Source organism: Stagnihabitans sp. (assembly GCF_964946895.1).
The window spans coordinates 1-43,747 of the sequence record NZ_CBBQHX010000036.1 but is presented as its reverse complement, the minus strand read 5'-3'; the positions used below and the strand labels follow the sequence as shown (position 1 = coordinate 43,747).

At 62.5% G+C, this 43,747-nt stretch carries 42 protein-coding genes and 1 pseudogene; 9 read left to right on the top strand and 34 right to left on the bottom strand.

The window, feature by feature from the left end; translation table 11 throughout:
* Positions 1-545 precede the first annotated feature (545 nt).
* Positions 546-1,142, top strand: a complete 597-nt coding sequence (locus tag AC1Y2B_RS18840; RefSeq protein WP_482254661.1) for a helix-turn-helix domain-containing protein — start codon at positions 546-548, stop codon at positions 1,140-1,142.
* On the top strand, positions 1,139-2,458 hold the full coding sequence (locus AC1Y2B_RS18835) for a type II toxin-antitoxin system HipA family toxin (protein WP_482254660.1): 1,320 nt from the start codon (positions 1,139-1,141) through the stop codon (positions 2,456-2,458). Before AC1Y2B_RS18840 ends, AC1Y2B_RS18835 begins: the two co-directional genes overlap by 4 nt.
* Positions 2,459-3,004: 546 nt before the next feature.
* Here AC1Y2B_RS18835 and AC1Y2B_RS18830 read toward each other — a convergent pair.
* The 10 genes from AC1Y2B_RS18830 to AC1Y2B_RS18785 all read right to left on the bottom strand — a co-directional run bounded on the left by AC1Y2B_RS18830 (position 3,005) and on the right by AC1Y2B_RS18785 (position 15,086).
* Positions 3,005-3,994: an ABC transporter permease gene (locus AC1Y2B_RS18830; RefSeq protein ID WP_482254659.1), complete on the bottom strand. Its 990-nt coding sequence runs from the start codon at positions 3,992-3,994 to the stop codon at positions 3,005-3,007.
* Positions 3,984-5,561, bottom strand: coding sequence for a sugar ABC transporter ATP-binding protein (locus tag AC1Y2B_RS18825; protein WP_482254658.1), 1,578 nt, complete (start codon positions 5,559-5,561; stop codon positions 3,984-3,986). The genes AC1Y2B_RS18830 and AC1Y2B_RS18825 overlap by 11 nt, the downstream gene beginning before the upstream one ends.
* Positions 5,561-6,697 (bottom strand): sugar ABC transporter substrate-binding protein, encoded by a 1,137-nt coding sequence (locus AC1Y2B_RS18820; RefSeq protein ID WP_482254657.1) that lies wholly within the window; start codon positions 6,695-6,697, stop codon positions 5,561-5,563. Before AC1Y2B_RS18820 ends, AC1Y2B_RS18825 begins: the two co-directional genes overlap by 1 nt.
* A 26-nt stretch (positions 6,698-6,723) precedes the next feature.
* The gene (locus AC1Y2B_RS18815) at positions 6,724-7,809 is read right to left on the bottom strand and encodes an ABC transporter substrate-binding protein (protein WP_482254656.1); all 1,086 of its coding nucleotides are present in this window, start codon (positions 7,807-7,809) and stop codon (positions 6,724-6,726) included.
* On the bottom strand, positions 7,806-9,101 hold the full coding sequence (locus AC1Y2B_RS18810; protein WP_482254655.1) for an acyl-CoA dehydrogenase family protein: 1,296 nt from the start codon (positions 9,099-9,101) through the stop codon (positions 7,806-7,808). The genes AC1Y2B_RS18815 and AC1Y2B_RS18810 overlap by 4 nt, the downstream gene beginning before the upstream one ends.
* Positions 9,102-9,146: 45 nt before the next feature.
* Positions 9,147-10,436: an acyl-CoA dehydrogenase family protein gene (locus tag AC1Y2B_RS18805; RefSeq protein WP_482254654.1), complete on the bottom strand. Its 1,290-nt coding sequence runs from the start codon at positions 10,434-10,436 to the stop codon at positions 9,147-9,149.
* Between the two features lie 13 nt (positions 10,437-10,449).
* Positions 10,450-11,694, bottom strand: coding sequence for an acyl-CoA dehydrogenase family protein (locus AC1Y2B_RS18800; RefSeq protein ID WP_482254653.1), 1,245 nt, complete (start codon positions 11,692-11,694; stop codon positions 10,450-10,452).
* Entirely contained in the window at positions 11,691-12,773 is a 1,083-nt protein-coding gene (locus tag AC1Y2B_RS18795; protein WP_482254652.1) for an ABC transporter substrate-binding protein, read from the bottom strand. Before AC1Y2B_RS18795 ends, AC1Y2B_RS18800 begins: the two co-directional genes overlap by 4 nt.
* 556 nt (positions 12,774-13,329) lie before the next feature.
* Positions 13,330-13,962, bottom strand: a complete 633-nt coding sequence (locus AC1Y2B_RS18790) for a tyrosine-type recombinase/integrase (protein WP_482254651.1) — start codon at positions 13,960-13,962, stop codon at positions 13,330-13,332.
* A 254-nt stretch (positions 13,963-14,216) separates the two neighbouring features.
* Positions 14,217-15,086 (bottom strand): LysR family transcriptional regulator, encoded by an 870-nt coding sequence (locus tag AC1Y2B_RS18785; protein ID WP_482254650.1) that lies wholly within the window; start codon positions 15,084-15,086, stop codon positions 14,217-14,219.
* A gap of 187 nt (positions 15,087-15,273) precedes the next feature.
* Between AC1Y2B_RS18785 and AC1Y2B_RS18780 the strand changes: the two genes are divergently transcribed.
* Both AC1Y2B_RS18780 and AC1Y2B_RS18775 read left to right on the top strand, forming a co-directional pair.
* Complete coding sequence (locus tag AC1Y2B_RS18780) at positions 15,274-16,023, top strand: SDR family NAD(P)-dependent oxidoreductase (RefSeq protein WP_482254649.1); 750 nt, start codon at positions 15,274-15,276, stop codon at positions 16,021-16,023.
* Between the two features lie 9 nt (positions 16,024-16,032).
* On the top strand, positions 16,033-16,629 hold the full coding sequence (locus tag AC1Y2B_RS18775; protein WP_482254648.1) for an NADPH-dependent F420 reductase: 597 nt from the start codon (positions 16,033-16,035) through the stop codon (positions 16,627-16,629).
* Between the two features lie 404 nt (positions 16,630-17,033).
* On the opposite strand, the gene AC1Y2B_RS18770 is transcribed toward AC1Y2B_RS18775, so the two are convergent.
* The 6 genes from AC1Y2B_RS18770 to AC1Y2B_RS18745 are packed head-to-tail and all read right to left on the bottom strand — an operon-like array spanning position 17,034 to position 22,288.
* Positions 17,034-17,912 (bottom strand): aldo/keto reductase, encoded by an 879-nt coding sequence (locus AC1Y2B_RS18770; protein ID WP_482254647.1) that lies wholly within the window; start codon positions 17,910-17,912, stop codon positions 17,034-17,036.
* Complete coding sequence (locus tag AC1Y2B_RS18765; RefSeq protein ID WP_482254646.1) at positions 17,909-18,919, bottom strand: aldo/keto reductase; 1,011 nt, start codon at positions 18,917-18,919, stop codon at positions 17,909-17,911. Before AC1Y2B_RS18765 ends, AC1Y2B_RS18770 begins: the two co-directional genes overlap by 4 nt.
* A gap of 2 nt (positions 18,920-18,921) precedes the next feature.
* Positions 18,922-19,524, bottom strand: a complete 603-nt coding sequence (locus AC1Y2B_RS18760; protein ID WP_482254645.1) for an NAD(P)H-binding protein — start codon at positions 19,522-19,524, stop codon at positions 18,922-18,924.
* Between the two features lies 1 nt (position 19,525).
* Entirely contained in the window at positions 19,526-20,521 is a 996-nt protein-coding gene (locus AC1Y2B_RS18755) for an aldo/keto reductase (RefSeq protein WP_482254644.1), read from the bottom strand.
* Positions 20,518-21,912 (bottom strand): MFS transporter, encoded by a 1,395-nt coding sequence (locus AC1Y2B_RS18750; protein WP_482254643.1) that lies wholly within the window; start codon positions 21,910-21,912, stop codon positions 20,518-20,520. Before AC1Y2B_RS18750 ends, AC1Y2B_RS18755 begins: the two co-directional genes overlap by 4 nt.
* On the bottom strand, positions 21,893-22,288 hold the full coding sequence (locus tag AC1Y2B_RS18745; protein WP_482254642.1) for a (R)-mandelonitrile lyase: 396 nt from the start codon (positions 22,286-22,288) through the stop codon (positions 21,893-21,895). Before AC1Y2B_RS18745 ends, AC1Y2B_RS18750 begins: the two co-directional genes overlap by 20 nt.
* 99 nt (positions 22,289-22,387) lie before the next feature.
* On the opposite strand from AC1Y2B_RS18745, the gene AC1Y2B_RS18740 reads away from it, so the two are divergent.
* Complete coding sequence (locus AC1Y2B_RS18740) at positions 22,388-23,281, top strand: LysR family transcriptional regulator (RefSeq protein WP_482254641.1); 894 nt, start codon at positions 22,388-22,390, stop codon at positions 23,279-23,281.
* A gap of 352 nt (positions 23,282-23,633) precedes the next feature.
* Here AC1Y2B_RS18740 and AC1Y2B_RS18735 read toward each other — a convergent pair whose 3' ends face one another.
* The 6 genes from AC1Y2B_RS18735 to AC1Y2B_RS18710 form a co-directional block, all read right to left on the bottom strand.
* Positions 23,634-24,863, bottom strand: a complete 1,230-nt coding sequence (locus AC1Y2B_RS18735) for a DUF2325 domain-containing protein (protein ID WP_482254640.1) — start codon at positions 24,861-24,863, stop codon at positions 23,634-23,636.
* 66 nt (positions 24,864-24,929) lie between these two features.
* The gene (locus tag AC1Y2B_RS18730) at positions 24,930-25,820 is read right to left on the bottom strand and encodes a bestrophin family protein (RefSeq protein WP_482254639.1); all 891 of its coding nucleotides are present in this window, start codon (positions 25,818-25,820) and stop codon (positions 24,930-24,932) included.
* A gap of 86 nt (positions 25,821-25,906) precedes the next feature.
* A complete protein-coding gene (gene modC, locus AC1Y2B_RS18725; protein WP_482254638.1) occupies positions 25,907-26,995 on the bottom strand; it encodes a molybdenum ABC transporter ATP-binding protein in 1,089 nt (362 codons plus the stop codon).
* Positions 26,992-27,687, bottom strand: coding sequence for a molybdate ABC transporter permease subunit (modB, locus tag AC1Y2B_RS18720; RefSeq protein WP_482254637.1), 696 nt, complete (start codon positions 27,685-27,687; stop codon positions 26,992-26,994). The genes modC and modB overlap by 4 nt, the downstream gene beginning before the upstream one ends.
* 8 nt (positions 27,688-27,695) lie before the next feature.
* Positions 27,696-28,472, bottom strand: coding sequence for a molybdate ABC transporter substrate-binding protein (gene modA / locus AC1Y2B_RS18715; RefSeq protein ID WP_482254662.1), 777 nt, complete (start codon positions 28,470-28,472; stop codon positions 27,696-27,698).
* A gap of 66 nt (positions 28,473-28,538) precedes the next feature.
* Positions 28,539-28,922, bottom strand: a complete 384-nt coding sequence (locus tag AC1Y2B_RS18710; RefSeq protein WP_482254636.1) for a winged helix-turn-helix domain-containing protein — start codon at positions 28,920-28,922, stop codon at positions 28,539-28,541.
* Positions 28,923-29,107: 185 nt separating this feature from the next.
* Here AC1Y2B_RS18710 and AC1Y2B_RS18705 point away from each other — a divergent pair, with 185 nt between their 5' ends.
* Positions 29,108-30,538, top strand: coding sequence for an aldehyde dehydrogenase family protein (locus tag AC1Y2B_RS18705; RefSeq protein WP_482254635.1), 1,431 nt, complete (start codon positions 29,108-29,110; stop codon positions 30,536-30,538).
* A 29-nt stretch (positions 30,539-30,567) separates the two neighbouring features.
* Here AC1Y2B_RS18705 and AC1Y2B_RS18700 read toward each other — a convergent pair whose 3' ends face one another.
* The 8 genes from AC1Y2B_RS18700 to AC1Y2B_RS18665 form a co-directional block, all read right to left on the bottom strand.
* On the bottom strand, positions 30,568-30,918 hold the full coding sequence (locus AC1Y2B_RS18700) for a DUF779 domain-containing protein (RefSeq protein ID WP_482254634.1): 351 nt from the start codon (positions 30,916-30,918) through the stop codon (positions 30,568-30,570).
* 74 nt (positions 30,919-30,992) lie between these two features.
* A complete protein-coding gene (gene adh, locus AC1Y2B_RS18695; protein WP_482254633.1) occupies positions 30,993-32,510 on the bottom strand; it encodes an aldehyde dehydrogenase in 1,518 nt (505 codons plus the stop codon).
* Positions 32,511-32,688: 178 nt separating this feature from the next.
* Positions 32,689-33,639, bottom strand: a complete 951-nt coding sequence (locus tag AC1Y2B_RS18690) for a helix-turn-helix domain-containing protein (RefSeq protein ID WP_482254632.1) — start codon at positions 33,637-33,639, stop codon at positions 32,689-32,691.
* Entirely contained in the window at positions 33,636-34,373 is a 738-nt protein-coding gene (locus tag AC1Y2B_RS18685) for an ABC transporter ATP-binding protein (RefSeq protein WP_482254631.1), read from the bottom strand. Before AC1Y2B_RS18685 ends, AC1Y2B_RS18690 begins: the two co-directional genes overlap by 4 nt.
* Positions 34,364-35,359 (bottom strand): FecCD family ABC transporter permease, encoded by a 996-nt coding sequence (locus AC1Y2B_RS18680; protein ID WP_482254630.1) that lies wholly within the window; start codon positions 35,357-35,359, stop codon positions 34,364-34,366. Before AC1Y2B_RS18680 ends, AC1Y2B_RS18685 begins: the two co-directional genes overlap by 10 nt.
* Entirely contained in the window at positions 35,349-36,389 is a 1,041-nt protein-coding gene (locus AC1Y2B_RS18675; RefSeq protein ID WP_482254629.1) for an ABC transporter substrate-binding protein, read from the bottom strand. The genes AC1Y2B_RS18680 and AC1Y2B_RS18675 overlap by 11 nt, the downstream gene beginning before the upstream one ends.
* On the bottom strand, positions 36,359-36,835 hold the full coding sequence (locus AC1Y2B_RS18670) for an SAM-dependent methyltransferase (protein ID WP_482254628.1): 477 nt from the start codon (positions 36,833-36,835) through the stop codon (positions 36,359-36,361). Before AC1Y2B_RS18670 ends, AC1Y2B_RS18675 begins: the two co-directional genes overlap by 31 nt.
* A gap of 3 nt (positions 36,836-36,838) precedes the next feature.
* Positions 36,839-37,045: a TOBE domain-containing protein gene (locus AC1Y2B_RS18665; RefSeq protein WP_482254627.1), complete on the bottom strand. Its 207-nt coding sequence runs from the start codon at positions 37,043-37,045 to the stop codon at positions 36,839-36,841.
* A gap of 192 nt (positions 37,046-37,237) precedes the next feature.
* On the opposite strand from AC1Y2B_RS18665, the pseudogene AC1Y2B_RS18660 reads away from it, so the two are divergent.
* Positions 37,238-37,582, top strand: a pseudogene (locus AC1Y2B_RS18660) (substrate-binding domain-containing protein); the annotation flags it as partial.
* Positions 37,539-37,994, top strand: a complete 456-nt coding sequence (locus AC1Y2B_RS18655; protein WP_482254626.1) for a substrate-binding domain-containing protein — start codon at positions 37,539-37,541, stop codon at positions 37,992-37,994. The pseudogene AC1Y2B_RS18660 and the gene AC1Y2B_RS18655, both read left to right, overlap by 44 nt.
* Here AC1Y2B_RS18655 and AC1Y2B_RS18650 read toward each other — a convergent pair.
* Both AC1Y2B_RS18650 and AC1Y2B_RS18645 read right to left on the bottom strand, forming a co-directional pair.
* On the bottom strand, positions 37,984-39,225 hold the full coding sequence (locus AC1Y2B_RS18650) for a molybdopterin molybdotransferase MoeA (RefSeq protein WP_482254625.1): 1,242 nt from the start codon (positions 39,223-39,225) through the stop codon (positions 37,984-37,986). The genes AC1Y2B_RS18655 and AC1Y2B_RS18650 overlap by 11 nt on opposite strands.
* 456 nt (positions 39,226-39,681) lie before the next feature.
* The gene (locus AC1Y2B_RS18645; protein ID WP_482254624.1) at positions 39,682-40,473 is read right to left on the bottom strand and encodes a class I SAM-dependent methyltransferase; all 792 of its coding nucleotides are present in this window, start codon (positions 40,471-40,473) and stop codon (positions 39,682-39,684) included.
* Between the two features lie 127 nt (positions 40,474-40,600).
* On the opposite strand from AC1Y2B_RS18645, the gene AC1Y2B_RS18640 reads away from it, so the two are divergent.
* Positions 40,601-41,491, top strand: a complete 891-nt coding sequence (locus AC1Y2B_RS18640; RefSeq protein ID WP_482254623.1) for a LysR family transcriptional regulator — start codon at positions 40,601-40,603, stop codon at positions 41,489-41,491.
* 27 nt (positions 41,492-41,518) lie between these two features.
* Here AC1Y2B_RS18640 and AC1Y2B_RS18635 read toward each other — a convergent pair whose 3' ends face one another.
* Together AC1Y2B_RS18635 and AC1Y2B_RS18630 are read right to left on the bottom strand one after the other, a co-directional pair.
* Positions 41,519-42,718, bottom strand: coding sequence for an MFS transporter (locus AC1Y2B_RS18635; protein WP_482254622.1), 1,200 nt, complete (start codon positions 42,716-42,718; stop codon positions 41,519-41,521).
* A 144-nt stretch (positions 42,719-42,862) separates the two neighbouring features.
* A partial coding sequence (locus AC1Y2B_RS18630) for a conjugal transfer protein TraH (RefSeq protein ID WP_482254621.1) occupies positions 42,863-43,747 on the bottom strand: 885 nt, incomplete at its 5' end.

Sequence of the window (43,747 nt, the reverse complement as noted above, 5' to 3'; positions counted from 1 at the left end):
TGTCAGCACTGGAACTGGGGTCACCAAACGCATGATTGGGTTCGAGATTTATACGCCAGAAAACATTTAGCCTGCGATCAAACCGATCGTCCGCTTTGGCGCCTTCCCCCAAGCGCTAGCATTCCTTCTCGAGTGTCCGCAAAGGGCCGAACGCGTCGATGCCGGCCCGGATCGACGCAAGGGCGGGAAGCGGACATACGTTCGCACAACATTGCAATCGTAGAAGGCTGTGGAAGCAGCCATCCGTACTCTACAAAATTCGGCTGTGGAGCGGCAACATGATGGGTATCCCACGGCCCAATCGCCGTGGTAACAGCTGTCCGGTAACCGGACTGCAGATCCTTGGTAAGGCTCTCCCTCAGATGTGCTTCAGTCAATGTAGTGATATCGAGACACTATAGTGGACTTCTTCTTCCCATATTATGTCTCCTTATCGATGCACTAACAGCGTAATCGGCCTCTATGTCTCGATTTCGATGCGGTATTAAGACTTCACTTCACGGCGATTATGTCCTATATTCGAGACAAGAGCGGAGGGGATCGGCATGAGGATCATCAAAGCGTTTACGCCTGCGCAGTCCCGGCAACGGCGGATGGCCAAGCTCGGTACGGCCTTCGAGGCATTGAGGCTGTCCCGCAACATCCGCCAAGAGGATCTGGCGGAGCAAGCCGGCATCGCCCGCTCCACCCTAGCCCGACTGGAGAAGGAAGGCGCGGCAACTCTCGATACGACGCTGCGCGTGCTGGAAGCGCTCGGGCTGGAGGATCGCCTGGATCTTCTGCTCCCCGAGATCAAGGAGAGCCCGCTCGACGTGAAATCGGGCGAGCGCCAGCGGGCGACCGGTGGGGAGGCATTTGTCCTCCAGCCTGACCGTCATGGGGTTCCTCAAGTAATCACCAGAAACTCGGGCGGCACCGCGACGTCAGGAAAGCAGGCGCAAAAGGCGGCCGAGATTCCTGCCGGGGTGATGCGGAAGAATCTTGATGGGTTCTACGATGAAGTGACGGGCACGCATCCTACTGGGGCTAAGGCAAAAAGGGCGGGCAAACTTTCTGCTGGGACAACGATGAATGCTGTGAGCAAGCGTCTTGCTTGGACCTCGGCAAATTTGAAGCGGCCGAAATGGGGTGACGAGCGGTGAGCACCCGGGCATCTGTCTCCCTGTGGGGGACGAAGATCGGCGCGGTCCTCTGGGGGGATCGCGGCTACGGCATCTTCGAATATACCCCGGAGTTTATCAAGTTTGGCATCGAGTTGGCGCCCTTCATGATGCCCGCCAGGCCCGGCCCAATCGATTTTCCTGGCCTGAGCAAAGATACCTTCAAGGGTCTACCGGGAATGCTGTCAGACAGTCTCCCGGATAAGTTCGGCAACCTGCTAATCGATCAATGGTTGGCGGCACAGGGGCGAGACGCGGCGAGTTTCAATCCGGTGGAACGCTTGTGCTACACCGGCAATCGCGGCATGGGTGCGCTGGAGTATACGCCGGATGGCGGGCCGAAGCGCAACCGGAGCCGGAAGATCGAGATCGAACCCTTGGTCGATCTGGCCAATCGCGTCCTGTCGCAGCGCGCGGAGGTGGGCGGCACCCTCGCGGGTAAGGATGATCACAAGGATCTCGAGGATATCCTCGTCATCGGGACATCGGCGGGCGGGGCCCGGGCCAAGGCTGTGATAGCCTGGAACGAGAAGACGGGCGAGTTCAGGTCAGGCCAAGTCAAGGCAGATCCGGGCTTCACCCAGTGGCTGTTGAAGTTCGACGGGATCGACGAAAACAGCGACAAGGAGCTGAAGGACCCCAAGGGCTTTGGCCGGATGGAATACGCCTTCAGTGAATTGGCCCGAGACGCCGACGTCACTATGTCCCGCTGTCGGCTCCACGAAGAGGGCGGGCGCGCGCATTTCATGACCCAGCGCTTCGACCGGACGGACGACGGCGGCAAGCTCCATATGCAGTCGCTCGGGGCGCTCCGCCATTTCGACTTCAATGTGCCCCAAGGCTACAGCTACGAGCAGGCGATCGAAACGATCCAGGCGCTCAGCCTACCCCAGGAGGATGTGGTCGAACAGGTCCGACGCGCCTTTCTGAACCTCGCAATCCGCAATCAGGACGACCATGTCAAGAACATCGCCTTCCTGATGGATCGGGACGGGCGGTGGGCGCTTTCTCCGGCCTTCGACGTCACCCATGCCTACAACCCTTCCGGCCTTTGGACAGCGAAGCACCAGATGATGCTGAACGGAAAGGCGGATGGCTTTACCACCGAGGACCTAGTGGATTTCGGGAGGTTTGCCGATATGAGGACACGAGATATACGCGACCTCATCGGACGGATCGGCGATGCGCTTACCCGCTGGGATCAGCATGCTGAGGCGGCCGGAGTGCCAGAAGACCTCGTCCGCAGGTCGCGGAATGGTTTCAGATGGGAACTCTTTGGGCAAAAGCGCCCCGGCTGATTGTGTCGCGCCTCACTCCACCGACAGGATGATCAGCAGTCGGCAACAGATTTCATTCAAGGGAACCACCATCTGACTGCTCTCAAGGTTCCTAGGCTAACTGAGCCGGATGGCGGAAATGGTGCGGTCAGCCAAACCAAACGCCTTAGCGCCAATCCTGGTGGAGGCGGCTCGTGGTCACAGAAGATCTTGGCGGAGACCATCGATATGGCTGTTCTGCACAACGTGCTCTCGATCAGCCCATTTGGGCCTGCGGAAAGTGCCTCCTTCCGATTTCGTGGACCCTGTCCGACCAGAGTTGATGTCGGGCACGAAGGGCCGCTAATGCGAAGCGGCCTCGAGATGTCCCACCAAGAGCAAGGGGCAGCAATGGGCCGTCCTCGTCGCTAACATTGCCCGCACTTCTCTTGCACCTGTCAAGCCGCGTTCGGCACTGTTTGCACAAGGACTTCTTGCACCGGCACACGTCGATGCGGCGACGATCAGCGCCGGATCGTTGCCAATCTCTTCGCCACATGACCTCCGGTCATTTGTCCGAAGACACGCTCAAGCCCGGCGCGCTGCACTGCGGCGGGCAAAGACTTGCGTTACCACGACCGCACCGACCAGCGAGGCACCGTAGAAGACATCGTTGATCCAGCCCGACAGGCCCAACAGTTGCAATCCGGTGACCCCGGTGACCAGAAAGTAGATCGCCACGAAGACCCCCGGCACGTTGAACCGCCCCGGCCTTATCGCGGTGGAGCCGAGGAAAGCCCCGGCAAAGGCCGGCAGCAGATAGCCACTGGCCACCGCAGGGACCGAGGCCCCTGTGATGCCGACCAGCAGGATGCCCGCCACCGTGCCCAGCAGTGTCGACCAGACCAGCGAGCCCGCCCGCAACCGCTGAACCCGGATGCCGGTCAGACGTGCCACCTCGGGGTTCTGGCCGGCAAAGACGAATTGGCGGCCCAGCGGGGTGTGTTCCAGCACGTAATACAGTAGGCCTCCGATGGCGAAAGTCAGGTAAATAGCCAAGGGCAGGCCCAGGATCGGCGTCGAGATCAGCGCGACAAAGCCTGGGTCCACCCCGCCGCGCGGCGCTGACCCGGCCCAACCGTTCGACAGGCCCATCAGAAGCGTGCCCGTCCCTAGCGTGATGATGATCGACGCAATGCCTAGCCCGATCGACAGCGCGGCGTTCAACAGGCCGAACAACAGCCCTCCGGCCAGCACCATCACAACCGCCAAGGCGATGGGCAAGCCGTATTCCGTGTTGAGGTAGACTGTCGAGACACCTGAAGCTGCCACCACGCTGCCCACGGACAGGTCGAACTCGCCGCCGAGAAGCCCGATCACAACGGCCAAAGTCACAAGGATTTGCGTGGCTTGCGACCCCAGAACGATCTGGAAGGTGCTCAGCCGGAAGAAATAGGGTACGAAAAGGCTGAAGACCACGATCAGCAAGATCAGGACATAGACCAGACCGAAGCGCTCGACATCCGGCCACAGGCGGCGCGGGGCGTTGGGGACTGGAAGGGAGGTGTCATCCGACATCTTGAAGGCTCCGGTTGGGGGCGGTGTCGCGGAAGGCGAGGTCGTGAATGGCCTCTTCGTTCAGGCCAGGGGCGGTGAATTCTCCCACCGCCTGACCGCGCCGAAAGACGATGATGCGGTGGCAGAGGCGCACCAGATCCTCGACCTCGGCCGAGGCGATGATGACGGTCACACCCTGGGATGCACTCTCCTCCAGCCTACGGAAGATGTCCTGCTTGGAGCCGACATCGACGCCTTGCGTGGGTTCATGCACCAACAGGACCGAAGGCCCGGTCTGCACCCATTTGCCGAGAAGGGCCTTCTGCTGGTTGCCGCCGGACAGGGTGCGCAGGGGACGCGCAGGCTCGGGCGGCTGGACGCCGAAGCGCCGCAGAAGGGAGGTGGCTGCTGCCGTCTCGACGCTGCGCTGGATCGGGGCGAGGGAGGACAGAAGGCCCTTGCGGAGGGTAGCGGGAAGAAAGCGGTCCAGCACGGGGAGGGTAACGTTTTCGCCTAGACTCGCCCCTTGCGCGCCGCTGTCGCGCTGGCGGTCGGCGGGCAGGAAGGCGATGCCGGCTTTGCGTGCGGAAAGCGGGTCAAGCTCGTCATGGGCAAGGCGGTGCTCGCCCAGCGTCAGGATTCCCCCGGTGGCAGGTTTGGCCCCGAAGGCGAGATAAGGCAGATCCTCATGCCCTGCACCGCCCAGGCCAGTAAGGCCCACGATCTCGCCCTTGCGGAAACTGGCGGTGAAGGGGCGCAGGCCGGGGCCGGTCAGGCCCTCGATCCGCAGGGAGATCCCAGTGCTGGGCGGGGCAGGGTCAGGATAGAAGCGGTCAAGGCCGACGCCGAGGATATGGCCGACCAAGGCCTCCTCCGACAGGCCTGCCGTTGTCCCTTCGTGAACCACGCGGCCATCGCGCAGGACGGTGACGGAATGGGCCAGCGTCAGAACCTCGTCCAGCCGGTGCGAGACATAGATCACCGCCGTGCCATGCTCGGCCATGCTGCGGATGGCGGCGAAAAGACGCGCAACATCGGCCTCGGGCAAGAATGCGGTGGGTTCATCCAGCACGATCAGACCGCCGCGTTCCTTGGTGTCCAGAAAGCCGCGCGTTATGGCGATCAGAGCCTTTTCCACGGCGGACAGGTTTTTAACTGGAGCCTGCAGATCAACATGCAGACCAAAGCGGTCCAAGGCCTCGGTCGCTCGGGCACGTTCAGCGCGCAAGTTGATCAGCGCCAGCGCGCGGGCTTGGAAGCGGCCGACCAGAAGGTTGTCCAGCACAGTCGCCTCGGGGATCAGGCCAAGGTCCTGGTGGACAAAGGCAAGTCCCGCCGCGCGCAGGGCGTCGGGGTCGGCGGGCAGGGACAATTCCTGCCCCGCCAGCCAAAGCCGGGTGGAAGGATCGGGCCGGTTGAAGCCCGACAGTATCTTGATGAGGGTCGTTTTGCCCGACCCGTTCTTGCCGACCAGAGCCCGGATCTCTCCGGGCTCTGCGCGCAAAGTGACGTTATGAAGCACCCGGATCCCCGCGAAGGCGATGGAGGCATCCTGCAACACCAAGGCAGGGGTCCGGGTTGCTGGCATCAGTTCAGGCCCCAGACCTTCTTGAACTCGGCCGAGTAGTCGACGCCATACCAGTCGCTATCGACTTCTTTGGTCGTGTCGATGGCTTGGGTGTTGTCGTGGGTGAAGACCTTGTAACCGATTTTGTAGTCCTGGATCACCTCTTGCCCGGTCAGCGACCGCAGCACATCGTCGATCACGGCGTAAGAGAACCACTGGTTCGGCCCGCCAAGGTCGATCTGCAACTGCGTGCCGCCGTTCTTGAGGTTGGTGACCTGTGTCAGCACCGCGTTGAAGCCAGCGGTTTTGACATCCTTGCCCGAGGCTCCTGACTGCGCCAGCCCCTGCTGGACGAAGAGGGCGAAGTCGTCAAACGGGGGGATGATGTAAGTGATCGAGGGATCGCGCAGGATCGTCGTGGAGGCGAGGTTGGCCAGATCGGTCTGAATGGATGGCCCCAACCCGGTGGCGGCCTCGTCGATCTTGACGTTGGATTTCAGGCGAGCGACCTCGGCCTTGAACCCCTCCAGTGTCCAGCCAGCCGAGGGCAGGCCGGAGATGTCCACTAGCAGCACATGGCCCGCATCATTGGAATCCGCCACGAACCAGTCGGCGAGGAGTTTGCCTGCGCCGGGGTAGTTATAGCTGACATCGGCCACATGGCCATCGACGCGCGGCGGGGCATCCGGGCCAAGCGGGTGGCTGTTTATCGTGAAGACCGGGATACCTGCTGCCTTGGCGGCGGCGATTTGCGGCGCGAAGGCCTCACCGGGGAAGCCGGTACCGATCACTACGGCGGCAGCGCCAGAGGAAACCGCTAGATCGATCCCGCGCACCTGTTCGGGCACTGAGGATCCCGCGTCGAACAGATGGAAGTCCAGACCCGCGACGCCGGCGGCCTCTTGTCCGCCCTCGGACCATTGCTTGAGGATATTGGTCTTCTGGTCGGTGATCCACCAGACCTGCTTGCCCTTCGCGAGGGCGATGTCGAAGGCGGGCGGCGCCCAGAAGGCCGGAGTGCCAAGCTGCGCCTCGAGCAGTGCCTTGGCCTCGGCGGCGGCGGGAGCGAGGTCTTGGGCGCGGGCGACGCCCGTGGTAAGGGCCGCAGCCGCGATGCCTGACAGAAGCAGGCGACGGGATATGTGGAAACGTGTCATGTCTTTCCTTCAGTCTTTAAAGAGGGTTAAGGGGCAAGGCCCTCGCGGCCGATGATCTCGCGGGCCAAGGAGAGGGGTTCGTGGGCGATCCAGTCTTCCAGCGAGAAGTCGTCGCGGATCAGGCCATGGGTGAAGAGGAACTGCTTTCTCAGCCGGATCAGGTCGATGTTTTCCGGTGACAGATCGGTGGCAAGTTGAAGCTCCAGCTTGGGATAGGTGATATCGGCAACCTCCTCGGAGACGCCGCCCTCCAGCGCGGTGACGCGGATCACCTCGGCTCGGTGGGTCTTGGCCCATTCACCAGCACGCAAGACCTGCACCAGCACGCGGGCGACCAGATCGGGGCGGTCCTTGACCAGCCCCGCGCTCACCGTGAAGACCTGCGGGATGGCATTGTTGTGTTGGACCCGTGGGTCAGGATGGTCGGCCACGTTGTAGACGACATGCGCGCCGAGGAAGTTGCGCAGGTGGGTCGAGAACAGGCTTTCGGAGAAGATCACATCGACCTCGCCGCGCACCAAGGCAGTCAGATCGGCGGAAAGGGCGGTCTTGCGCCGGACTTGGCTGAAGATCGAACTGGTGACCGAGGAGGCCGCGTTCGGGTCAATGAAAGTCGCCGAGATCGGTTGATCCACCAGCACCACATCGTCAAGGCTGAGGCCAACGGAGGCCAGCGCCACCTCATAGGTGCGGATCGCCCCGGCCCGCCAGAAGTCGATCTGGTCATTCACCCTGCGCGGCAGGGACAACCGGCGGCCCTTCAGGTCAGCGGCGGTGCGGATGCCGCTTTCAGGTAGGGACAGTATGACATGCGGCGCGTCGATCCGGGCGATGCCGATCAGTTTGGTATCCGATCCCTGCGACTTAGCCCAGATGGGCGGGATGTTCCCGCCATAGCGGAAGCTGTCGGCGAGGGTGTGGTTGAAGTGGCTCTCTTGCACCTTACGGTCGGTGGATTGCCGAAGGGAGGAGACCGCGATGCGGTCGGCGGCAAACTCCGCTTCGATCCAGCCGTTGTGCAGTGCCACCGGGAAGGCGGTGGGCACCGGGCAGCGTGTGTACCAGAGGGTGTCAACCTGACGGCCCGGTGTGTTGAGGAGGGGCAGGTTCACACCGGGTCCCTCCGGTAGGTCACCCGGGCGTTGTCGGCGGGGGTGACGCCGTTCAGGTGGTAGTCGCCGATGGCGTGGTGACGCCAGCGGATCGGGTCATGTACGGTATGGGCCCGTGCATTGCGCCAGAAACGGTCTAGGTTGAAGCTTTCGAGCGAGGTCCGCGCACCTCCTAAAGCGAAGATTTCCGACGAGACCTTCAGCGCAGCCTCATCCGCCGCCGCCCTTGCCGCAGCCACAGCTAGTACAGATTGCGCTTGCAATTCGGCGTTTTCCGGGTCGGCGCGAAGGCGGTCGAGGATATCCGCCGCGCGACCAACCAAGGCGTCTCCGGCCAGTTCAAGAACCTTCAACTCGCCGAAGGTGCGGATCGTGTGCGGCTCCTGCGCCGCCCGCGCCACCCCGGCCTCGGGCCAGGGCCGTGCCTTTTCGTTGAGGAACCAGATGGCCTCGCGCAGGGCGCCGCCTGCGATGCCGACGTCAACGGCGGCATGGAGCAGTTGAGCGAAGGTGTTGCCGCTGTGCGGGGTGGGGGTCGATCCGGCGGGGATCACTGCAAAGTCATCTACCACTGCGCCCTTGAAGGTAGCGCTGCCGCTTACCGTGCCTTGCTGTCCGATGCCGCGCCAGTCGTCGCGCACCTCAACCCCCGGCTGGTTGCGAGCTACGAAGACGTAAGCGATGCCCGTGTCCGTCTTGGCCAGCACGGGGAAGTAGTGCGCAACGTAAGAGCCAGTGGTGTAGAATTTCTCGCCGTTCAGCTCCCATTTACCGCCCGAACGCGGTGTCAGCGTCGTCAGGATATCCGCCGCCGACTTGGTGCCGCCCTCAGTCATCGCGTTGGCGATGCGCGCGCCTTGCAGGATCAGCGGCAGGTAGCGGTCCTTCTGCGCCTCATTGCCCTTCTGGGTGATCACATCGCCCAGCGTGTAGTTCGCAATCAGAATCTGCGCGACCGAGGGGTTCACCTCGGCGATGATGCGGATGACTTCGGCGAGCGTGCCATAGCTGACCTCTGGCCCGCCATGCGAGCGGGGCACGAAAAGGCTGATCATGCCAAGCTCCGAGGCGCGCTCCAGTTCGGTCACCGGGGCGATGCCCTCTAACTCGCGCAGGGCAGAGGCGGGGCGGATTTCTTCGGCGAACTGGGTGGCGACCCGGATCGCCTCGGCGGCATCAGCCACCACATGCGCTTTGCGGGTGGGGTCGAAGGCACCGGTATAGGTCTCGGCCAGCTTGCGCCGGTCTGGTGCAGAGAGGGAGGCTGTGCCGACCGTGGTCGAGATGTTCATTGCTGTTGTCCAGGAATGGGGAGGGGGGGCAAGGGCAGGGGCGGCTCAGGTGTAGAAGGTCGCCGGCGGATAAGCGCCGTTCAGCCCCCATTGGCCAAGCTCGCGGATCTTGTAGAAGACCGGGCTGTGCAGCGTGTAGGTCCGGCCATCGCGCCAGAAGCGGTCAAAGCCGTACTTGTTGGCGGTGGAGCGGGCGCCCATCAGTTCGAAAATCTTCGAGGTGATGTTCACCGAGGCATTGGTGGCCGCGACCTTTATGGCCGCCACGGTCACCCGCAATTCGCCCAACTGATCCTCGGTCAGGTCCTCCAAGGGGGTATTCTTGGCCGCCTGCACCTTTTCGGCGGCATGGTTGGCCACCGCGAGCGCCTGTTCCAGCTGCAACCACAGCTCGCCATAAAGGTTGACGATCAGCTGGTCATCGGCGGCCCGCTCGGCGGTCGATAGAATCCAAGGCCGCGTCTCGGTCTGGATATAGGCGCGAGCTGCACGCAGGGCTCCGATGGCGGTGCCAAGATAAACGTTGGAAAACGCGAGGTTGCCTGAGGGTACGCCTAAGGCGCCAAGATTCGGCTCGGGCCGCTCCCCTGCCGCCGTGGGCACCCCGAAGGAGCGCAGGTCGGCGGCCTGAACCACCACATCCTCCAGCGTGAAGCTGCCGCTGTCGCCTTGGGGCAGCCCGATGGCGTCCCAGTCGCCCAGATGCGTCAGCCCGGCTACCGGAGGCCGCACCGAGGCCAGCGCCAGTTGCTGGGTGTCGGCGCGGCGGACCTGCACGTTGATCACATCGGCAAAGGCCGCCCCGGTGCAAAAGCTTTTCCGGCCATTGAGCACAAAGCTGCCATCGGGTTGTGGGGTGGCGATGATCTCGGGGTCACGCGGGTTGGCGATGACGCCACGGAAGTATTTGGTCGCCACCGCGTCGCGATAAGCCTCGGTCCTTGCGGGTTCGGGCAGGCCACCCAGGCCTTCGATGCCGAAGTAGTGGTGCGTCAGAAGCACCCCCAAGGAGGCATTGCCCGCGGAAATCTCGCGGATCACCTCGACCACCAGCCGCCAATCGCCGCCACCTCCGCCGAGGCTTTCGGGGATCAGGAGGGTAGTGAGACCGGAGTCCTTCAGCCGCTGGATCTCTGCCGTCGGACGCCGGCGGGTGCGATAGCCTTCGACGACGGACTTGGTGAACTCGGCCGAAACCTCGCGCGCCACGGCCAACCACTTCTCCTCAAGCGCGGAATGCGGGCGGTCGAACAGCGACTTGGCGCGCAGCCAAGTCTGGTCGGGCGGCGGCACCAGAGGCTTGGCCGCGATCTTGATGGGTTTCTGTTCGGTCATTTGAAAAGCCTGTTCATGCGAAGGGCGGGAATTCATGGGCGGCACCGTTCAGCACGTAGTCGCCGATGGCGCGCAGCTTGTAGTGCTGGTTGTCGTGCAGCGTGTGGGTGCGGATATCGCGCCAGAAGCGGTCCAGCCCGAAACTGTTGGCGGTCGAGCGCGCCCCGGTCAGCTCATGGATCTTCGCCGTATGCTCCAGCCCGACGCGGGTGGCTTGGGCACGCACCGCATTGGCCTTGATGCCTAGAACGGCGCGCTCTTGCGGGGTGATGGTCTTGCGACGATCAAACCCGTCCTGAACTTCTTCGGCCACGGCGTAGTAATAGGCGGTGGCCGCCTCCAATTCCGTCCAGAACTGGCCGTATTCGCGCAGGATGTAGGGGTCTTGCGTGGCAGCCAGGCCCGAGCCGGGGGCTGGACGAGTATGGGCCAGCGTATAGGTGCGGGCGGCGTCCAACGCGCCCCAAGCCGAGCCGAGGTAGTAGCTGGCGAAATATAGCTCTCCGATGGCTGCGTAGAGCGGGGCGAAACTTTGCACCTTGCCGAAGCTGGATTTGAAGACCTCGGCGGCTTTCAGTTCGACATTGTCAAAGTCGATAGTCACGGTATCGGTCAGGCGCAGGCCCAGATGGTCCCAGTCTTGGCGATAGGTCAGGCCTTCACGCCGGGCTGGGATCCAGCCGTAGACCACTTCATCCGCGCCGTCTCGGTGGGCCAGAACCGTGGTGACATCGGCGAGCGACGGCCCGGTGTTCCAGTATTTCAACCCGTTCAGCCGCCAGTTCTCGCCGTCCTTGCTGGCTTGCAGGGTGCGGGCGAAAGGCTGGCTGATGTTGCCCCAGAACCAGCGGTTCTGTGCTGACAACCGCTCCAGAGCCTCGGCGTCGGTGTCCACGTCATAAAGCCGCGCAACGCCGGAGTTGGTGTAGTGATAGCCCAGAAGCGAGCCGACCGACCCGTCGCCCCGATTGATCTCGATCAGCACGGCCAACGCGGTTGGAATGCGCGCGCCGAGGCCGCCGAATTTTTCTGGGATCAGAAGGTTGACCAGACCGCTGGACTTCAGGATTTCGACCTCGTGCTTGGGTAGGGTGCCGGCGCGCTCCCGTTCGGTTGCGGTGCGGGCGAGCTCGGCCGCGAAGGCGCGCGCGAAGCGCAGGGGGGCGTCGGGGTCGACTGAGTAGGGTGGCAGGACGACCGTGGCATCGAAGGGCTCGATGGCGGGAGTCGGCGTGTGGGGAAGCTGGTGGAAGGTCATGCGGGAACCTCGGTTTTGCGGGAAAGGGGGGCGGTGCCCGAGGCGCGCCAAGTGGCTGCAATCTCTTGGGCGCGGGCGAGGGGGCGGGGGTCGATCCAGGCGTCCAGATCGAAGTCCTTGGTGATGAAGCCGTGACGGAGGAGGAAGTCCTTGCGCAAGGCAAGTGCCTTGAGGCGGAAGTCCGACAGGTCGATGTCAAGCTCCTGCGCCAGACGCGCCCCGTAGGTCACATCCACCGCCTCGACCGAGACCTTCTGTTCAGAAGCCACGATCCGCAGCGTCTCGGATGGGTTGACCTTGGCCCAATCGGCAGCGGCGATAGCATGGGCGAGGATCAGAGCCACCGCCTCGAAATCCTCCGCGATCAGGCGAGCCGAGACGGTGAAGGCCTCGGGCAGGGCGTTGTTGGCACGGTCAAGTTCGTTGGGCAGGTCCCAGGCATCAAAGACCACTTCGGCGCCGGTGAAGGCCTGAACCTCGGTCGCAAAGGCGGATTGCGAGTAGATTGCATCGACCTCTCCGCGCAGCAGAGCGAAGACCTCTTCGCGCTGCAGGCTGCCACCGGTGGCGAGGCTGGACTGGCCGGGCAGGCGACCGTCCTCAAGATAGGTCCGCGCCACCGGCAGTTCGACCAGCGTCACATCCGCCAGCGTCAGGCCGACGCTGGCCAGCGCCGCCTCATAGGTGCGCAGGGCCGAGGCGCGCCAGAAGTCGATCGGATCATTCAGCCGCCGCGTTAGCGCCAGCCGCTTGCCTTTCAGGTCCGCCACGCCCCGGATGCCGCTTTCAGGCAAGGTCAGGATCGGATGCGGCGTGCGGCTCCACGACAGGGCAACGATGCGGGTATCAGCGCCTTGGGAACGGGCATAGATCGCCGGGATATTACCGCCGTGCCGGATCGAGCGGTCAATGCTATGGGTGAAATGCGACTGCTGAGTGGCCTTCTCGCCGGTCGCCTGGATCGAGCGGAAGGCCACACCTTTCGCTTGCAGGGCCTTGGGCAGATCGCCCCGCCGAACAGCAAGTCCAAGGGCCGTCGGCACCGGGCAGCGCGTATACCAGACTTCGGATTTCGACATGTCCCGCTCTTTTCACGTTTAACTTCAAGGACAAAGATAAACACGACTAAAGCTATAGATAAACTGTAAAATTGTCGCAGGCGACGACGAGGGCCGAGACTTTGACCATATCCGTATCAGAAAGAACGGGAGTGCCGGCGGGACAGAATCTTATTGCTGTCCTTGCGCTACGAGATGGATGAGAGCCTGCGAGCGATGAGCCATTCGAAGCAGGAAGTGGCTGTTGCGGAAAAGGCACACGGAAAACGTCTTGTGTGTGTCGAGGGCGATGGCTTCGTTCAAGACTGTACGCCGTAATCTTGGAGCCGATTCGATCTACGGGTTTAAGGGGCTTAACGCAGGTCGGATCGCAGCTACCAGCCGCAACGAGAAGTCCCCTTTGCACGCCGATCACGGGTCAGCATTCCTAGGTGAGTGAGAACGCATGGATGCCTGTAAGGATGCCACCATTGCGTCGGCCAAGCGGCAGCTTTCGGAAAACCGCAGCGCAGCACTCCCGGCCGACGACCGGCAGCTTTGGGCCGACCGGCGCATCGCACGCCGATCGGCAGGGTTGTTACAGATCGATCCCTTCAGACAAGGACAGCGCGTCGTCTAAGTCGACTCCAAGATAGCGAACAGTGCTGTCCATCTTGGTATGCCCGAGCAAAAGTTGAACAGCGCGCAGGTTGCCTGTCTTCTTGTAAATCTGGGCAACCTTGGTGCGCCGCATCGAATGGGTGCCATACGCGCTCGGTTCAAGACCGATCGAGAGAACCCAGTCGCGCATGATCCGCGCATATTGGCGGGTGGATAGATGCGGGCTGGCATGGACTCGGCTGGGCCAAAGATATTCGCAACCGATCATTTCGGGATCCTTGATCCAACGCTCCACCGAAAGTCGCGTGGTTTCGGTGATCTCGAAGCGCACAGGCTTGCGAGTCTTGCTTTGCGTCACCGAGGCGCGTTCTTTGACGCGGCCTGCGGCGTAAACATCGTTCACCTTCAGGCAGACCAGATCGCAACCCCTGAGCTTGCAATCGATGGCCATGTTGAACAGCGCAAGGTCGCGCTTATTGTCGGCCATTTCGAGCCGGACACGGATGGACCAAACATGTTTGGGCAACAGCGGGCGCTTCTGGCCGACAATGCGGCCCTTGTTCCAAGGCGCGCGTGTGGGACGGATGACGGGAAGTGTTTCGATAGGCATGGCTTATCTCCTGCCCGCCAAACCCGCCACGTCCTCGGCTTTGCCGACATGGCATTGTAGCATCGACCGCAGTTTGAGTGCCGATAAATCGTAGCGGGCGGAAAGCGGTCGGCGAGTGATGGTTCCCGAATGCCAAGCCACACCCGACAGCAGCCGTTCATGGTTTTGGACATCTTCCGATGGACCGCGACCGGACAGGCGGGGCGCAATTCCGTTCCGGCGGCCAATGTTCCCGGAAACAGGCCGCACTGATCTCAGCCTGCCGCCGTGGCCTGCCCCGCGAGGCGCGGCCCATGGGTGGAAAGCCGTCCTGCGATGAACTCGGCCAGGAGGCGGACGCGACGGGTCTTGCGCATCTCGCCCTGGGTCAGGAGCCAGAGCCGGCCGTAGGGTTGCGGCTCCAGCACAGCGACCCGGACAAGCGCCGGATCGGCATCCCCCGCGAAACAGGGCAGGACCGTGGCCCCCATGCCCTGCCGCACCGCCGCAAGCTGGGCGTCGAAATCCGTGACATTCAGCGGCGGTCGCGTGCCCCCCGCCTCCAGCGCGCGCACCCAGTCGGGCACGCTGGAGCCGCCGACCACGATCCAGCGCCCCGCCTCATGGCCCGCCCGCGCGGCATAGGTCGCGCCCCAAAGCTCCGGCCCCTTCCGGCCATGCAGGTTCTGCGGCAGGCTATCCCTGTCATAGACCACGCGGATCGCAAGGTCGGCCTCGCGGTTGGTCAGGTTGGCCAGTGCGCCGGAGGAAACCAGGTCCAGCTCGATCTCGGGATGGCTTTGCGCGAAATCGGCGAAATCGGGCATCAAAAGATGGGCGGCCAGGGGCGGCGGCAGGGTCACCCGCACGCGGCCCCGCAGGCCCTGGTCGCGGCCCAGGACCCGGCTCTCCAGCGCAAGTGAGCTTTCCTGCATGCGGGCGGCGAGGTCGAGGATCTCCTCCCCCGCCGTGGTCAGGCGATAGCCCGAGGGGAGCTTCTCGAAGAGCTGCGCGCCAAGTCGGGCTTCCAGCTGGGCCACCCGGCGCAGGACAGTGGCATGGTTCACCCCAAGCGCCGCGGCCGCAGCCCGGACCGAGCCGCCCTGCGCCACGGCCAGGAAGTGGCGGATGTCGTCCCAGTCCATCTTGGCCTCCCTCCCGGTGCGCTCCGGCACCGACTTGAGAGAGGATAGGGCAATGCACGCCAACAAAGAAAGAGATATCCGGATCGTTTCCGCACCAGCCTTCTGCGGGCTTTCGCACTGAACACGGGAAGCCCCTGGGGTCATGTTGCCGGAAGGGGCGCAGATGGCCCCCGGGAAAGGAAAGATCATGAAGAGACTTGCAGGCAAGGTCGCCGTCGTCACGGGCGCCAACAGCGGCATCGGACTCGCCACTGCGCAGCGATTTGCGGCCGAGGGCGCCTCGGTCGTCATCACCGCCCGGCGGGAGAAGGAACTGGCCGAGGCGGCGGTGCTGATCGGCGGCGATGTCACAGCAGTGGCGGGGGATATCTCGCGGCTGGAGGACCTCGACCGGCTTTACGCCGTGGTCCGGGAGAAGCACGGCCGGATCGACGTTCTTTTCGCCAATGCCGGCTGGGGCGAGGTCGCCCCGATCGAGCAGGCCACCGAGGCGCATTTCGACGCGACCTTCGATCTGAACGCCAAGGGCACCTTCTTTACCGTGCAAAAGGCGTTGGCGCTGATGAGCGATGGCGGGTCGATCATCCTCAATGCCTCGGTCGCCCATCTGCGCGGCGACGGCGCCTTCAGCGCCTATGCGGCCAGCAAGGCGGCGGTGCGGGCCTATGGGCGCGGCTGGACCACGGACTTGGCCAAGCGCGGCATCAGGGTGAATGTGATCAGCCCCGGCCCGGTCGAGACCCCGGCGCTGGAGAAGGCGGGCCTCTCCCCCGCCCAGGTCGAAGCCGCCGCCGCCCATTTCGCCTCACAAGTGCCGATGGGCCGGCGTGGCAAGCCCGCCGAGATCGCCGCTGCGGTGGCCTTCCTCGCTTCGGGGGAAAGCTCCTTCATCACCGGTGTCGATCTGGCGGTCGATGGCGGCATGGCGCAGGTCTAGGGGGCCGACATGACACAATCCATCATCGGCTTTGGCCGGATCGGCCAAGCCCTGGCACGCGCCTTTGCGCACCAGGGCCTGGAGGTCACCGTCGCCAGCCACCGCCCGCCCGAGACGTTGGCCCCCCTGGCCCAGGCCATCGGCCCTGGCGTGCGCCCCGTCCCCCTGGCCGAGGCGCTGAAGGCCGAGACGATTATCCTGGCGCTGCCCTTCGACACCCATCCTTCGGTCGGCGCGCTCTTGCCGGATTGGGGCGGCAAGGTGATCGTCGACGCGATGAACACCCTGGCCCCCCGGGAGGCGCTGGCGGGCCTGCCCTCCACCGCCTTCGTCGCGCGGTCCTTTCCGGGGGCGCGGGTGGTGAAGGGCTTCAACCACCTGGTTGCCGCGACCCTGGCCGGCGATCCGATCCGGGAAGACCTGCACCGCGTGGTCTTCCTGGCCAGCAACATGCCCGAGGCGGTGCCGCAAGTGGCCGACTTGGCCCGCTCTTTGGGCTTTGCGCCGGTGAGCCTTGGCCCGCTGGACGCCGGGGGGCTGCTGGTACAGGGCGAGGCGGGCGCCTGGGGCAGCCTGGTCTTCAAGGACCTGTTCAAGGTGCCGTAAGCGGGCCTTGGCCGCAAGGCAAGGCCCCCGTCAGGCCGCACGCAATGCTTCAGACGCCCTTGAAGGATCGGGCGGCTGAAGCGATCGACTGTTTCGAACTTCGTGAAAGAGAGCCTGCATGACCTTGCCAACCCAAAGCCGCGCGTTGCAAGGGGTGGGGAGCTGCCTGACGGCAGTGCGGCATGGCTGTCGCAGCATCGCGCCGAAGCCGCCATTCGTTCGATGTGCAGCATTTTCAGGTCCTCATCGACGTGGAGGGCGGAAAGTGGGCATTCGTCCAAGTTCATTGTGGCTTTGTTCACCGGTCAATGCGGCCATTCGACCGCCAGAGAATTTGGCCGGAAACCTGTAGCTGCGGATATCGCGCGCATAGACAGACCGATTTTATCCTGGAGGCTGACGTCTCATTTCTGTTCATCCTCAGCCCTGTACAATGCAAATGTCAGCCGGGGCATGTCGGCGAAATCCTCAGGTGGAACAAAGGTCTCGGCCAAGGTGACATTGGTGTCGACCTCGTGCGGAAAGCGCAGCCCGACGATGGCGGAGGCAATTCGGCTGTCGGACAAGGCGAATTTTAGTGCAACGTCGTAGAGATCATGTGCCGGATGCAATTCGGGGGCCAGCAACTGCATCTGCCGTTGGAAGATCCCGGAGGTCATTGTCCGCATGGTCACGACGCCCACGTCAGCCTTGGCGGCCTCGATCAGGAAATGGCGGGCGGCGGCCTGGTAGATCAGGTTGTAGGCGATCTGATAGACCTCGATGTCGGGTTCGGCCAGAAAGGGCAGCAGGGAGTAGGGCTCCTCCGACGTGATGCCGATATGGCCGATCTTGCCCTGCGCCTTTAGCATCCGCAGCGCATCGAGCGGGCCGCCGGTCAGGACATGGGCCACATCCGTAGCCGCGAACATCCGACCATGCAGTTGCATCACGTCGATGTGGTCGGTTTGCAGGCGGCGCAGGCTGTCGTGGACAGAGGCCACCACCTCGTCATGGCTGATATCGGCCCAGACTTTCGAGGCGAGGGTGCAGTCGGTGCGGCGAGTCTTCATCACCTCGCCCACCAGCATTTCGGAATACCCGTTTCCGTAAGCGGCGGCGGTGTCGATGTAGGTGATCCCGCGGTCCAGCGCGCGATGCACCAAGGTGTGGACGGCCTTCTGACCCTCGGGCGTTGTCGGGTCCCAGCCAGCGGTTTTATGGACATAGGCGAAAGCTGCTCCGCCCAAGGCGATGGGCGGGACGGTCAGGCCGGTGCGGCCAAGGCGGCGAGGTTGCATCATAGCCCCGTGGTCTTCTCGATGGCATCGGGATAGCGCGCGCCTTCGATCCGGATGGCTTCAGCCGAGGCGGTGATGGCGGACAGATCATCGGCCGTCAGGACCAGGCTTGCCGCGCCAAGGTTTTCCTCGATCCGCGACAGTTTGGTGGAGCCCGGGATCGGCACGATCCAGGGCTTTTGCGCGAGCAGCCAGGCCAAGGCGATCTGCGCAGGGGAGGCGCCTTTGGTTGCACCGATCTTGGTCAGAAGATCGACGAGGGCCTGATTGGCACTGCGGGCCTCGGCAGTGAAGCGGGGCAGTTTGGCGCGGAAGTCGGTGGCGGCGATTTCGGTATCGGCGCTGATGGCGCCGGTCAGGAAGCCCTTTCCCAAGGGCGAATAGGCGACGAGGCCGATGCCCAGTTCTTCGATGACGCCCAGAATCTCGCGTTCGATATTGCGCGACCAGATCGAGTACTCGCTTTGCAAGGCAGTCAGCGGTGTCACGGCATGGGCGCGGCGAATGGTGCCGACGCCAGCTTCGCTGAGACCCCAATGCGAGACTTTGCCCTCGGCAATCATTTGCCCGACGGTGCCCGCCACATCCTCGATAGGCACGGCCGGGTCGACGCGGTGCTGATGGAGAAGGTCGATCTTCTCGACCCGCAGCCTGCGCAAGGACCCTTCGACAACGCGGCGGATCGTCTCGGGGTGGCTGTCGAGGCCACCACCCGCAGGGTTGTCACCGGCGGGTTGGCCTTCCGGTGTGAGGCGGAAGCCGAATTTGGTGGCGATGGTGACCTGACCCTTGAACGGCTGCAGCGCCTCGCCGATCAGGTATTCGTTGGTGTAGGGGCCGTAGACCTCGGCGGTGTCAAAGAAAGTCACCCCCCGGTCGAAGGCGGCGTGCAGGACCGGGATCATCTCGGCGGGCGCGGGGATGGTGCCATAAGAAAAGCTCATCCCCATGCAGCCGAGGCCGATTTCCGAGACGTTCAGGCCAGAGCGGCCGAGTGTGCGGGTTTTCATCGTCATCTCCTATGTAGTCCGTGGATGCCAAGGCTTTGGCGTGTCTCCAACGCCGGCGTGGCGACCAGGCGCAGGATCAGGCTGGCAATACTTTGGCGGGAAACGGTCAGGCCGCTGTTCTGAAACGGCTCTCCCTTGTGGGTGATGCCGTAGCGCGTCACGGGATCATCGTTCAGCCAGGCAGGGCGCAGGATGGTATAGTCGAGGTCTGACGCCTCGATCGTCAGCGCGGCATCGCGGTAAGGGTCAAGCACCGGCTTGTAGCGTTGGCCCGGCACCTCGTCGTAAATGCCCATGGAACTGACGAAGATCAGGCGATTGAGGTGGGCGGCCTTCATCGCCAGCAGGATGGCCTTGGCTTGCGCCCCCATGTCGCCCGACAGGTTGGCATAGACCACGTCTTGCCCTTTCATGGCGGCGGTCAGGGCGACCACGTCCTTGGCGTCGCCGTCGATGATTTGGGCACGATCCTCGGGCCAGCGGCCCTTCAGCCGGTTGGCACGGCGCAGGAACAGCGTCAGATGCGCGTCGGTCTCGGCAAGGAACATCTTTGTGGCGACCTGGGCAATCTGGCCGTTTGCGCCGATGATCAGGATGTTGGTCATGTCAAAGCCCCGTCATCTTCAGCGCCGCTGCGGGCAGGCGGGCGCCTTGTAGTGACAGGGCGGCGCTTTCAGCCGTGATGCGGGCGATATCTGCGGGAGGAAGAACCAGAGCGGCACCGCCAAGGTTCTCCTCCAGTCGCGAGATCCGGGTCGTACCCGGAATCGGCACGATCCACGGTTTTTGCGCCAGCAGCCAGGCCAGAGCCACTTGCGCCGGAGTGGCACCCAGCGGCGCGGCGATGGATTTGAGCAGGTCAACCAAAGCCACGTTGGCCGCCCGCGCCTCGGGCGAAAAACGCGGGACGTTGTTGCGGAAATCACCTGGCGGGAAGACGGTTGTCGCAGTGATCGCCCCGGTCAGGAAGCCGGCACCTAGTGGGCTGAACGGGACAAAGCCTATGCCAAGCTCCTCCAGAGTCGGCAGCAACTCCACCTCCGGTTCGCGCCAGAACAGCGAATATTCGCTTTGCACGGCCGTCAGGGGCTGCACGGCATGGGCGCGGCGGATTGTGGCAGGGCTGGCCTCGGACAGACCGAAATGGCCCACCTTGCCCTCTGCAATCAGGTCGCGGACGGTGCCTGCGACATCCTCGATAGGAACGGCGGGGTCGACGCGGTGCTGGTAGAATAGGTCGATGTGATCGGTGCCAAGCCGCATCAGGCTGGCTTCGGCCACAGCGCGGATATGCGCGGGGCGGCTGTTGGTGCCGCCTGTCCGGGCGCCGGTGGCAAGGTCGATGTCAAAGCCGAACTTGGTGGCGATCACCACCTTGTCACGGACCCCGGCAAGCGCCTTGCCCAGCAGGACCTCGTTGGCAAAGGGGCCATAGGCCTCGGCGGTGTCGAACAGTGTCACGCCGCGGTCATGGGCCGCATGGATCAGGCCGATCGCTTGTTCCTCGGCGATGCCCTCGCCGTAAACGCCGGTCAAGCCCATGCAGCCCAGCCCCAGGGCCGAGACGGTCAGGCCGCTTTGGCCCAGTTCACGCAGGTTCATGGTTTTGCTCCAACAGTATGAAAGGGACGGACGATGAACAGGATTGAAGTCACCATCCCAAGGGCCTGCAACCCGGCGGCGACATTCAAACCCACCGACAGGCCCCCAAATTCAGCCGCCACGGCGGCCAGGCTTGCGACTCCGAGAGAACCGCCCAGCTGATGTGCCACGTTCACAAGGCCAGAGGCTGCGCCCGCATCAGCCCGCGCCACGCCTTGCACCCCTGATACGGTCAGCGGACCCAAGGCCGTGCCATTGCCGAAGCCAAGCAGAAGCATCGGCAGGGCAACCGAGGTCAGATAGCCGTGCCCGGCCCCGGCGAACGACAGCCAGAACAGTCCGACCGCCGCGCAGGCAAAGGCCAGCACGAGGACGCCACCGTTCGTTATGGCACGGGTCAGACGCGGCAAGCAGAGCGATGCAACAAAGGTCATCACAGTCATCGGCAGGAAGCCAAGCCCGGCCTGCACGGCGCTGAAGCCGAGGTCGCCTTGCATCAGTTGCGTCGTCAGAAAGAAGAAGCCCATCATCGACCCGGTGAACATCATCCGCGCCGCATAGGCGCCGCTGCGGACCGGGCTTGCAAACAAGCGCAGCGGCAGCAGGGGCGTGGCGGACCAAGCCTGGCGCAGGATGAAACCAGCCAACACCGCAACGCCAAGGACAAGGGAGACCGCCGTGATCGGGTCGCGCCCCACCTCTGCACCGCGCACGATGCCGTAAACCAGCGCCGCCATGCCAAGGGTCGAGGTCATTGCGCTGAAGATATCCAGCCGCCCGCCCGATCCGGGCGTTTCGGTCAACAGATGCCGCGCGGCAAAATAGACCGCAAGGCCTACCGGAACGTTGATGAAGAACCCAACACGCCAGCTGAACCAGCCCGCGAAAATGCCACCCAGCACCAGTCCAAGGCTCGACCCGATGCCTGCCGTCGCGGCGTAAAGGCTGAGCGCCTTGGTCCGCTCTTCACCTTCCGCAAAGTGCACCTGCAGCAGCGCCAAGGTCGAGGGTGCCAGGATAGCCGCCCCCAAGCCCTGCACGGCACGGGCTGCCAGCAAGGCCGCGGCGTTGGGCGCAGCCCCGATCACAAAGGATGACAGGGTAAACAGCGTCAATCCGGCCAGAAACACGCGCCTGCGGCCAAATAGGTCACCCGCCCGCGCCCCGAGCATCAGGAAGCCGCCGAAAGCCAGCATGTACGACGTCTGCACCCAGCTGAGCATCACCGCCGAAAACCCCAGCTCGGTACGGATTTCGGGCAATCCTGTGATCACGATGGAGGTATCCAGAAGGATCATCATGTAGGTCGCCAGCACGACGATCAGGACGGCGCGTTGCTGGCGTTTGGCTTCGGTCGGCATCATGGCACCGTCAAGCGAGATACTGGTCATCGGTCACATGCTCCATCCAGGTGACCACCTGACCATCCAGCGCTTCGGCCAGTGCGATATGGGTCATGGCGACGGTGGGGCTGGCACCATGCCAGTGCCGCAGACCGGGGGCGAACCACACCACATCGCCGGGGCGGATTTCCTCAACCGGGCCGCCTTCTTTCTGCACCCGTCCAAGGCCAGCGGTGACGATCAGGGTCTGCCCCAGGGGATGGGTGTGCCACGCCGTTCGGGCGCCCGGTTCAAAGGTGACGGTGGCGCCGCCCAGCCGCGCCGGAGCCTCGGTCTTGAAGGCCGCATCAATACGGACCCTGCCGGTGAAATATTCCGCTGGGCCTGTGGCGGAAGGGACGGAGCCGTTTGGGGTGATGGTCATCAGATGCCTCATCAGGAATTTGCTGTCCTGAAACTACACCTTTGGCTTTCATTCGATTAGGCTCTAATATCGGAATGTACTCATACTTTGGATGCATGAATGAAGCGCGATGAACTTGGGGACCTCTCGGCCTTTCTGGCGGTCATCGAGGCGGGAAGCTTTACCAAGGCCGCCGCTCGCCAGGGCACCTCGCAATCCGCCCTCAGCCACACTGTGCAGCGACTTGAGGCACGGCTGGGTCTGCGCCTGCTCAATCGCACCACCCGCCACGTCGGCCCGACCGAGGCAGGCCAGCAATTGGCCGCCACCTTGCGCCCGTGTTTTGACGAGATCGAAACCAAGATCGACGCGCTGTCCTCGATGCGCGACACGCCTGCTGGGTTGGTCCGCATCACCTCCAGCGCCTTGGCGGCGGACATGATCCTATGGCCGATGATCGCGCGGCTCTTGCCGGACTATCCGGACGTGAAGGTCGAGGTGAACGTGGAAAGCCGCTTCACCGACATAGTGACCGAACGGTTCGACGCGGGGGTGCGCCTTGGCGAAAGTCTGGACAAGGACATGATCGCGGTCAGGATCGGGCCGGATATGACGATGGCTCTGGTCGGCTCCCACGACTATCTCGCGCGTTTCGGATACCCGGCCGAACCGCAGGATCTTGTCCGCCACGCTTGCATCAATTTGCGCCTGCCGACCTTGGGCAACCTTTATGCGTGGGAGTTCGTCAAGAACGGCCGTCCGCTGAACGTGCGCGTGGAAGGGCCGTTGACCTTCAACGTGCCGGGTCTGTGCCTGAACGCCGCGCGGACAGGGCTTGGTCTGGCCTTCGTGCCTGAACCCTATGTGACCGATGACCTCGCCCAAGGCGCCCTCGTTCGCGTTTTGGAGGACTGGTGCCCGATTTTTTCCGGGTTCCATCTGTATTACCCAAGTCGCCGACAGACCTCACCCGCCATGGCATTGGTGGTGAACAAATTGCGCTGGCGAGGCTGAGATCGCCATGGGATTTCCGCAGTGTGTCGATCAATTACAACCCGACTTTCTAGCAAGCCAGATCACGACGGATCGAATGTCGGCTTTACGCACCGAGTGTCAACCATATCAGTCTCATTTGACCGGCAGCTTAGGGCCGATCACGTTCGGGCGGGCCGGATCGACGCATTGGGCCAAAAAACGGCCGTTTGGGCGAACGCGCAGTTCACAGCACAGACCTAAACCCGGCAATTGGCGCACAACAGACGGATCGCTGTTTTGCTTTGGGGCGTTGCCACCAGATCAAACGCAAACGTCTGCACCCTTTTGATCAAAATCTTTGGCACCGAGTCTGATGGCAAGCATTGGCAGTTTATCCGCCAAACATGGTCGAGACCGCACTTAGGAAGCAGGCCATGCTTGCAGTCCGCAAGGGTATGAACGGCTTTGCCATGTCCTGACACAGACGTTTTGCCTGTCCCATGGCATAGTGGCTGACGCAATCCACCGGAAATACGACGACATCGGCTTGCGCAACCTGACCAGACAACAGGTGTCGCGCGTCTTCGATACCCCCATCATGGCTGAGCAAAGTTCCACCGGCTTGCCCCGCCAGAAGTCTCAGTTGCTCGACCAGTTTTGGTCTTCCGCCCAGATACAGTATCTTTTGACCTTTGAGATCAAGCGCTTGCGCCTTTGGTTCCACCAGTCTTGCATAGACCGTCTCAGCCGCCAGCAACTCCGCCTCCAGGTCGACCGCCAGCTTTTCCGACTTTTCGGCCCTGATTGTGATCTCTTCGACAGCAAGTTCCTTTGCGTCATGCCGTTCTGCAAGGGCTTCGGAGCGTGCGCGTTCGTCGGCCAGCTTGCGGCGCAAGAGCTCAACCTCTTCGGGACCTGAAGCTGCTATTACAGGGTCTGGCCGCAGTCTTGCCAGGCGGTCTGCGTGACGCAACGCTTCCGCTTCCGTAGAAATCGCATGCTTCTCGTCGGTCAGGGAACGGACGCGGTTCTCATATTCTGCAATCCGAGCCTTCTGAAGTTCAAGCTCGGCTTCCAGCGCACGCAACCGTTGCAGGTCGACGCGGCTGGCGCGCCCAACCAGATGGGACAGCATGTGGACTTCGCCAAAGACAGCATTGCACAAGGCCTTGTCGGCGGCCGGATGCGACAGTACGGCCCAATAGCCGCTGGCAATGTCTCCCGCAGCCGAGGCCTCATCCCAAAGGGTGCGAAGATCTTCGACCGACTTTGCCTTCCCAAATTTTCGGATCATTCGGTCGTGCTGCTGATCCAGTGCCTTGTTCAGCAGCTTGCTGCTGATGTCTTGTCGACTTGCCATGCTGACGGCTTTGACATGCAGCTTGTGCTCTGACGCCATGTCTGCTTCCGGGTCGCCCAGCTTCCTCAGAAGGTGCCGGACGTCGGCGTTTGTCAGGCAAGTCCCCACGATCGAACAATGGAAGGCTGGCGCCATTTCCCAGATGCGGGTGCGCTGATTCTGTGCGGCTCGTACTGGGGGAACGAAGCTTTTGCCGTCAAAACTGGCGGGAAGGGCGGGGGCCGTGCCCAGAAACGAGGTGAGTGCAGTTGCCGAGCGCAAGGGGCCGTCTCCCGTCGATATATTTCTAGGAATATATCGATTCCCTTTCGGCACACAAGCACGGCTTCACCCGAGATGGAAATCCTTTGGCAAAAGCGGCAGTGGCGCAGGCTGCCCCAAGTGGGGTGCAAGGCTGATTTCGGCCGCACGACAGATCGCATCCAACGGCAGTGCGTTCAGGGCAGTGCCGAACGGATGGCTCAATTCTTCGGTCACCTCGGCCAAACCCAGGAACACATAGGCCACGATGCCGATGAACAGCGGCGTCAACCAACCCGCGTGACCGATCAGAGCCAAAGGCAGAAGCAGGCAGTAAAGATAGGTCGTGCGATAGATCAGAAGGGAATAGACATAGGGCAGCGGTGTGGTCGCGATACGCTCGCACCCCGCCTGTTGCAACGCGATGCTTGATAAACGGGTTGTCAGACCACGCGCACCAAATCCGTCGATCTTTCCGTCAGCCAGTGCATTTGACAGGTCCGCATTGATGGCGTCCAGGGCGGCGCAGGGTGGATGCGGGTGATTCATCAGATCCAGCGCTCGGCGCGTGCTTTCGAGGTCAGCCGTGATCCGCCGCAAATTTGCGCGGTGCAGATGCAGAAAGGCCAGCGCCATGTTCAGCACCTGATGCCGCAGCACAGGATCGGCCACGAACATCTCGGTCTCCCGGGCAAAGGCGCGCAGGTCCGCCAAAAGGCCACCCCAAAGCTTGCGCGCCTCCCACCAACGGTCGTAGGCCGCGTTGTTGCGAAACCCCAAGAACAGTGACAGGGCGATGCCGAAAACGGTAAAGGCCGTGCCGTCGGCATGCTGCAACATTCCGAACCTTGAATCGAGCCAGACCAAGGCGGCCGCAATCGCCATCAGGATCAGTATGTTGGGCATGATTTGCGGCAGGACGGAGCCTCGAATGGCGAAGGCAAGGTCTCTGAAACGGGGTTTGTCGCGGATAATCAAAGGGGGCTCCTGCAATATGGGTTTGACAGTTGGCGTTTGAGATTAGATCGGACCCATTCCGGCAAGCCAAACTCGACCGTCGCGGCTCAGGGCGGCGTGGCAACATCGCTTGGAGCGACGGACACCGATTTCAGCACAGCATAAACCGGGCTCCCAATCTTGAGAGCGAGATTGGTGGCCGACCGGCGCGTGATGCGGGCAAGAAGCAGATCCTGGCCAACCTGCAACTGCACGATGGCCCCCGGCCCGTCGCCCATCCGCAGGGCGGTGACCGTGGCGGGCAGGATGTTCAGCGCCGACAGCCCCTCGGGATGGGTGTTAGACAGGATGATGTCCTGCGCCGCGATGCGCACCCGCACTCCGGCGCCCAGTGGGGCGTCGACTCTCGGCAGCCAGATTGGACCTGCAGAGGTTTCCAACCGGGTCAGGCCATCGTCGTCTTGGGCTGCGATCCGGGCAGGAATGACCGAACCCGCATCGCGCAACCCTACCGAGGTGACGACAGCGGGGTCCGAGAACACCTCGGCCACTGTTCCGGTGCGGATGATGCGGCCCGCTTCGATCAGCATCACCGATTTCGCAAGACGGGTGATCTCGGAAACCGAGTGGCTGACATAGAGGATCGGAATAGAGGTACTGTCCCGCAACTGCTCGATATAAGGCATGATCTCTGCTTTGCGGGCGTGATCCAAGGCGGCGAGGGGTTCGTCCATGGCCAGAATTTGTGGATCGGCAAGTAAAGCACGTCCGATGGCCACCCTTTGACGTTCGCCGCCCGACAGATTGCCCGGGCGGCGAGCCAAAAGCGGGACAATGTCCAACATCGCGACGACGCGGTCAAAGCCCGCCCCTTTCGCTTTGGGCGCAAACCAGCGACCATATAGCAGGTTTTGTCGCACGTTGAGGTGTGGAAACAAACGGTCATCCTGAAACACATAGGCCACTCGGCGGCGGTGCGGCGGCAGGTTGATGCCCCGGTCGGTGTCCAGCAGCACCTGCGGCCCGTTGGCAATTCGCCCCGTGTCGGGCCGCAATAACCCCGCCACAGCGTTGATGATCGTGGATTTTCCCGACCCCGATGGTCCGAAAATCGCCGTCACACCGGCCTGAGCCTCAAATGCTACATCAAGGGTGAAGCCCGGAAATCTGTGGCTCAAGGCAACCGACAGCGTCATGACCCCGATATCCTGCGCGCCACAGACTTGCTGACCCATTCCGACAGGATCAGCGCTGACATTGCCACGAAGATCGAAACAAGCACCAACCGGAACGCTTGCGGGTCACCGCCCGGCACCTGCAGGAAGGAATAGATGGCTGACGGTAGGGTCTGGGTTTGACCCGGGATGTTGGAGACGAAGGTGATAGTGGCACCGAACTCTCCCATCGCCTTGGCAAAGGCCAGCACGGCACCTGCGATGATGCCCGGCAGGATCAGTGGCAAGGTGACAGTCAGAAACACCCAGACTGGCGAGGCGCCCAGGGTGCTGGCGGCCTGTTCCAGCTTGGGGTCCACCGCCTCGATCGAAAGGCGGATCGCACGGACCATGAGCGGGAAGGCCATAACCGCTGCGGCAAGGACAGCCCCTGTCCATTTGAAGGCCAGAACGATGCCCACCATGTCCAGATACTGGCCGACAAAGCCTTTGCGACCAAAGGTCAAGAGCAGCAGATATCCGGTTACGACCGGCGGCAGGATCAGTGGCAAGTGGACCAAACCATTCAGGATTTGCTTGCCCCAGAATTCGCGCCTGGCCAGCACATACGCAATGTAGATGCCCAAAGGCAGACTAAGGGCGGTCGCCCAAAGCGAGACGCGCAGCGACAAGGCCACTGCGCGCCATTCATCAGGAGAAAACCAATCAGGCATTTGCGTCCTTATTTCAGGACGATGAAACCCTGAGCGGTGAAGACTGCCGCAGCCGCATCAGACGTCAGGTCATCCAGGAATGCCTGCGCCTCGGGTGCCGTGCTGGTAGCGGTTACAGCCGCAGGATAGATGATCGGCTTGTGGCTGTCTTCCGGGAAGGTGCCGACAACGGTCACCTTGTCATCGGAAATCGCATCCGACGCGTACACGATCCCGTAGGCCGCCTCACCCGTATCCACCAGCTTCAGCGCGGCGCGGACGTTGTCCGCCTGCGCAACTTTCGGTTCAACCGCATCCCAGGCCCCGAGATTCGTCAGTGCCTCCTTGCCGTACTGGCCAGCCGGAACAGAGTCCACCAGACCCATCGCCAGCTTGCTGTCGCCGACCAGCGTGGCCAAGTCGACACCCTTGACCAAGTCGACCTTGGCGGCCGCTTTGTCGGCAGCAACAAGGATCAGCGTGTTGCCCAAAATGGTCTTGCGGCTGTCATCCTTGATCAACTTGGCATCCGCGAGCGTGTCCATCCACTGTTTGGACGCCGAGATAAAGATGTCTGCCGGCGCACCCTCTTGGATCTGTTTGGCCAGCTTGGCTGAGGATTCGTAGGAAATGACCACTTTGTTGCCGGTCGATTTTTCCCAGTCTGCGGCAATCGTATCCAGCGCTGTTTTCAGGCTGGAGGCTGCGAACACTGTGATTTCAGCCGCTGAGGCAAATCCGGGGATTGCAAGAGCGGTGGACAAGGCAAGCGCAAGCAGCGTGGCGCGACGGGTCAGAAAAGTCATGGAATCCTCCAGGCAACGATATGTTTCGCGGGATATATCATGCTGGAGCATCTGCAGATGCAAGGGTTATTTCTGGAGGGGAATATCCCTGAGCATGGATTTGAGCATCAGGATATCTTCCGCCCCTGCCCGCGCGGCCGTTTCCTCGATCGATCGGTAAAGGCGCAACATGACCAGGCCCGCATCGGTAACACGTGCGCCGCCGCCTCCCGGCCCGCCGCGGGTGCTTTCCACCAGCGGTTCCCGAAATGCCGCGTTCATCTCTTCGACCAGCATCCAGGCCCGCTTGTAGCTCATCTTCATCTCGCGCCCTGCTGCGGAGATTGACCCGGTGTCCCGGATTAGCTCCAAGAGCTCCGCCTTGCCGGGGCCGAGCATGGCATCGTCCCCGAAAAAGAGGCGAAGTTGCAAACGCGCAGGGCTGATTTGGGTTGGGGCAGGATCATTCATGGGTTCCAAGGTTCCGCCAAAAAGCCGGCATTGCAAGCACCTTTTGCGGGCAGCCGGAAATTGTCGGGCCCGAACCGCTCTCAGAAAGCGGGTTGCGTTGGTGGGTGCGAACAGCGATATTTTCCTAGATACATATCGAATCGAACATCAACAAACGCGACAGCGCCCGGCAAAGTGAGACAGCCATGATTTCTACTAACCTGACCAAATTCTACATCGACGGCGCTTGGGTGGACCCCATTTCGACCATCCGAATGGGCGTTGAAAACCCCGCCACCGAGGAGATTGTGGCCGAGGTCGCATTGGGCTCCGTCGCCGATGCCGACCGCGCGGTTGCTGCGGCGCGTGCGGCGTTTGACACCTATACTGTCTGGCCGGTGGCCAAGCGCATCGCCCTCGTGAAGCGCATCCTCGAAATCTACAACGAACGGTATGAGGATTTCGCCCAAGCGATGAGCACCGAGATGGGCGCCCCGATCGAATGGGCTCGTGGAGCACAAGCTTGGGCGGGCCAAGTCCATATTGAAAGCACGATCAAGGCGGCTGAGGAGATGGCCTGGGAATATGACCGGGGCACCACGCGGATCGTGTATGAAGGCATCGGCGTCTGCGCGCTTATCACACCGTGGAACTGGCCGATGAACCAGATCGCTTGCAAGGTCGCCCCGGCCCTGATTGCGGGCTGCACAATGGTTCTGAAGCCCTCGGAAATTGCGCCCCTGTCCGGCGTTCTATTTGCTGAAGTCTGCCATGCTGCAGGTGTCCCGCCCGGCGTCTTCAATCTCGTGAACGGCACCGGTCCCGAGGTTGGCGCGCGCCTCTCCTCGCATCCTCAGGTGGACATGGTCAGCTTCACCGGCTCCACACGGGCAGGCACAGCGGTGGCCGCCGCTGCTGCTCCGACGGTCAAGAGGGTGGCGCAGGAATTGGGCGGCAAATCAGCCAATATCATCTTGCCGACCGCTGACTTGGAGGCCGCGGTCAAGGCTGGTGTCGAGGGTTGCTTTGGCAACACTGGCCAAAGCTGTGATGCGCCGACCCGGATGTTTGTCCCGCGCGCCTCCCATGTCGAGGCGATGATGTTTGCCAAGGCGGCAGCGGACGCCGTGGTTCCGGGCGATCCGCGGGCGCCTGGGACCACCATGGGCCCGTTGATCTCGAAGACACAATTCGACAAAGTCCAACGCCTGATCCAGGCTGGCATTGATGAGCATGCAGTTCTGGTTGCAGGCGGGCTAGGTCGTCCGGCCGGTCTGAACCGGGGCTGGTTTGTCAAACCAACGATTTTCGGCGGTGTCACCGACGATATGACGATTGCGCGCGAGGAGATCTTTGGTCCAGTCCTGTCGATCCTGCCCTACGACTCCGTCGATCAAGCCGTCGCTTCGGCGAATGACTCGCCCTACGGCCTGGCCGCTTATGTCTCCGGTCCGGTCGAAGATGCCCGCCCGGTCGCGCGCAAACTGCGGGCGGGCACGGTGAACCTGAATTACCCGGCCTGGGACACCTTCGCCCCCTTTGGCGGTTACAAACAGTCCGGCAACGGCCGGGAATATGCCGATTGGGGCATCCATGACTTCTGCGAGGTCAAGGGCATCGTCGGCTACAATTCCTGAACTAACCGGCCCGGAGCGATCCGGGCCACCTACTTCGCCTGTGGAAGGGCGCAGATTTCAGAGCGGGTCAGGAAGCGTTTCTCGCGTCCGTTGTCCAGACTGAACATCCCGCCGCGTCCCTTCACAACGTCGATGATCAGGTCGGTGTGTTTCCAGACGTCATACTGGCTGGCCGAAATATAGAACGGCATCCCGCCGATCTCGCCCAGCTTCACGTCGCGATCGCCGAGCAGGAACTCGCCCTGAGCATAGCACATCGGCGATGAGCCATCGCAGCACCCGCCCGATTGGTGGAACATAACAGGTCCATGATCCGCCACGATCTCAGTCAGTAGTTCCAGCGCAGCTGGCGAGGCCCGCACCTTGTCCAAGCTGTCCATAGGATTGTCTTACCTCCTTGGCCGAAAGCGAAAACGGGGGGCTTCCGCCCCCCTACACTCCCATCAATTGTGGTTCAGAAGAAGCCCAGCTTCTTCGGCGAGTAGCTGACCAGCATGTTCTTGGTCTGCTGATAGTGGTCCAGCATCATCTTGTGGTTTTCGCGCCCGATCCCGGACTGCTTGTAGCCACCGAAGGCCGCATGGGCCGGATAGGCATGGTAGCAGTTGGTCCAGACTCGGCCTGCCTGAATGGCGCGGCCGAAGCGGTAGCAGGTGTTGGCAGAACGACTCCACACCCCGGCACCAAGGCCGTAGAGCGTGTCATTGGCGATCGCCAGTGCGTCCTCATCATCCTTGAAGGTGGTGACGGACACGACTGGGCCAAAGATTTCCTCTTGGAACACACGCATCTTGTTGTTGCCCTTGAAGACGGTGGGCTGCATGTAAAAGCCGCCCGAAAGGCCGCCTTCCAGATGACGCTGGGCACCACCGGCAAGCACTTGCGCGCCTTCCTGCTTACCGATGTCCATGTAGGACAGGATCTTCGCCAACTGCTCTTCGGACGCCTGGGCGCCAATCATCGTGGTCGGGTCGAGGGGATCGCCGGCCGTGATGGCCGCCACACGGGCCAGAGCCTTTTCCATGAAGCGGTCATAGATCGACTCGTGGATCAGGGCGCGGGACGGGCAGGTGCAGACTTCACCTTGGTTCAGGGCGAACATAACGAAGCCTTCGATGGCCTTATCGAAGAAATCGTCATCCTCGGCGCAGACGTCCTTGAAGAAGATGTTTGGGCTCTTGCCACCCAGTTCCAGCGTCACCGGGATCAGGTTCTGCGAGGCATATTGCATGATCAGGCGGCCCGTCGTCGTCTCACCCGTAAACGCGATCTTGGCGATGCGATTGGACGAGGCCAAGGGCTTGCCCGCCTCAAGGCCGAAGCCGTTGACGACGTTCAGCACGCCTGGCGGCAGCAGGTCCTGGATCAGTTCCATCAGGACGAGGATCGAGGCCGGGGTTTGTTCCGCCGGTTTCAGCACCACGCAATTGCCCGCAGCCAAGGCCGGGGCCAGCTTCCAGACCGCCATCAGCAGCGGGAAGTTCCATGGGATGATCTGGCCGACAACGCCCAGAGGTTCATGGAAGTGATAGGCCACGGTGTCATGGTCAATCTCGGACAGCGAGCCTTCCTGGGCGCGGATGGCCCCGGCGAAATAGCGGAAGTGGTCGATGGCCAGCGGCAGGTCGGCGGCAGTCGTCTCACGGATCGGCTTGCCGTTGTCCCAGGTTTCGGCCAGGGCCAGAAGGGGCAGGTTCTGCTCCATCACGTCGGCAATCTTGTTCAGGATCACCGCCCGTTCGGCGACCGAAGTGTTACCCCACTTCACCTTGGCGGCATGGGCGGCATCCAAAGCCGCCTCGACGTCGGCAGCTTCCGAGCGGGCGACGGTGCAGATCACGCCGCCGGTGATGGGCGAGGTGTTCTCGAAGGTGCGGCCGGATTTGGCGGGCACCCATTGGCCGCCGATGAAGTTGCCGTAGTTCGCCTTGAACGGCGACGCGGACGTGCGGAAATATTCCACTTTATTCATGATGTCCTCCCAGACGATGTGTTTGCCCTCACGGACGGGTGTGCGTTTGTCCTCACGGACGGGCGCCTCCTCGCGCCACTGGGATCATGCTGGACTCGGAATCATCCTCTGTCAGCCGGGGGGCGAGTGATGGTAGCGCGAACCTGTCGCGGTCTTGCGACAGGTTCGGCCAACTAAATCACCGCGGACGCGGCCCGAGCTTGCGGTGCAGCGTAGCGCGGCTGATGCCAAGGTCGCGGGCGGCGGCCGAGACGTTGCCGCCGGCTCGCGCCAATGCCCGCGCCAAGAGGGACCGTTCGGCATCCTCCAGCGTCTCAGCCCCACGCCGTCCCAGCACATCAGCGGCAGGGCGCGGCTGGCTCTCCAGATCGCCCGCAAGGCCCAGATGCAGTCTGGCATTTCGGGTGGCACCTACCACCAGATCATCCTCGTCGACCGCCAGAAGCCCGCCCGAGTGACGCTCACTGCCCGGTACCAAAACCATCCGGGCCTTGGGATAGGCATCCTGAAACGCCTGCGCCTCGATCTTTTGGGCAGTTTCGGTCACAGCTTGCACGATCAGTGTCATGAAGCCCTTGGTCAGATCGCTCCGGGCCGAAGAGACGTCCAGCACCCCGGCCAGATTGCCCAAGGGGTCATAGACCGGGGCAGTCATGCAGGACAGGATTGTGTTGCGGGCCAGAAAGTGCTGGTCGCGGTGGATCGTCACCACCCGTTCTTCGACCAGACAGGTGCCGATGCCGTTGGTGCCCTGTTCGGCTTCGGTCCAGACCGTGCCAGTCCACAAACCCCAGTCGGCAAAGACCGGGTCATCCACCGAGGCGCCCCGACGCTCGAGCGGCACGCCATCGGCATCAGCCAGAAGGATACAGCAACCGACTGAACCCACTGCCTGAAACAGCCGATCCAAGTTCGGTCCCGCCGCCTGAATCAAGGGCGCCATCTTCTCGCGCGCGGCCGCCAGTTCTGCCGCCGTCATCCGCTCGGGCCGCTGTGGGCGCGCCGGGTCCAGCCCGTGCAGATGGGCCGACCGGCTCCATGAGGCGACGATGGGCGACAGCGCAGCCTCACCTCGAGCGAGTGCGGTCTCGATCTCGGTCAGGTGGCGGTCAGCGGGTCTTAGGTTCACGGCGACACCTCGGCATGAGGAAGGCTGTAAAGATGAGCAAGATGAGCCGGTCTGGTCATCTCTTCCGGTGAGCCGAGACCGACCTGGCCAACACGGTCGACGCTGAGGATGCGGGTCGCCAGTCTTGCGGCATGATCGGGCTCATGAGTGGACAGGATCAGCGCGGTCCCCTCGGTGGCCAGGTCCCGCATCCTGACCAGAAGGCGCAGGCGGTTGCCGTAGTCGAGGCTGGCCGCAGGCTCATCAAGCACGATCAGCGGCGCACCCTGTGCCAAGGCGCGGGCGATCAGTGCCAGTTGACGCTCGCCGCCTGACAGACGGTTAACAGGGGACCCTGCGAGCGGCAGCAGGTCCAGTTTGGTCAGGGCAGCCACCACCGCAGCCAAATCTGTCTTGGAAGGTTGACCGAAGCGCGGCAGATGCGCGGTGCGGCCCATGAGGACGAAATCCGCAAGGGTGTAGGGAAACGGGGCGGTCATCGCCTGCGGGACATAGGCCATGGCGCGGGCGATCTGCGGGCGCGACAGGGTGCGAAGGTCAGCCCCGTGCAACCGGATATCGCCCGAAAGCGGTGGGATCAGGCCCAGAAGCGTACGAAACAGGGTGGTCTTGCCCGCTCCGTTCGGGCCGAGGACGGCGAGGATTTCTCCGCGTTGCAGGGCAAAGCTGATGCCTTGGGCCAAGGGTTTGCCCGGATGACCGATGGAAAGGTCAGTGGCGCGGATCAGCTCCATGACGCTTTGCCCCGCAGGACCAGCGTCAAGAAGACCGGCGCACCGAGAATGGCCGTCAGGATGCCCAAGGGCACCTCTGTCGTGGCCATGGTGCGGGCCAGCGTGTCGACCAGCACCAGCGTCAGCGCGCCAAGAACGGTGGCAACGGGCAGCAGCAGGTCAAACCTTGGGCCGGGGAGACGCCGGGCGATATGGGGGACCATCAGGCCGATCCAGCCGATGGTCCCTGCAACCGACACGGCGGCAGAGGTCATCAGCGTGGCGCTGAGGATCACCACCCAGCGCAGTCGGGCGGCATTGACGCCAAGCGCCCTTGCCTCGTCCTCGCCCATCGCCAGGACGCCGATTTTCCAGCGCAGCAGGATCAGCGGCAGCAGGCCAACGACGATGGCAGGCAGGGCAAGGCTGACATCGACCAGTTTGATCCCGGCCAGCGAGCCCAGCAGCCAGAAGGTCATGGCGGGCAATTGGTTCTCGGGGTCGGCCAGCACTTTCACCAGCGAAATCCCCGCACCCGCCAAGGCACCCAAAGCCAGCCCGGTCAACACCAGGGCCAAGGCGTCTTGTCGTGTCGCCAATCCCGCCGTCAGCGCGAGCACAAGGCTGACGGTGGCCAAGCCCCCGGCAAAACCCAGAAGCTGAATTATCACCACCGGCAGTCCGAAGAAGATCCCCGTCACAGCCCCCAATCCCGCCCCGGCCGACACGCCAAGAATGTCGGGCGAGACCAGAGGGTTGCGGAAGGTCACCTGATAGGCAGCCCCCGAGGCCGACAGCGCCCCACCCACCAGAGCCGCTGCCAGAATGCGCGGCAGGCGGATGTGGTAGAACACGGCGGCCTCGGCCCCTTCGGCCGGGCTGCCAGATACCAGTGCCAGAATGCGCGGCAATGGCAAATGATAAGCCCCAAGTCCCGCAGCCAGCAGCATGGCCAAAGCCAACGCTCCCAAGCTGAGGCCAAGGGGCTTCAGACTACTACTGGCCAAGAAGCTTTCCAACCGCCGCCTCATCCAGATCGACGTGATAGAACAGATGGTAGAAGTCCGTGACCTGGGCCTTCAGGTTACCCTCGGCCTGATCGGGGTAAAGCGCATGGACCATCCATTGCAGGCCGATCAGCCGGTTGATCGAAGGCGGTGAGTCGATGAAGCCGAAGGGATGCGAGGGGGCCAGCAAGACACGCCCTTTGGCCACTGCAGGAACACCGGCCCAAGCGGGCAATGCAGCGACTCCCTTGGCGAACGCTGGATCAATCGTGATGATGACATCAGGCGCCCAGGTCTGCACTTGTTCAGGCGAGGTTGTCACCAAGCCCTTGTCAGTGGAGTCCACCACATTGCGGCCACCCGCACGTCCGATAATTTCGGCGTTGATAGAGGCGATACCGGCGGATTCAAGCCCCTCCGGACCGCGCGCCAGATAGACCGACGGGCGCTGCGCGTCCGGCACCTTCGCCAGAACGCGGTCGACCATGGCAAGCGTGTCTTCGGCATATTTGGCCAGGATTTCACCCCGCTCCGGCACGCCCAGGATCGCCGCCATCTGGCGGATGGCGGTGGGCGTGTTGGCGAAGGAACCGTCGATCAAAACATAGGGCACGCCGGTCTGGCTTTGCACCCGGTCGGCGAGGGTCTTGTAGGTGTCGCTGACCGTGCCGAAGTCTATGACCAGGTCGGGCTTCGCCGCCAAAAGCTGTTCAAGGTTCAGCGCATCACCCTTTCCGGTCAGGCGACCGAGTTCGGGGAGGCCCTTCACGTTGTCGGCCAGATAGGGGAGGTCCGCATCTTTCGGCGCCTTCACCCAGCCGATCATCGCCTCGGGCTTCAGCGCATAAAGAAGCACGCTGGCCGGGGGGCCAGCCGCAAAGACTCGCATCGGCGCATCGGGGACTGTCACGGTGCGCCCCGTGGCGTCTACAACATCTCGTGCAAAGGCAGGCGTCAGCCCGATGAGCAATGCCGCCAGGGTCAGGCCAAGGGCCCGTCTTACTTGGAAGAAGGAGAGACTGCCGGGCATGAGGAGGCTCCGAATTCGGGTTTGAGGTCAATGAGAGGCGTTCCATCGAGGCAATCCAGACCCCGCAGGGCAAGGCGGTTGCCTTCGATGCTCAGAAGGGTCACGACCGAGGAAGCAATCGGGTTCGGTCGCACCGGTGACCGCAAGGCAAATGTGCCCACGGTCGTTCCGTCATGGCGCGGGCTTTGCAGCACCAGATCGCGCCGCGCTTCGTGCATCCAGTACAGGACCTGCAACTTGGTCTTGCCGTCCAACCCGGTCAGAGCCGCAGCCCAAAGGGGATCGACCTCAGCGTGGCAGATCGGGCCATTGTCAGGGTCGCCCTTCTTGGGGCAGTCCGACCTTACGGTCCAAGGCGTGCGCAGGCGTCCGATGAAATAGACGCCAGCGTCGAAGTCTGCAGGGGCCGTTACTGCGATCTCACCGGGGCGGATGCCGTCGTCCATCCGTCAATCCTTGCCAACCATCACGTCAGAGGCTTTGACGACGGCAAAGGCGTTGTCGCCGACAACCAGACCCAGTTCTTTGACCGCCTCGTTGGTGATCGAGGCGGTGACGATGGTACCCCCGACGTCCATCCGAACATGGCTGGTGACGGCCCCCGTGACGATCTCCACCACTTTGCCGGGCAGAATGTTTCGTGCGCTGAGTCTCATGTGAAAGCCTCCCTGGACGATATATTTCTTGAGCTATATCGCATTGAATTCGCATCCGAGCAATGCAAGATATCGTTTGGGGCAGCGGCGTGTTGCCGCCGTCATTCACGGATCTTGGAGTGGGACCAATGATGCATAGACAACGTCCCATCCCACAATCAGCGCATCGCCTGTCTTGCCGGTTTCACATCCATGACCCGATCCGCTGATTTGACAGTTTGGGCGGCTGGAAGCCTGACGGTTCCCTTGGGTACATGGTTGGATGGATTTGCGGTGCGTGGCGGCCTGAAACTGACAACCCGCTTCGGCCCCTCCGGCACACTGCGCCGCGAGATCGAGACTTTAGCAGGGCCTGAACGGCCCGATCTGTTCGTCTCAGCGGACCTTGGCCATCCAGAACATCTGGTCTCCATCGGGATTGCGACGAGCATCCAGCGATTGGGTGCGACCGATTTAGTCGCGTTGATGCGACCCGGCTTGGTCTGCACGACGATTGAACTTCTTGACATGCTGCTGCACCCGAAGGTGCGCCTTGCCACCTCTTTTGCCGGGCGCAGACCCGTCTGGAGATTATGCGCACACAAGTCTGCGGCTGAGCGAAAGGCTGCATCTCGGCGCTGCGGACCTTCTGATGGCGAAGGTGCTGATCCTGGCAGGGGGACCTTCGGCCCCAACGGCTCCAGCGGGTATCAATCCCTATGCCTTCATACTGCAGAGCGGTCTGGCTGATGTTTTCCTGACCTATCAAAGCAATGCGCGACTGGCCTGTATTGATGCTCCGGGTCTGTCGGTCTGCCAGCTTCCTGCGGCCATGGCGGTTGCCGCGACGTTTGCGTCTTGCCCACTGACAAAACCTGCCGGTCCCTTGTCGGCGCTCGTTGCCGACCTGCAAACGGAAGATTGCCGAAATCATCTTGCAGGATATGGTATAGGCCCAATCAAGGATTGAACGGAAAGAAGGACACCAGCGACATGGCATCCACTCGCTCGGGCGAGACGGGCAGCAGGATCAGACCCTCGGCCTGCGAAAGCGCTGCGAAGCTGGCCGAACCCTGAACTGTCAAGGCCTGAACAGCACTTTGCCCATCCGGCAACAGAGTACGCCGTCCGGCCAGAACCTCCAGCCGTCCCGGTGCCTTGAAAGCACGATGGGCCAGTGGCAAACACATCGCGTCAGGCTGAAGCACCGGGTCACCGGCCAGCCTGCCGATCAGCCTTCGCCCGATCAGCGTGAAGGCAACGGCCGCCGCCATCGGATTGCCTGGCAGGGCAAGGATCGGGCAATCGTCGATATCGCCCAGGCCCACCGGCTTGCCGGGCCGCATGTTCAGCCGCCAGAACTCCATGAAGCCGCGCCGGGCGATGAGGCGGTTCAGGTGGTCGGCATCGCCAACCGAGGCGCCACCGCTGGTGATGATCAGATCGTGAGCCGCTGCCGCTTCGATCAGAACCGTCAGCAGCGTTTCGGGGTCGTCGGGTAGAATTCCCAAGTCTGCCACATCGCATCCCAGCCTCTGTAGCATGGCGCGCAGCATAGGACGATTGCTGTCGATGATCCGCCCTGGCTCAAGCGGCGCGGAGCCCTCTTGCAACTCATCCCCGGTGGACAAGAGCCCCACCCGCAACGGACGTGACACCGGCACCGAGGCGATCTGCAGGGCCGACAGCAACGCCAATTGACCGGGCCCAAGCCGCAAGCCTGCGGTCAGAACCGTCGCTCCTGCGTGCATATCTTCGCCCCTGCGCCGGATGTGTGGCTTGCCGCCCGGAGCCGCCGAAATCTGGACGTGACCTTCGATCAAGCGGCAATGCTCTTGAACGACAACCCGGTCCGCGCCCCTTGGCAGCATCGCACCGGTGAAGATGCGAGACGCCGCGCCGTGCTCCAAGGACCAGTTGGGCGGGTGGCCGGCGGCGGATATCCCGGCCAAGCGTAGGGTCGCATGTCCGGCTTCGTCCAGATCCCCAGAATGCACGGCATAGCCATCCATCGCCGACGCATCAAAACGCGGAAGATCAAACGGAGCAACAATATCTTTTGCCAACAATCGGCCAAGGCTTGCGTCACCTGTTACCCACTCTTGCCCGACCACGGCTCGAAAGTGCTTGGTGATGAAAGCCTGCGCCTCAGTCAGGGTCTGCGGCTTCTTTGGTCGCTCTGCAATCTGTGTGACGGACATCAGCAGGGTTCCGTTCCGGGAAAGTGACAGAGATAAGGGCGTCGCCTTGTTGGACGATGCGCTATATTCGAGCCAACATAGCGCGAGCATTGGGATGAGAACAAGGGCGCTCTGACCCCGAACGGATGCAACCGGCACGTCAGTCTCTCTGGAGTCGCCCCCCGATCTTTGGCCAATATAGGGTCAGCGCGTCAATCGGGTTGGTTTTGGTTTGATGCCCCTTCGGTCCAGTCTTGTTCGTGGCAAAATACCATCCAGTTTCAATGGCGTCCTTGAGGATCATAATTCCTTCGTGCTGTCGCCCAGCTTCATCCATAGTAGAGACGAGCATCGCGTGCTGTATCTATTGCTGGAACAAACCGGGTGCCGTGCGTGGAGCCGCACCCGCATGAAAAGGCGGAAACGACCGGGTCATCACCATCAGGCTGAGTAACCCTTTTTGCCGAATTCCCCCGGTCACGGTCGCCCCACGATCAGACGGAGCGATCCATCGAAGAACGGCTGGCGGCGCAGATGGCCAAAGCGGGCGTCCCAGGCGCCGCGTTCAAGGTCCTGCGAAAGCTGCCGTTGGAAGCGTTCGCCGACAGAAGGGTCCACGAAACTCCACGCCGAATTGGCACGCCGCGCACCCGGGTCCAGAAGACGCTCCGGGCGACCATAATAGGCCTCCGAAAAGCCGTCGGTGCAGGACAGGGGGATCGGAACTGGGATAACTTCAACCTCACCTCCAAGCGCCTCCGCGAGGGTGGAAATCGCAGGATAACGCCGTGCTTCAGTGGATATCGCCTCGGGTGCATAGTCGTTGAGCCAGAACAGGTCGAGTGCAGCCGGATCGCAGGTGAGCACCAGCACCGGCCCCCGCGTGACACGGCGCATCTCGGCGAGGCCGGCGCGCAGATCGCGCCACTGATGCACCGTAAAGGTCGCCATGCTGGCCTCGAAGCGGCCATCTGCAAAGGGCAGGCTTTCGGCGACAGCATCCACAGCCTGTGGCAGATGCCCCTGGCGCTGCGCCCGCATCGCGGCAGAGGGCTCCACCGACGTGACCTGACGGTCCTCCGGTTCATAGGACCCCGCCCCTGCCCCCACATTCAGGACCGTCACCGCGTCGCCCAAAGCGTCAAGGATGAATGAGGCGATGAATGGATCAGGCTGACGATAGTTCGTGTATCCAGCACCGATCGCGCCGTAGTTGGCATCTCCGGCACTGCCATCGGACGAGCGGGCATCATAGGGGCTTGCTGACATCGGATGTTCCCTTTCAAGGAATTCTTGTACCAAATCCGTTCAAGCTATGGCTTGCCTGCATAAGAAACACTCTTATTTGTTCATTGGAAAACGATATGAAGGAACAGCTTATGTTCGGTAAACGCACATGAACCGCCGACTGCCTTCGCTGAATGCGCTCAAGGCCTTCGAGGCCGCAGGCCGCCACGGCCGCATGACGCTCGCCGCCGCAGAGTTGTCGGTTACCCACAGCGCCATCAGCCGACAAGTCCAGCAACTGGAACTGGCCTTAGGTATTCCCCTATTTGAAGGACCGAAAAACAATCTGACCCTGACGGAGTCCGGTGTGCGATTGTTGGCTGGCTTGTCCTCTGCGCTTGATCAGATTGACGCTTCGGTGCGGTCGGTGGCTGACCGAGCGGACGGCCCGTTGGATGTGTCCTGCCCCGGCACCTTCACGATGCGCTGGCTGATCCCAAGGCTGTACCGCTTTCAGGCAGCCTTCCCAGAGATTGAGGTGCGCCTGACCGCCTCCCCCCGTGCGGTGGATTTCAGCCGTGATGCCTTTGACGTGGCCATCCGCGTCGGCAGCCCACCATGGCCCCCGGGCGCCGAAGTCATCACGCTATTCCCCGAGGAGACCGGTCTTGTCCTCTCCCCCGCACGCGCGGTCGACACGCCCTTTCCCTTCGCGGGCCTGCCCCGCTTGCACACCCGCACCCGGCCTGAAGCTTGGGATGGCTGGCTGTCGCAATCTCAAGTGACGCTGGCCGAGGGCCCCCGCGTCGATTTCGAGCACTTCTATTTCATGCTGGAAGCCACTACCGCGGGTCTGGGCATGGGGGTCGCGCCTTGGCCCTACGTGGCCGATGACATCCGTTTCGGCAAACTCAAGGCGCCTTTTGGCTTTCGCGACAGCGGTCATGGCTACGTGGCTCTGCGAAGGGCGCGCCGCAACCGGAAGTCGTCGCTGTTCTGTGACTGGCTGCGACAGGAGGCGGCGGCCTTCGAAGGGGCACCTTCTGCCGCAGCATGTTAGGGGCTTCCGCTAGCACCAGGCGCCGCATCACTTTACATTCCCGTCCTCGACGCGCGGCAGGAACCAGGCCAGCAAACCGGCCAAAGGAAGGATCGAGCAGATCCGATAGACCACCTCGACGCCGTAGTGGTCCGCCAGCATCCCGAGCAAGGCCGCCGCGATTCCGCCAAAACCGAAGTTCAGCCCGTAGAACAGACCGCCGATCAGCCCGATCCGGTTGGGCAGAAGGTCCATGGCGTAGATCAGGATCGACGCGAAGGCGCTGGCGAGGACAAGGTTGATCAGCACGGTCAGCACCCCGGTCCAGAACAGATCGGCAAAGGGCAGCATCAAACTGAACGGCAAAGGCCCCAGCACCGAAATCCAGATGATCCGATAGCGCCCGATCCTGTCGCCGACGATCCCGCCGATCAGAACGCCCGCCACGGCTGCCAAGAGGAACAGGAATAGCATCAACTGCGCTGTCGGGATCGAAAGGCCGAACCGTTCGATCAGGTAGAAAGTATAGAACGACCGGAAGCTTTCCTCGTAGGTGTTCTTGGTGAACATCAGCAGGGTCAGGACCACAACCCCGAGGGCAACAGTCCGCGGGGCAAACTGCGCCTCGCCGCTGCCCTGCTGTGCCTTGGCGCGCATTGCGGTGAAGTCTGCCCGAATGCCATGTTGCTGGCGCCCGATCCACAGAAGCAGCAGCATGGCCACCAGCGCCAGAACGGCAAACCACGCAAGGCTAGGTTGCCCCCACGGGACGATGATCAAGGCGGCAAGAACCGGGCCAAGCGATCCGCCGGTCTGACCGCCCACCTGAAAGATGCCTTGCGCCAGCCCCTGCCGCGCACCCGCCGCATAGCGCGCCATCCGGGTCGCCTCGGGGTGGAAGATCGACGAGCCGATGCCGATCAGGCCGACCGAAACCAGAATGACCGTGTAGCTGTGGGCAAAGGCCAGGCTGACCAGCCCGGACAGCGTGAACATCATGCCGACAACGGGCGAGTACGGCGCCGGGTGGCGGTCCGTCACCATGCCGATCACCGGTTGCAGCAGAGCGCCCGCGATCTGGAACGTCATGGTGATCAGGCCGATCTGACCAAAATCCAGGGCATAGCTTTGCTTCAGGATCGGATAAACCGCCGGGATCAGCGATTGCATCAGGTCATTGAGAAGATGGCTGGCCCCCAAGACGGCCAAAACGGTAAGATATGTCCGAGTGCGAGCGGCAGCTGTCATGTTGGGGGTCTTCACTTTTGCGGTTCGGGCTGCACTTTGGCCGATCAGAACGAGGTTATCGACCCCCACCAAGAATACAATCGCTTCCGACGACGTCTGAAGCACAGATGCTGTTCATCACGCTGCGTCGTCACGGCGTTCCGTTCACTCCCCATTGCCCATCTGCGACGCAAACTTCGCGGCCCCGTTCGCTGCCAAAACCGACTTCGCCATCTGCAGCTTGGTCAACGCAGCGATCGCATGATCATACTTCTCCTGCGCTTCGTTCCGGAAGGTCCCGAAACTGTCGAGCGTTTTTGACACCGACTGCTGGAATTCCTCGATGATCGAGCCGAAGGCATCCGTATTCGACGCCGATTTCGCCAGTTCCTGCATGGCATCTTGGGTATAGCGCATGGCGCAGTCGATGGCGACGAGTTCGGAGATGAGGGCGATTTCATCATCGGTAAACTGGAACTTGTAGGCTCGGGCGGTTTTCAGAGTGTCGTAGATCGGGACGGAAGTCATGCCGATCAGGCCCACGGCATCGGGGGAAAGCTTGGTGTCATCGCGGAGCGCGTCGGAAATACCCTGCAGGATCGTGCTGACGCGGGCGTAGAAGGCTTCGGACTGCGGGATGGTCACGCTGACCAAGGTTGGGGCCAGGCATTTTGTTGCCTCATCACAGTGCAGGACCTTGAGAGTGCCGCCTTCGACGAAGGCTTCGATCATGTCAGGGGTGAAGGCACGGGGGGTGATGACCTGGTGACGCGGGCCTTCGTTGTCGTTGGCGGCGGCGCGGGTGATGATTGTTCCGGAGAGGGTCATGAAGAGTTCGCCCAGCTTCGGATTACCGGCAAGGAGGGCGTTCTTCTTGACGGCCTTCCAGGCGTAGTTCACATCGACCGGCACCTGGTCCTTCATGGCACCGGTGGCTCCGGCGAGGGTTGTGGTGGTCTTGCCTTCGGACCCGCAGCCATAGCGGGCAGAGAGGGCATCGGCAAAACGTCCCGACATGGTGCCGACAGTCTTGCAGACACTTTGGGTGTT

Excerpts from the sequence above, each read along its gene's own strand:
- modA (WP_482254662.1), bottom strand. The coding sequence starts at position 28,472 with ATGACTTTTCTGACCCGTCGCGCCACGCTGCTTGCGCTTGCCTTGTCC.
- AC1Y2B_RS18790 (WP_482254651.1), bottom strand. The coding sequence starts at position 13,962 with ATGCCTATCGAAACACTTCCCGTCATCCGTCCCACACGCGCGCCTTGG.
- AC1Y2B_RS18770 (WP_482254647.1), bottom strand. The coding sequence starts at position 17,912 with ATGATGCAACCTCGCCGCCTTGGCCGCACCGGCCTGACCGTCCCGCCC.
- AC1Y2B_RS18740 (WP_482254641.1), top strand. The coding sequence starts at position 22,388 with ATGAAGCGCGATGAACTTGGGGACCTCTCGGCCTTTCTGGCGGTCATC.
- AC1Y2B_RS18710 (WP_482254636.1), bottom strand. The coding sequence starts at position 28,922 with ATGAATGATCCTGCCCCAACCCAAATCAGCCCTGCGCGTTTGCAACTT.
- AC1Y2B_RS18645 (WP_482254624.1), bottom strand. The coding sequence starts at position 40,473 with ATGTCAGCAAGCCCCTATGATGCCCGCTCGTCCGATGGCAGTGCCGGA.
- AC1Y2B_RS18675 (WP_482254629.1), bottom strand. The coding sequence starts at position 36,389 with ATGCCCGGCAGTCTCTCCTTCTTCCAAGTAAGACGGGCCCTTGGCCTG.
- AC1Y2B_RS18775 (WP_482254648.1), top strand. The coding sequence starts at position 16,033 with ATGACACAATCCATCATCGGCTTTGGCCGGATCGGCCAAGCCCTGGCA.
- AC1Y2B_RS18800 (WP_482254653.1), bottom strand. The coding sequence starts at position 11,694 with ATGACCTTCCACCAGCTTCCCCACACGCCGACTCCCGCCATCGAGCCC.
- modC (WP_482254638.1), bottom strand. The coding sequence starts at position 26,995 with ATGACGCTGTCGGTTGCCTTGAGCCACAGATTTCCGGGCTTCACCCTT.
- AC1Y2B_RS18820 (WP_482254657.1), bottom strand. The coding sequence starts at position 6,697 with ATGACACGTTTCCACATATCCCGTCGCCTGCTTCTGTCAGGCATCGCG.
- AC1Y2B_RS18650 (WP_482254625.1), bottom strand. The coding sequence starts at position 39,225 with ATGTCCGTCACACAGATTGCAGAGCGACCAAAGAAGCCGCAGACCCTG.
- AC1Y2B_RS18700 (WP_482254634.1), bottom strand. The coding sequence starts at position 30,918 with ATGGACAGCTTGGACAAGGTGCGGGCCTCGCCAGCTGCGCTGGAACTA.
- adh (WP_482254633.1), bottom strand. The coding sequence starts at position 32,510 with ATGAATAAAGTGGAATATTTCCGCACGTCCGCGTCGCCGTTCAAGGCG.
- AC1Y2B_RS18810 (WP_482254655.1), bottom strand. The coding sequence starts at position 9,101 with ATGAACATCTCGACCACGGTCGGCACAGCCTCCCTCTCTGCACCAGAC.
- AC1Y2B_RS18805 (WP_482254654.1), bottom strand. The coding sequence starts at position 10,436 with ATGACCGAACAGAAACCCATCAAGATCGCGGCCAAGCCTCTGGTGCCG.
- AC1Y2B_RS18640 (WP_482254623.1), top strand. The coding sequence starts at position 40,601 with ATGAACCGCCGACTGCCTTCGCTGAATGCGCTCAAGGCCTTCGAGGCC.
- AC1Y2B_RS18665 (WP_482254627.1), bottom strand. The coding sequence starts at position 37,045 with ATGAGACTCAGCGCACGAAACATTCTGCCCGGCAAAGTGGTGGAGATC.
- AC1Y2B_RS18670 (WP_482254628.1), bottom strand. The coding sequence starts at position 36,835 with ATGGACGACGGCATCCGCCCCGGTGAGATCGCAGTAACGGCCCCTGCA.
- AC1Y2B_RS18840 (WP_482254661.1), top strand. The coding sequence starts at position 546 with ATGAGGATCATCAAAGCGTTTACGCCTGCGCAGTCCCGGCAACGGCGG.
- AC1Y2B_RS18780 (WP_482254649.1), top strand. The coding sequence starts at position 15,274 with ATGAAGAGACTTGCAGGCAAGGTCGCCGTCGTCACGGGCGCCAACAGC.
- AC1Y2B_RS18830 (WP_482254659.1), bottom strand. The coding sequence starts at position 3,994 with ATGTCGGATGACACCTCCCTTCCAGTCCCCAACGCCCCGCGCCGCCTG.
- modB (WP_482254637.1), bottom strand. The coding sequence starts at position 27,687 with ATGCCTGATTGGTTTTCTCCTGATGAATGGCGCGCAGTGGCCTTGTCG.
- AC1Y2B_RS18760 (WP_482254645.1), bottom strand. The coding sequence starts at position 19,524 with ATGACCAACATCCTGATCATCGGCGCAAACGGCCAGATTGCCCAGGTC.
- AC1Y2B_RS18750 (WP_482254643.1), bottom strand. The coding sequence starts at position 21,912 with ATGACCAGTATCTCGCTTGACGGTGCCATGATGCCGACCGAAGCCAAA.
- AC1Y2B_RS18745 (WP_482254642.1), bottom strand. The coding sequence starts at position 22,288 with ATGACCATCACCCCAAACGGCTCCGTCCCTTCCGCCACAGGCCCAGCG.
- AC1Y2B_RS18795 (WP_482254652.1), bottom strand. The coding sequence starts at position 12,773 with ATGTCGAAATCCGAAGTCTGGTATACGCGCTGCCCGGTGCCGACGGCC.
- AC1Y2B_RS18705 (WP_482254635.1), top strand. The coding sequence starts at position 29,108 with ATGATTTCTACTAACCTGACCAAATTCTACATCGACGGCGCTTGGGTG.
- AC1Y2B_RS18755 (WP_482254644.1), bottom strand. The coding sequence starts at position 20,521 with ATGAACCTGCGTGAACTGGGCCAAAGCGGCCTGACCGTCTCGGCCCTG.
- AC1Y2B_RS18765 (WP_482254646.1), bottom strand. The coding sequence starts at position 18,919 with ATGAAAACCCGCACACTCGGCCGCTCTGGCCTGAACGTCTCGGAAATC.
- AC1Y2B_RS18685 (WP_482254631.1), bottom strand. The coding sequence starts at position 34,373 with ATGGAGCTGATCCGCGCCACTGACCTTTCCATCGGTCATCCGGGCAAA.
- AC1Y2B_RS18785 (WP_482254650.1), bottom strand. The coding sequence starts at position 15,086 with ATGGACTGGGACGACATCCGCCACTTCCTGGCCGTGGCGCAGGGCGGC.
- AC1Y2B_RS18635 (WP_482254622.1), bottom strand. The coding sequence starts at position 42,718 with ATGACAGCTGCCGCTCGCACTCGGACATATCTTACCGTTTTGGCCGTC.
- AC1Y2B_RS18825 (WP_482254658.1), bottom strand. The coding sequence starts at position 5,561 with ATGCCAGCAACCCGGACCCCTGCCTTGGTGTTGCAGGATGCCTCCATC.